Consider the following 55912-nt stretch of genomic DNA (forward strand, 5'->3'; position numbering starts at 1 on the left):
CTCCAGTGAGGGAACTTCCCCAGGCACGGTCCAGACGGAACGCATTCGATCGAGCAGGCCGCAAAAGGCCAGTTCCGCATCCGTTTCTCCGACGGGGCAAAAGGACTACGACTGGAAATCCTTGTCGGCGAGAATCCCCTGCGAACAGGTGGACCGAACCCGACAGCTCCCGGATGAAGGCTGGGTATTCCGATAGGCACGGTCGCCCATCGTCGCCTTGCGGATGTGGGAAACGACGGTCCGACTGCTCAGATCGTGATCCGCGACGATCCGGACCCAGTCGCTGAGGAAGCGCCAGAACAATGCGGCAGAGGCGGCAAATTCCGCAAGGTCATCAGGGCAATCCAGGCTCCGCATTTGTGGCTGTAGACTATGCGGCTCTCCCGATCGGTCGGCGGCTGCATCAGCTATTCGGATTCGCTTTCCAGCCCACGCCGCAAGCGCCTGATGATTGTCGAACGAGATCGTTCGTCGGCGGCGGCGTTGACCTCCTGTGTGATATCGATGAGGAGCTTGGAGAGGTCGTTGTGCCAGTCGAGTCGCGCAACTTTGTCGGGTTTAAGCCGACGAGGCTTGTTGACGTCGATCTGCTGGGCCGCCTCGGGGCCAAGCTCATAAGCATCGTCGATGAGCGGCAGGATGAGCCGGTTGTACCGCAGAGAAGATGAAAGCCGGTCGCGCAACCCATCGAGCCCGGCTTCTTCGCCGTGGGTGAGGAATATCGATCGGCGCACCGGGAAGCGCTTCTTCACCCAGGACACGAGTTCTGGCGCGTCGGCATGGCCGGAATAGAAGTCGAACTGTTCAATGCGCGCCTTGACGTCGATTTCTTCACCCTGGATGCGGACCCGCGAGGCGCCGTCGAGCAGGATGCGCCCGAGAGACCCCTGCGCCTGAAAGCCCGCCATCATGATCGTGGCGTTGTGCCGCCACAGGTTCGCCTTGAGATGATGGCGGATACGACCGGCATCGCACATGCCGCTGGCAGCGATCACGATGAAGAAGCCGGAGAGCCGGTTGATGGCCTTGCTTTGTTCGACGGTTTCGGTGAACCGAATGGAGTCGGAGCGCAGCGCCGCGAGCAGCTCCTTGCCGCCGTCTATCTCGGCGACGTGACGCTCGAAGACTGCGCTGGCCCGTGTTGCGAGGGGCGAATCGACGAAGATCGGCCCTGATGGGATCGAGCCCTCGCGCGCCAGCAGGTAGAGGTCCACTAGCAGCTCCTGCGTGCGCTCGACCGCGAAGGACGGGATCACGAGCGGCCCTTTCTGCTCGGCCGCGCGCCTCACTTCCTCGCCCAGCTTCGCCCGGCGGCTTTCGCGGGAAACCTCTGACCTGTCACGATCGCCATACGTGCTTTCACAGATGAGATAGTCCACGCCGCTCGGGCCGTCCGGCTCGGGTTGCAGCAGCTTCTGGCCGGGTCCGATGTCGCCGGAGAACAGGAGCCGCAGTGGCCCATCCTGCGTGCCGGTATCAATCTCGATCTCGACCGACGCTGACCCGAGCAGATGTCCGGCGTTCCAGTAGGATGCGCGGATACCGGCCGCGACAGTCGCCCATTCGCCATATTGCACGGGCCGGAATTGGCGCATGCAATTGGCGACGTCTGCGATGGAGTAGATCGGCGTGACCTGCGGACGCCCCCGCTGCGCGTTGCGGCGATTGAGGTGCTCGACTTCAATCTCCTGGATGTGCGCCGAGTCCGGAAGCATCACGGAGCAAAGATCGACCGTCGGCAAGGTCGCGTAGATCGGGCCTGCGAATCCGTGCTTGGTCAGCTTCGGAAGAAGGCCGCTGTGATCGATATGCGCGTGGGTGAGGATGACGGCGTCGATCGCGTTTGGCCTGAACGGAAAGTCGCCGTAGTTCAGCTCCTTCTCGGATTTCGATCCCTGGAACATGCCGCAGTCGACGAGAACGCGGCAGTGTCCGGTTTCAATCTCAAAACAGGATCCTGTGACTGCGTGGGCGGCGCCGTGAAAACGCAGGACCGGGTGCATGGGCCGCTTTCCAATGTCTCAAGCAGAAGAGCACGACGCTCTCCCGATGAATGGCTGTCAGATGAAAGTCTTCTGGTTGCGATCAGTCTCGAAGGCCTCCGAACTCCATGCTAGCCTAGCATGAAAGAGTTGTCCGGCAATCACGGCTATGGCGCAGGGGACTTGTCCGCATTGCTGAAGCTCAAGCGCATCGGGGTCGACACGCACAACGAGAGCATCGCCTATGTCGACAGGCACTGCCGGCTGTTCAGACCCGACCAGCACCGAGCGCTGAAGAAGGTCAGCATCACCGGGGAAGGTGGACGCGAAGTTCTCGCATCGCTCGCCATTGCCGACGACGAGGGTATCGTTGCGGATGACGAGCTCGGGCTCTCGGAGCAAGGGTTCTCGAGCCTCGGCCTGCCGGAAGGCGTTCCCGTCACGATCGCACCTGCGGTGCCCCCTCGCAGTCTCGAAAGTGTTCGCGCCAAGATCCGGGGCGCGACGCTTTCGTCGGACGACATCCGCAACATCGTCGTCGATATCGCCCACCGCAGATACAGCGAAATGGATCTCGCAGCCTTCCTGATCGGTTCGGCGAGCTTCATGACCACAGACGAGCTCCTGGCTCTCACGGAAGCGATGATCGCAGTCGGAAGGAAACTCGAATGGGCTCAGCCGATAATTGTCGACAAGCACTGCATCGGCGGGATTCCGGGCAATCGCACGTCGATGATCATCGTCCCGATCGTATCTGCGTACGGCCTTACAATTCCCAAGACGTCCTCCCGATCCATCACCTCTCCTGCGGGGACGGCTGATACTATGGAGGTGCTGGCGCGCGTGGACCTGTCGGTCGATGAAATACGCCATGTCGTGAACGAGTGCGGCGGCTGCATCGTCTGGGGCGGCAACGTGAACCTCTCGCCAGCCGATGACATCATGATCTCGGTCCAGCGCCCTCTTGGGATCGACACACGAGAACAGATGGTGGCTTCCATCCTGTCGAAGAAGGTGGCGGCAGGGTCCACGCATCTAGTGGTGGACATACCCGTCGGACCGTCCGCAAAGGTCCGTGGGACCGAAGACGCGGTGCGGTTGAGAAAGCTGTTCGAATTCGTCGGCGACCGGCTCGGACTGCACATCGATGTCGCGGTCACTCCGGCCGCCGAGCCGATCGGGCGTGGCATAGGACCTGTGCTGGAAGCACGTGACGTCATGTCCGTGTTGCGGTGCGAGGCTGACGCCCCTTCGGACCTTCGCGAAAAGTCGCTGCAACTAGCCGCGCGCATCATCGAACTCGATCCCGCGTGCCGCGGCGGAACCGGTTACACGCGTGCCAGGGAATTGCTCGACTCCGGCTCTGCATTGCGTTCGATGGAACGAATAATGAAGCTGCAGGGTCCCCCGCCCATGGCCTTCACGCTGGGCGATCTCACCCATGAGGTGCATGCGCAGGCCAGTGGCAGGGTTAGAGACATGGACTGCTACCGCTTGGCACGGATAGCCCGGCTGGCGGGCGCTCCGCTCGATCGCGGCGCCGGCATCGATCTCATCAGAAAGACGGGAGATGTCGTGGAGGCGGGCGAGATCGTGTATCGGATTCATGCAGCCCACGCCGGAGACCTGGCGTTGGCAACCGAGGCCGCCGACCGCAATGTCGGCTTTGGGGTAGGGCCCGCGAGTTTGCCCTGATGTCAGCGCCAGTCTGGTCCTCCGTACACGCCTTCGCCTACCATGAAGAACCCGCGCGGCGGCTCGCGACGGCACTCGGCGCGGATTTCAGAGGGATTGAACAGCGGCGGTTTCCGGACGGCGAAAGCCTGGTACGGACAGAGCCGGAGACGGGAGCGACGGTCATCTATTGCAGCCTCGATCATCCGAATGATCGGCTGTTTGACCTCCTCCTCGCAGCGTCGGCCTTGCGGGATTCGGGCGCCCGGTCCATCGTGCTGGTAGCACCCTATCTCTGCTACATGCGCCAGGACGTGGCCTTCCAACCGGGCGAGGCAGTCAGTCAGAGGGTTGTTGCCCGAATTCTGTCAGATGCATTCGACGGGCTGGTCACCGTCGACCCGCATCTGCATCGGGCGCACGACCTGAACAGTGTCTTCAGCATGTCTGTGACGCAGTTGAGCGCCGCGCCGCTTCTGGGTCGCTCGATCACCGCTGACAAGGACCGGAAGGATGTTGTTCTCGTCGGGCCGGACTGGGAATCCAGACGCTGGGTCGAGACTGCCGCGAAAGCATCGGCACTTGATGTCCTCGTCGGCAGGAAGGTGCGCCTCGGCGACCGCGATGTCGCCATCGAAATCGCCGGATTGGATCGCGTCAGGGGACGGACGGCCGTCCTCATCGATGACGTGGTATCATCGGGCTCAACCGTCTGCGTCGCCACCCGTCATCTTCTGGATGCGGGAGCAGATCGCGTTGAGCTGTTCGCTACGCACATGCTGAGCTCCGAAACAGACACTGCAGCGTTGTATACTGCTGGGGTCTCCCGGATCGTCTCGACCGACAGTGTGCGCCACGCCACGAATAAGATCCACCTTGCATCGCTCCTAGCTGAGGCGCTGCGCATGGGAGTCGAATGACCTTTATCCCTTTGGGTTTTACGCTATGGGCTTCGCAGGCGCCGAGCTGGAGGATGCCGATCCTGCGCAAGCGAGAAAATCTCAGGTAAGCTGGTCGAAAATGGCGACCATTCCACCGTGGCCGATATACAACGGAATTTGCAGCCTTGCTCCGCCTCGGAGGGAACGGCGCTCAACAAAGGGGCCTATTCAAGTCTATACGAGCCTCGAAGCCATCGATGCGGCCGGGGCGGGGTGAAGAGAGCTTAAGCCCGGTGCCAATCCGCTCAGCGATCGTCGCCACTATCGATAGTCCGATCCCGCTTCCCCGGCCTATGCTGCCGTTTCGCTCGAAACGCCTGGTGAGCAATTCCAGTCGTTCCGGGGATACGAGCGGCCCCCCGTTAGCGACCGAGAGTTCTCCACTCGCTGACAGGGAAACCTCGACCGGGGAATCCTTGCCGCCATGCTGAAGCGCATTGTCGATGAGGTTGCGGCACAGGATTCCGACCGTATCGGGGTCAATCGGCGACAGGACCGGCGTGTCCGGAACTGACAGAACGATGCGTTCCTGCTGCCCGGTGCGGTTCATGTCGTGCACGACCACCGACACTGCGTCGCGCAGGTCGCTGTCGGCGTCCAGCGTCAGCCGCCCACCTTCCGCCCGGGCCAACTGCATCAGCCGTTCGGATCGCGCGGTGAGCCGCTTGAGCGCAGCCTCGATGTCAAAGGCGCGCTGCGCAGTGTGGCCTTCGGCGGTTTCCTTGCGGATGCGCTGCGCCTGGGCGATGGCGCCGGCAAGGGGGGTGCGTAGCTCGTGCGCGGTGTTAGCCGCGAGGCTCCGTTCGGCATCGAACGCGGACCGTAGCCGTGCGAGCAGCGCATTCATGGTTTCGGCTAGTGGCGCGACCTCACTCGGCAGGCCTTCGGCGGAGACAGCGGCTAGGTCCTTCTCGCTGCGGGTCTCCAGCTGCTCGCGAAACCTGCGCAGCGGCCGAGTGCCCTGTCGCACCGCAAAGATGATCGCACCGAAGGCAGCCGGTATGACGAGCAACACCGGAAGTCCCAGGACCATCTGCATCTCGCGAATGACGGAAGCCTGGTTGGAAAGGGGTTGCGCAACAGTGATGATCACCGTGCCCTGCAACGCCTCCTCGCTGTAGAGCCGGTAGCGCCCGGTCGTTCGAAAGCCAGGGCCGTCATAGGGCGGGAAGGCCGAGAGATCGGCGGCATGGGATTGCAGCAGAACCGCGCCATTTTTATTCCGCACGACGTAGGTGAACAGCTCCTCGTGGCTGCGGATCGTCGCGAGCCGCTGGCTGGCCGCGTCGCCGTCCTCGCGACCGACAATGTCAAGCACGGCCAGCGGTAGCAGGCGCTGCGCCGTCTCCTGCAGCGAGGCATCGAAAACCTCCTCGATTTCGTGCCGAAGCAGCAGGGCGGTCGCCCATGCGGCGCCGACCCATATCGCAAGCATGACGGCGCCTAGCGTGAGCAGGAGTCTGCCCTGAAGGCTGCGCGGCAGCTTCATGCCCTGGCCAGCCGATAGCCGAGGCCGCGCTCGGTCTCGATGAGCTCCGGTCCAAGCTTCTTGCGTAGGCGGCTGACATGAACCTCGATCGTGTTGCTCTCGATCTCGGAATCGAAATCGTAGAGCTTCTCCTCCAGTTGCGACTTCGACAGCAGCTGACCGGGGCGGGCGAGGAATGCGTCCAGCAGGGCCCATTCTCGCGCCGTCAGCTGCACTGCCTTTCCGTCGTGCCGGACGCTGCGGCGCGCGATGTCGATCTCCAGCGGACCGATGCGGATGATCGGGTTTGGATTGCCGGAATAGCGCCGCGCGACCGAACCGATCCGCGCGGAAAGTTCGTCCAGATCGAACGGCTTGACGAGGTAGTCGTCGGCTCCAGCCTTCAGCCCTTCGATCCGGTCGGTTACCTGGTCGAGGGCGGTCAGGATGATCACGGGGGTGACGCTGCCCGCACTACGCAACGATTTCAGGAACACTATGCCGCGACCGTCCGGCAGCATGAGGTCGAGGAGGACGAGATCGTGGGCCGCGCCGGCCATGGCGTCGCGGGCGGCGTCGAGGCGCGTAACCCAATCGACGGAATGCCCGTCACCGGCGAGCTGGTCGCGCACCGCCGCCCCCAGCACAGCATCGTCCTCGACCAGCAGCGTGCGCATCTCATGCCTTCATTTTCGATCGAGCGGCATCATCACCGCTGATCCTGACAACTTGCTGAAGCAGCGTGATGCCCAACTTCAGGAAACCGTCAGCTTGCGCTTCCAATATGAGAAAAGTCACCACGGCCGGAGTCATGCGCCATGCGCCTCGCCCTGACAATTCTCGCGTCGCTCGCCGCCCTGTCGGTTGGCAGCGCGCGCGCCGATGACGACTGCTTCGTCCCGATGGCCGACTGGAAGCCGCGCGAGGCGGTGGCCGCGATGGCGGCCGAGCTTGGCTGGACAGTGCGCCGGATCAAGATCGACGACGGCTGCTACGAGATCATCGGAAGCGATGCGGAGGGCCGGCAGATAGAAGCGACGGTCAATCCCGCGACGCTCAAGGTGATGAAAATCGAAGCGGACGATGACGACCGTGACGACGGAGAGCACCGCGAACGGCGAGGCGACGACCGGTAGCGCGGCTTCACAAGGCCCGAACCGGATTGACCAGGCCCCGCCACCCCGGCGGGGCCTTCTGCTTTCCCGCCGTTCGCTGACGGGAAGCTGAAGCAGAAGGTCCGGACGCGTCAGCAAGCGATCAGATGGAGGTTCCACAAGAGGCCAGCAGAAAAGGAGACCTGCCATGAAAAAGACCTTTGCAATCCTCGTCGCTTCTACCGCCCTGGCCATCGGCGCCGGCGTTCCAGCCTGGAGCGGCATGCGTCGCTCCGAGCATGCGTCGGCAAGGACGAGCGATGACGGCATTCTGAAGCTCGCCAGCGACGACCGCCTTGATCGGGATCATGGCCGGAAAGCGCGCAGCGGCGACGATGACGACAGCTACGGGCACGACGACGACGACGATCATGATGACCACGACGACGACGATGACGACGGATATAGCCGGAACGAGTCCGCCAACCCGGCGCCGGCGGGCGCTGTCGCACCTCCAGCCAACGGTCTCTTCGGCAGCGGTCCTGCTCCGAAGGTCCGACTGAACTGACCGAGGGATCCTGACGCACACCGGAGCATCATCATGAAGAAGATTCTGGCCGCACTGGCCCTGACGACAGCGCTCACGCTGCCCGGCGTGGCGCTGGCTCGTCCCGTGACCCTGACGACGACGATGAAGAGCTATGGCGGCGACGGCGCCTACCTCGCCATCTACGTCACAGACGCCAAGGGTGCCTATGCCGGCACCTTGTGGATGGCGGGCGGCAAGGCGAAGTATTACGAGCACCTAGCGGACTGGTACAGCGCCACGGGCGGCAATGCTGCGGAGATCAACGGCATCACCGGGGCAAGCGTCGGCGCGGGCCGCACGCTGGAAATCACGCTCGACCTCGCCGACGCGCTCTTCGACGCGGGCTACACGCTGCATGTCGATGCAGCGGTGGAAGACATGCGCGACAGCCCCAACGACGTCTCGGTTCCGCTGACATCGGCGAATGCCGGGCAGGCCGTCCAGGGCCGCCGCTACGTCGCCAGCCTTGCCTACGCGATGTGAGGCTGCCATGACCCGGCTGTTCCACCGCTGGCCCGGCCTCATTGGCCTCGCCCTGCTGGCGCTGCTGGCGCTTAGCGGTGCGGCGCTTTCGATCTTCCCTGCGGCGGAGAGAATGTCTTCGCCGCAGGCCGATCCGGTTGCGAGCGTCGCGCAGATTGCGTCGAGGATTCAGTCGGCTATTCCTGGCGTTGAGCAGATCAGGCGTTCGCCGTCCGGCCGCATCACCGCCCTCTGGTTCGACAACGGCACCCCGGGTTCTGCGGTGATCGACCCGGCGACGGGGGAGGCGGTCGGTGCGGCCGATCCCAATCAGGTCGAACGCTGGCTGACGAACCTGCACCGCTCGCTTTTCCTGGACGACACGGGACGCCTCGCTTCGGCGGCCGGCGCGGCAGCAATGCTCCTGCTGTCTGTGTCGGGAATCCTGCTGGTTGCGCGCCGCACCGGCGGCCTTCGCCGCTGGTTCGCGCCGCTGCGCGGCCCGCTTGCCGGGCGCATCCATGTAGAACTCGCGCGCGCCGCGGTCCTGGGCCTGCTTCTGTCGTCGGCAACGGCGCTCTGGATGACGGCTTCCACCTTCAGCCTTCTTCCCGACGGGCCGGCGGCAATGGAGCAGTCTGCCGCGAGCGGCACGAAAGGCGCGGTGCTATCAGCAATGCCGCTGCTGGCGGCCACGCCGATCGACGAGTTGCGCGAACTGACGTTTCCTTATCCGGATGACGCAACTGACGTCTTCACGCTGAAGACCGACAGCGGGTCGGGTGCGATCGACCAGGGCACCGGGCAGACGCTCGGCTGGGTCGACCTGAGCGCATGGGAGCGCGCGACCGAGACCGTCTACATGCTGCACACGGGTCGCGGCGCGTCCCTGCTTGGGCTGCTGCTGGGTGCGATGGCGCTGGCAGTGCCGGTGATGGGCGGCACGGGGCTGGTCATCTGGGCTGCCGCGCGGCGCGGGCGACCGTCGATTAGGGGCAACGCATCGCCTTCCGTTGCGCATGTCGTCGTGCTCGTCGGCAGCGAGGGCGGCAGCACGTGGGGCTTTGCCGCCACGCTGCATGCGGCCCTGGCGAGGGTCGGCAAGCGCGTTCATGTCGCGCCGATGTCAGCCTTCGCGCCCGACCGAACCCGAGGTGCGCAACACTACATCGTGCTCGCCGCCACTTATGGGGACGGTGACGCGCCGGCCTCCGCCAAGGGCTTTCTCGACCGTCTCGGCGCACTTCGCGCGGCACCGACGGCAGCGGTCGCGGTCCTAGGGTTCGGTGACAGATCCTTCCCGCGATTCTGCGCTTACGCCGAGGAGGTCAATGCCGCCGCACGCGCGAAGGGATGGGATACGATCCTGCCCTTCGACACCATCGACCGCCAGTCGCCGCAGGAGTTCGCGCGGTGGGGCCGCGCTTTGGGGCAGGCTCTCGGCATCGAGCTGGAGCTGAATCACCAGCCCGTCGCGCCCAGGACGACTGCCCTGACGCTGCTTTCTCGCCGCAACTACGGCCAGGAGGTACAGGCTCCGATGGCGATCCTGCGTTTCGTACTGCCACGCCGCAGCTTGCTGGAGCGCCTGACGGGACGCGGCTTCGCCCGTTTCGAGGCAGGCGACCTCGTCGGCGTCCTGCCGCAGGGCTCAACCGTGCCGCGCTTCTATTCTCTCGCATCCGGCAGGCGTGACGGGTTCCTGGAGATCGTGGTCCGCAAGCATGTCGGCGGCGCTTGCTCCGACATGCTGACCGGACTGGAGCCGGGCCAGTCCGTCGAAGCCTTCCTGCGTCGCAACCCTACCTTCCATCCGCCGCGCGGTCTCAGGCCGCTGATCCTGATCGGCGCCGGCACCGGGATCGGACCGCTGGCGGGCTTCGTCCGCGCCAACGATCGGCTACGTCCCATTCACCTCTTCTTCGGCATGCGGCATCGCGACAGCGATTTCCTGTACGGAGAAGAGCTGGCCCGCTGGTCGTCCGAACGTCGGCTGGCGAGCCTCGTCACCGCCTGCTCGCGCGGCGCGCATCCGCGCTATGTTCAGCACGCCATTGCGCGCGAAAGCGCGTCGATAGCAGCGGCAATCGGGGCTGGAGCGCAGATCATGGTCTGCGGCGGTCGGGAGATGGCGGCCGGCGTGGCGGAGACTCTTGCTGCGATCCTGGAGCCGATGGGCCTCTCGCCGGCGCGGCTCAAGGCGGAGGGACGCTATGTCGAAGATGTCTACTGATCCGGTTCGTCATGCGCTGAGCGGCCCGACCATGGGAACGCGCTGGTCGGCTCTGTTCTGGGCCGAGCACGGATTCGATGTGGCCCGTATCCGCTCCGGTTTGCAGGCTGCTGTCGATGAAGTCGATGCGCAGATGTCGATCTGGAAGACCGACAGCGCTCTGATGCTGCTGAACCGAGCTCCGAACGGCGAGGCAGTGCCGATACCCGCGATGCTCGAACAGGTCCTGCGACTCGGTGAGGCCATCGGCAAGGCATCCGGCGGTGCGTTCGACATGGGCGTGGGCGACGCCGTATCGGCCTGGGGATTCGGGCCGGGCGGCGCTTCCCAGGATTCAATCCGCGCAGCGATGTCGGCGCACCGCATGTCGGCAGTCGAAGCCCTCGCGTTCGGCCAGGGAACCGTGACGAAGCGTGCCGCCATCACCCTCGATCTCAATGGAATCGCAAAGGGCTTCGGCGTCGATCGCCTTGCCGAAACGCTGTCGGCTCTCGGCTTCCGCGACGCTCTGGTCGGGATCGACGGCGAGATGCGTGCCATGGGCCATCGACCGGACGGGCAGCCTTGGACGGTCGCGGTGGAACAGCCCGATACGGATCGGCGCGCGCCCCACTCGGTGCTCGAATTGACCGACTGCGCGGTGGCCACTTCCGGCGACTATCGCCACTTCGTGAGCGTGAACGGACGGCTGCTTTCGCACACCATGGACCCGAAGCGCGGCGCGCCGCTGCTCCAACCTCCTGCCTCGGTCACGGTCATCGCCCCATCATGCGCCGCCGCCGACGCCTGGGCAACGGCGCTCATGGTGCTCGGACCCGACGAAGGAAGTACCTTGGCGCGGAAGACCGGAATCGAAGCCTTGTTCCTGCTTCGCGACGAACGCGATACGGTTCGTGGACGGGGCGTGGGCAACTCATTCGAGCATGCCGCCTAGGAGCGACTTTGGCATGGAATCTTCCGCAGGCGACAGGGTGAAGACGGCGCTTCTGGCGGTGGCAGTGGCGGGCCTTCTGGGAGGCCTCCTGCTGGCCTACGTGGTGGACAGGCCAGACCTTGCTTCCAGCACGTGGATGATCGGCGTCATCCCCGTCCTCGCCGCGCTGCTGGTCGAGATCCTGCGCAGCCTTGCGCGAGGCGAAGCCGGACTGGACATCGTCGCGGCGCTGTCTATGACGGCGGCTCTTGTGTTCGGCGAGGCGCTGGCCGCCGCAGTCGTCGCCGTGATGTATTCCGGCGGTACATTCCTGGAAAGCTTTGCCGAGGGTCGCGCCCGGCGAGAGATGCGCGATCTTCTTTCGCGCGTCCCGCGCACCGCAACACGGCACCGCGATGGCCGCCTTGAGGACGTGCCGCTCGATCAGATCGCGCCCGGAGACCGCCTCCTGATCCGGCAGGGCGACATCGTTCCCGTGGATGGCGCGGTCGCATCCCTGTCGGCGTTCCTTGACACCTCCGCACTCACGGGCGAATCCCTGCCGATCAAGCTCGCCGCTGGCGCAGAGGCGATGAGCGGCTCGACCAATGCGGGCGATGCCTTCGATCTTGTTGCTACCAGGGAGGCGCGTGACAGCACCTATGCAGGCATCGTGCGCCTAGTCGAACAGGCCCAGTCCTCCAAGGCTCCCATGTCTCGCCTCGCCGACCGCTGGTCGCTCGGCTTCCTGCTCGTGACCGTGGCGATCGCCTTCGCCGCCTGGTGGTTCACGAACGATCCGATCCGGGCAGTTGCGGTGCTGGTGGTGGCAACGCCATGTCCGCTGATACTGGCGGTGCCCGTAGCGCTGGTGGCTGGCCTCTCGCGCGCCGCCCACTACGGAGTGCTCATCAAGGGTGCCGGGCCGCTGGAAGCCATGGCGCGTGCGACAACGCTCATTCTCGACAAGACCGGCACGCTGACCGACGGGCGATCGCGGATCGTTTCGATCGATACGCATGGCGGTATCGAAGCGGATGAGTTGCTGCGGCTCGGGGCGGCTCTCGACCAGGCCACGAAACATCCGGTAGCCCAGGCGATTGTTGCCGGTGCGCACGAGCGCGGATTGACGCTTCCGGTCCCACAAGAGGTCAGGGAAGCGCCTGGCGAAGGACTGACCGGGATTGTTGAAGGTCGCCGGGTGATCGTCGGCGGTCATGGCTTCGTCGCAGGACAGGTCGATGCCGGGGCCATCGCCCATCCGGCGCTGTCGGCGGGCTCGGTGCTGGTGGCGGTCGGGATCGACGGCAAGCTCGCGGGCCACATCGTCATGGCCGATCCGCTGCGCGATGGCACGCATGACATGCTGTCGGGACTGCGCCGGCAGGGGGTCAACCGCATTCTCCTCGCCACCGGCGACAGACAGGAGGTTGCGGAGCGGGTGACGTCAGGCCTCGGACTCGACGGCATACGCGCCGCACTCTCGCCCGATCAGAAGGTTCTGCTCGTTCTCTCGGAGCGCAAGCACGGTCCTGTGATGATGGTCGGCGACGGGGTGAACGACGCTCCCGCCCTCGCCGCCGCCGACATCGGCGTGGCCATGGGCGCGCGCGGGGCAGCGGCTTCCGCGGAAGCCGCCGATGTCGTCCTACTCGTCGACAGGGTGGACAGGCTCGGCACGGGCGTCGACATCGCCCAGGGCGCGCGGCGGATCGCGCTCGAAAGCGTCGTCGCGGGTATCGGACTGTCCGTCATGGGCATGGTCGCGGCCGCCTTCGGCTACCTGACGCCCGTCCAGGGCGCATTGATCCAGGAAGCCATCGACATCGCCGTCATCCTCAACGCACTTCGCGCGCTTCGAATCCGACCCGCCGAACCTCGGCCGATTTATCCGGGTGACGGTGCGCTTCTATCTCAGGAAGGTATCGTAACATGAGCCGCCTATCCCATTCCGAAGTCCACATGGTCCATCGCATCGGCTGGCTGCGCGCCGCCGTGCTGGGAGCTAATGATGGTCTTGTCTCCACGTCCAGCCTCGTAGTGGGCGTGGCGGCGGCGGGGTCAGGGTCGACAGAAATTCTGGTCGCAGGGTTCGCCGGCCTCGTTGCAGGCGCAATGTCCATGGCAGCCGGCGAATACGTGTCGGTAAGCTCACAGACCGACGCGGAGAACGCCGACCTCGCTCGTGAGCGGCGGGAACTGGCGGAGACGCCGGAGGCCGAACTGGAAGAACTGACCCAGATCTACATCAAGCGCGGCCTCGACCGCGGCCTCGCGATGCAGGTTGCAGCCCAGCTCACGGCAGGCGATGCGCTCGCTGCACATGCCCGCGACGAACTTGGCATTTCGGAGACAGTGGCCGCGCGGCCGGTTCAGGCAGCGTTGGTGTCCGCATTGACCTTCGCGGCGGGTGCTGTCGTTCCCGTCTTGGTTGCAATGGCCATTCCTGCCGACAAGACGAGCATAGTCGTCGCGGGATCGACGATCCTTGCTCTGGCGGTTCTTGGCGGCCTTGGAGCCGGAGCCGGCGGAGCCGGAGTGTTGCGCGGCTCGCTTCGCGTCACCTTCTGGGGCGCGCTCGCCATGGGCGTCACCGCGGCAGTCGGCGCGCTCTTCGGCGTGAGCGTGGCATGACGCCAAAGCCGTTGTGCACTGCCTTCCAAGGTTTCCGCAAAGTCTCCGGACGTTGTGGCATTCTCGTGCACCTAAACCAGACGGGCCAGTGCACCGCGGCGTCTTCGCCGCCCAGTCTCTACAACAGACGCGTCCCACTTCCGACTCCGCGATCGCACGAATTCGGCAACAGGCTTTGACGAGTTACGGCTGACCCTATGGACCATACGATTGCAAGACTTGGGCTGGCTCTGGCAATCGGCCTTCTCGTCGGTCTGGAGCGTGGCTGGCGTGAACGCGAAGCTGCTGACAACAGCCGTACGGCCGGGATTCGCACCTTCGGCCTGTCGGGGCTGCTGGGCGGCATCTTTGCCGCGCTCGCGGCCACCCTGGATTCAAGCACAGTCCTGATTGCCGGATTCATCGGTTTTGCGGCGATCTTCGCCTGGTTCTCAGCGCATGAAGCCGAGCATGACCAGAACTTCAGCGTGACGGGTGTCGTGGCAGCCTTGTGCGTCTTCGCCCTCGGCGCACTCGCCATTGTCGGCGATCAACTCGTGGCTGCGGCAGGTGGTGCCGCGCTCGCAGCTGTCCTGGCCAGCCGGGAGATGCTCCACGGTATGCTGCGTCGCCTGACCTGGATCGAACTGCGCTCCGCCATCGTCCTTGCGGCAATGACCGCGATCGTCCTGCCGTTGCTTCCGGACAGAACCATCGATCCCTGGGGCGGGCTCAACCCGTTCGAGATATGGTACTTCACCGTGATCGTCGCCGCGATCTCCTTTGGCGGTTATGTCGCGGTGCGTCTGCTGGGAAAGACCCGCGGACTGCTGGTCGGATCGATCGCCGGCGCCATTGTTTCGTCGACCGGGGTCACCGTCGCACTGGCGCGTATGGCCAGATCGGAGGCCAACGCGATGCCGCTGGTGGGTGGCGCGGCGCTTGCGGCGCTCGTGTCGGTCCTGCGGGTCTGCGCTATCGTTGCGCTGCTCGCACCGCAGGTCATCGCGTACATCATCGGACCCGCGATCGCGGGCGGACTTGTGCTTGCTGTCGCCGGGACCCTCCTGCTGCTGAAAAGCGCTGCGTACCAGGCCGGCGACCAACCGGCGCGCAACCCGTTCGAACTCGGAACGCTGCTGGTCTTCGCTGGTGCGTTCGCGCTTGTTTCCACCGTTAGCGCGGCGCTTTCGAGCCGCTTCGGTGAGAGCGGACTCTTGGCAACGACTGCTGTTTCAGGCGCCTTCGACGTCGACGTGGCCGTTCTCAGCTCGCTTCGGCTTGTCGAGGGTGGAACCGCCGTCGCACTCGTGGGGCAAGCCGTACTTGTCGCGCTTGGCACGAATGCCGTCGGGCGCTTGTTCCTCGCAATGCTCACGGGTCCAACCCGTTTTTCGCTGCCGCTCGCTGCAATCACGGCATGCGCGGTCGCGCTGGCGGTCGCTGCCTTCGTTTGGCTCCCATTTGCCTAGGTGTCGGCGCTCTGCCGAGCGGACGATGAATGTGACGGCATTCTTCAGGCAAGTAGGACCGCCCTCCCGAACGCCTCAGAACGACAATTTCCTCCTGATTTCGGCTAAACCGGACCGTCAGTTGATGGCACTGTTCAGGCCGAGATGCAGATGCCTCCTCAATGGCGGGTTTCGGGCTGCCTGCGATGCGGCCTTCCCACAGCATCAGAAGAACGGCCGACAGATCTAGGCCTCTTTGTCATCATCCTGTCATGGTGTAGGAGAATAATTCGAAATATCGAGAAGGGCAGATTCATGGACAAGAAGGCGTCGCTCGCTGCGCTGGCAGCGCTGGGTCAGGAGACCCGCCTGGACATCTTCCGTCTGCTTGTACGAGCCGGGTCAGAGGGCGTTCCTTCGGGTGAGATTGCGACGCGAGTGGGAGCGGTTCAGAACACCACATCCTCGCATCTCAAGATTCTGACGCATGCGGGGCTCATCCGACCCGAACGGGATGGCCGGACCGTGCGCTACGTCGCCGACATGACCGGATTCCGTGACCTGCTCGCCTACCTGATGGAAGACTGCTGCAACGGCGCGCCCGAACTCTGCCGTCCAGTCATCAATGCCGTGACCTGCGATTGTTAGGAGCGATTTTCTATGTCCGACAGACTCTACAACGCACTCTTCCTCTGCACAGGAAACTCCGCCCGCTCGATCCTTGCAGAAGCTATCCTGCGGAATCTCGGCACTGGGCACTTCCAGGCCTTCTCGGCCGGATCGCAGCCGAAGGGAGAGGTCCATCCGTTTGCCATCGAACTCCTTCGGAACCTCAAGCTGGATACGTCATTCGCGCGCTCGAAATCTTGGGACGAGTTCGCGGCGCCCGGTGCTCCGAAGATGGATTTCGTCTTTACGGTCTGCGACAACGCGGCAAACGAATCCTGCCCGGTCTGGCCCGGACAGCCGATGACAGCGCATTGGGGCATTCCGGATCCCGCGGCCGCTGAAGGCACGGATGCCGAGAAGCACCTGGCTTTCGCAGATGCCTATCGGCAGCTATCGAACCGCATTTCCGCCTTCCTGGCGCTGCCGCTAGCTTCGATCGACCGGATGTCGCTCCAGTCCAGGTTGCGCGAGATCGGAAAGCTCGAAGTCTCGGCGGCCGCAACAGCATGAGACCCGGCATGGACGTGATCATCTATCACAACCCCGAATGCGGGACCTCGCGCAACACGCTTGCGATGATCCGCAATGCGGGACTCGAACCGCATGTTATCGAGTACCTGAAGACACCGCCGACGCGAGAGCTGCTGCGTCAGCTGGTGGAGCGGATGGGCACGTCGCTCCGTAGTATCCTGCGCGAGAAGAACACACCTTACGGAGAGCTCGGCCTTGGCGATCCCGCCCTGACAGACGAGCAGCTGTTCGATGCGATCGAAAAGCATCCGATTCTGATCAACCGTCCGATCGTCGTCTCGCCGAAAGGCGTGAAGCTTTGCCGTCCGTCCGAGACGGTCCTTGACCTTCTACCCGGCCAAAAGGGCGCCTTCGCCAAGGAAGACGGCGAGCAGGTGACTGATGCGGCAGGCAACAGGCTCGCCTGACAACCACGGGAAATTCCAATGTCGAACGCAACACCTCCGGCCCGTCGGCTGTCCTTCCTCGACCGCTACCTGACCGTCTGGATCTTCGCGGCCATGGCGCTTGGCGTCTTCCTCGGGACAGCCTTCGAAAACCTTCCGGCCTCGCTCGACGCTATGTCCGTAGGCACCACGAACATTCCGATCGCCATCGGCTTGATCCTGATGATGTACCCGCCACTTGCCAAGGTCCGGTACGAGGAGCTGCACCGTGTCTTCGACGACAAGCGTGTGCTGGTGCTCTCGCTGGTCCAGAACTGGATCATCGGGCCGACGCTGATGTTCGTGCTCGCGGTGATCTTCCTGCGAGACTACCCGGAATACATGACGGGCGTGATCCTGATCGGGTTGGCGCGCTGCATCGCGATGGTGCTGGTCTGGAACCAGTTGGCGAAGGGCGACAACCAGTATGTCGCGGGCCTCGTCGCATTCAATTCGATCTTCCAGATCCTGTTCTTCTCGACCTATGCCTGGTTCTTCCTGTCCGTCCTGCCGCCGCTGTTCGGCCTGGAGGGCAGCGTGGTCGACGTCGGCTTCTGGACGATCACAGAGGCGGTCCTTATCTACCTCGGCATCCCCTTCGCCGCCGGATACGTCACGCGCCGCGTCCTTATCTCCAGGAAGGGGAGCGATTGGTATGAGGGCGTGTTCCTGCCCAGGATCAGCCCGATCACGCTCGTCGCGCTGCTCTTCACCATCGTAGCCATGTTCAGCCTCAAGGGCGGCGATGTCGTGCGGCTACCCTTCGACGCGCTTCTGATCGCGGTGCCGCTGGTTATCTACTTCGTCGTTCAGTTCGTCATCAGCTTCCTGATGGGCAAGCTGATCGCGGCCGACTATCATCGCACGACCGCCATCGCCTTCACGGCCGCGGGCAACAACTTCGAGCTGGCGATCGCTGTCGCCATCGCCGCCTTTGGGCTCGCATCGCCGGCAGCGTTCGCGGCAGTCATCGGGCCGTTGGTCGAAGTTCCCGTGCTCGTCCTCCTGGTGCACGTGGCGCTGAGGCTGGGCAGGCGCTGGTTCGCGGATACGGTGCCTGATGCAGTGCCGGCCGCAGCGACACCCAGACTGTAGGAGCCGCACCATGCGTTTGCGCGAACTCAACGATCCCGACCATCTGCCGGCGCTCGATCTCAGGTATGCCGAGGTGCGGCCCGGCCTCGGACTTGGGCCGGGGGAACACGCCCCACGAATCCTGCTGCTCTACGGTTCTCTGCGCCCACGCTCCTTCTCGCGGCTTGCCACCGAGGAGGCGGCGCGCCTGCTCCGCTTCTTCGGTGCCGAGGTGCGGATCTTCGATCCGTCCGACATGCCGTTTCCCGACCAGGTGGCGGGGGACGATCATCCGGCCATCCGGGAACTGCGCGAGCATGCCATCTGGTCGGAGGGAATGGTCTGGTGCAGTCCCGAACGGCACGGTCAGATCACCGGGCTGATGAAGGCGCAGATCGACAATCTGCCGCTGAATATGGGCGGCATCCGCCCGACGCAGGGGCGGACGCTGGCGGTGATGCAGGTCTCGGGCGGGTCGCAGAGCTTCAACGCCGTGAACACGCTGCGGCTGCTCGGCCGCTGGATGCGGATGATCACGATCCCCAACCAGTCGAGCGTCGCCAAGGCCTATCAGGAGTTCGACGACGACGGACGTATGAAGCCGTCGGCCTATTACGAACGTATCGTCGACGTGATGGAGGAACTGGTCCGCTTCACCATTCTCACCCGGCCGCATGCGGCTCGGCTCGTCGACCGCTACTCGGAAAGGAAAGCTGCAGGCAAGACGATCGATCCGACGACGGATCTTTCCACGATCGCGATCATGCCACAGAAGCGCTCCGCATGAATGAAGGGGATCATGATGTCGTCGTGATCGGAGGAGGTCAGGCGGGCCTCGCCGTCGCCTATTATCTTCGTCGCGCCGGAATCGATTTCCTCATGCTCGATGCCGAGGACCGTCCGGGCGGCGCGTGGCTTCATGCCTGGGACTCGCTACGTCTTTTCTCGCCGGCGACCTACAGCTCGCTTCCCGGCTGGCCGATGCCGCCGAGCCGCTCTGATGGCTTCCCGACCAAAGACCAGATGATCGATTACCTGACGCGCTACGAGCAACGCTATGCGTTTCCGATCGAGCGATCATGTCACGTTGAAACCGTGGAACGGGACGGCGAACGGCTCTGTCTCCTGTTGGGGGACGGACGGACCTTCACCGCGAGGGCCGTCGTCAGCGCAACGGGAACGTGGAGCGCACCCTACATTCCCGATCATCCGGGCCGCGAATTGTTCAGCGGCGTTCAGCTCCATTCAGCGGAATATCGCAGTCCTGTCCCCTTCGCTGGCAAGCGGGTGGTGGTTGTCGGCGGCGGCAACTCCGGGGCGCAGATCCTCGGAGAGGTCAGCGGGGTCGCACAGACGGTCTGGGTCACGCTCAAGGACCCTGTCTTCCTGCCCGACGACGTCGACGGGCGCGTCCTGTTCGAGCGCGCCAGCGCGCGTGTGCGCGGTGACTTTGACCAGGCGTCGACCACGACCTTGGGCGACATCGTCATGGTTCCACCGGTGAAAGAAGCGCGAGACCGCGGCGTGCTGAAATCGGTCCGCCCCTTCGTCCGCTTCACGACGGACGGTGTCGTTTGGGCGGACGGAACAGAGATGCCTGTGGACGCCGTCCTGTGGTGCACGGGATTTCGTCCGGCGACAGGACATCTCCAGTCGCTTGGCGTGGTCGGCGCTGATGGACGCATCGAAGTGGTCGATCAACGCGCGGTCGAGGAACCGCGGCTTTGGCTGCAGGGATATGGAAACTGGACGGGTGCCGCGTCCGCAACGTTGATCGGTGCGGGCCGCACGGCCCGGGAACTGGCACCTCGCATCAAGGCTGCTCTTGAGACGTAAGTCGCCATTTTCGGAACAGAGGGACCTTCGCAGACGTGTCTTGCGTCCAGGATACGACCAGCGTTCGGCGATCTAACGGATCGTTCGCATTGAGGCGAACCAGAATCCGCCGCAGAGGGTGAGCGAGCCGGCGAAGATCGCGGCGAGCACGGCTCCATAGCCGCCGCTCGCCTGCCAGATGACCGCAGCCGCAAGCGGTGCTGCGGCCTGCATGACGTTCATGGGCGCGACGAGTGATCCGTTCACCGCTCCGTAGGCCTCGCGCGAAATCATCTCCGGAACCGCGAGCCCGCGCACGATGGTGATCATGCCGTTGGCCGCCCCGTAGAATGCTGCGATCGCTGCGATCACGGCGACCTGCGGCGGCGCGTATGCGAAGCCGATCACGGCCAGAGGAAAGACGATGACGATTGCCGAGCCCAGCTTCCGGACGGGTGCTTCGGACGCAAAGGCCCGGATCAACACGCGGCCGGCGACCTGCGCCGGACCGATCACCGCCAGCACCATCACGACCCCGGACGCATCCAGCCCGCGTTCCAGCAGCAGCGGATAGAAGTGGTAGGTCAGCGACGAGAACGCCGCCGCATAGGAGATCCAAGCAAGCATGAGACCCCAGTAGGCGGGCTTGCGCATCGCTGCCGCTACCGCCGCGCGTCCTTTGAGAGGGGCTGCCTCGTCGGGATGATGGACGCGGACCGGAGCATCCTTGCTTGGGTCGATGGCGAGGAAATAGAGGCCGCCACAGACGACGATGTTGACGGCGGCCATGCCGAGGAGCGCGCCGCGCCAGCCATAAGTTTCGATCAGGAACTGTATGACGGGGATGAAGACCGTGCTGGCGAAACCGCCCCACAACGTCAGCGCGGTGATGCCTTTTCGCGCGCCCAAGGGGCCGACACGGCGGGCGATGACGGCGAAGGCGGGCTCGTAGAGGGTGGCGGCCTGCATGCAGCCGAGCACGGCAAGCACGGCGTAGAAGGCGACGATGCTCGTGACCTGTGACCAGGCGGCGAGCAGCAGGCCCGCTACGACCGACGCTCCGCCCATTAGGAAGCGGCCATGACCGCGGTCGATTGCCGACCCGACCGGATAAGCTGCGAGACCAGCCAGCAGCATGCCGCAGGTCGCGGCCCCGTAGAGTTCGGGCTTCGACCAGCCGAGGTCGGTCCGCATCGCCTCGGCGATCAGGGGGAAGCCGTAAAACAGCGTCCCCCACGAGCATATCTGTGCGGCCCCAAGCGCGCTGATGAACCAGCGGGTGTCCCCGGCATCCGGAACGGCCGTCAAGCGGCGCTCTGGCAACACTTGGCGACGGCAACGGGAGCCGCCGCTGGCTTCCCGGAGCAGCCGCATCCGGCGTCGCCTTTCTCCTTGGCGACTGCGTCGTCGACGCAGCATGCGTCGATGCCTAACGGGGCGGGGCCACCGCAACAGGACGATGCCGAGGCGGCGGCAGGCGCGCTGCAAACCCCCGTCTCCGGCAGGACCAGGCGGACCTCCCGGGCAGCCGCACGGTCGCCCGCGATCTCCGCGGCGACCGATCTCGCCTGCTCGTAGCCCGTCGCCATCAGGAAGGTCGGCGCGCGGCCATAGGACTTCGAACCGACGATCACGAAGCCGGGTTCAGGATGGCTGAGCTCGTCGATGCCGTGCGGCGGGACGGTTCCGCAGGAATGGAAGTTGGGATCGATCAGCGGCGCGAGCGCCGGCGGCGCCTCGACGGCCGGGTCCAGGGCCAGCCGGACCTCCCGGAGGAAGGAGAAATCGGGACGGAAGCCGGTGGTCACTACGATGCGGTCGACTTCCTCCGTGAAAGGCATGCCACCCATCGTCGCCTCCACGATCAAGCGTTCGCCTCTCCGAGTGATCCTCTCGGCCGCGAAGGGAGCGAGCATGCGCAGCTGTCCGGCCTCGATCGCCTGCTTTGCCGCGAGGCCGAGAGCCCCGCGCTCAGGGAGCTGGTCGTTCAACCCGCCGCCGAGCAGCTTGTCGATGCGGTTGCGCCTCAGCGCCCAGAGGATCTCGGTCCCGGGAGCCTTCCCCTGAAGTTCGAGGAGCGCGAGCGCGACGTTGATCGCGGAGTGCCCACTGCCGACGACGAGGACCCGCTTGCCAGCGTAGGATTCGCGTTCCACGCCCGTCACGTCCGGGATGCCGTAGGCGATCCGGTCCGAGGCCTCTGCCTCGCCCGACAAGGGCAAGCCATCCACGCCCATCGGGTTCGGCTTCCACCACGTTCCGGACGCGTCGATGACCGCCCGCGCAAGCAGGCGGTGTTCGCCCGCGGCATCGCGGTACCGGACAACGAAAGGAGCATCCGCGCGACCATCATTGGACATCAGGTCATGGCCAAGCCGGGTAATCCCGGTCACCTCGGCGCCGAGCCGTAGCCCGTCGGCGATGGTTGGCACCCGGGACAGTGGCTCAAGGTAATCCCTGACGATTTCCTCGCCTGTCGGCAGATACTTTCCGGAAGGAGCCGTAGCCCCTTGGCCCGCAAGCAGCGCGCGGGCTGCCTCGTCGACATTGTAATCCCAGGGCGAGAAGACACGGACGTGGCCCCATTCGAGGATGGCCGCGCCGACCCGCGCTCCCTTCTCGAACACGGCGGGGCGTAGGCCGCGCTCGACGAGCCGGGCAGCAGCAGCCAGCCCGACGGGTCCGGCCCCGATGACGGCGACGGGAAGGTCGGGTGCAGGGATCGCGTTCATGAGTGTTTCCTTGTCTCGCGGACAGGCTCGCAGGCGATGCCGCGGCGTGGTTCGGGTGGGCACGACCCATCCGCGCAGCACTCGTCTGCCAGGAAGCCGATCAGGGAGTGCATGGCGGGATAATGCGCGCGGCAGATCAGCGTCGTGGCCTGCCGCTCCTGGGTGACGAGCGCTGTGTCGACGAGCCTCTTCAGGTGGTGCGAGAGCGTCGAGGCCGCGATTCCCATCTTCTCCTGGACCGCGCCGACAGGCAGGCCTTCGTCGCCGGCCCGGACCAGGATGCGGTAGAGTTGCAGGCGCGTCGGGTTGCCGATCGCCTCGAGCTGGGATGCTGCTATTTCGAGTTTCATGGAAATAGACTGACAGCCCTGCGGCTCGCAGTCAAGCGAATTTCGATAATTGTCGAAATAGAACTCATGGAGCCCTTCCATGCGCATGTCTACGCGCCCTTCCCCGGCTGTTCTGCTGGTCCTTGCCTGTGCCCTCTGGGGCGGCGCTACGGTTCTCAGCAAGGCCCTTCTCGCCTCGATCCCGCCCGTTACTCTCCTGCTGCGTCAGCTCGCCCCCAGCGCCGCCGCGCTCTGGCTTGCGCTCTCGCTCTCCAGGGGACGGGGACGGTCGCCGCGGCTGATGCTGCCACTCATCCTGCTCGGCCTTCTGAACCCGGGCATCTCCTACACGCTGAGCCTGATGGGCCTCGCCCGCATCTCAGCGAGCGTGTCGACGCTGCTTTGGGCGGCCGAGCTAATGATTCTCGGGCTGGCGGCATTGTTCCTGCGCGAGCCGGTGACGCCGCGGCTGCTAGCCGTGATGCTGGCGGGCATGTTCGGGGTCTCGCTGGTCTCCGACGCCTGGAGCGGCTTCCAGGGAAACGACAACGACTCCGCCGGAATCCTCCTCCTGCTCGGGGCCGTGCTGTGCTGCGCCTTCTACACCGTCCTCTCGTGACGACTGAGCGAGAGCCTCGATCCCCTATTCATCGTCGCAGTCCAGCAAACTGCAGGACTGGCCTGGGCGGTCGCTCTCCTCCTGTTGGGAACATCCCACGGCAGTCCGACCGATTTCGGACGGCTCTCCCCCGGACTAGCCGGGGCCGCGGCCCTCTCCGGGCTTCTCTACTACGCGGCCGCGTACTGGCTCTACGTCGCGGCATTGCGATCGGTCCCCGCCGCCGTGGCTGGGAGCTACTTCAACGTGATCCCGGTGTTCGGCGTGACGTTCGCCTTCGTCTTTCTCGGCGAGCGGCTGTCAGCGGTGCAATGGGCAGGGTCCGCGGTCATTCTCGCCGCGGTGTTCGAACTGGTCCGGTTAAAACGGGACAGCGCGCAGCCTCACAGCCTCACAGCCTCACAGCCTCATAGCGTCCTAGGCCCGCAGCCTCGCATTCTCGCATGTTATGAGACCCGCATCCTAGTAACCTCATAAGTACACATTCTATGGACAGAGGTCTTTGTGTCTCTGGCTCATTGTCTTGAGCACCTCAACTCGGCAAGCAGTCCACGGGATTTCGCATATTTCCATATCGAGGGCGTCACTGTGATTGCTTATAAGCCGTTGTATTGCTCCGCGGAATTCATCTATTCTCTCCCACATAAGTCGATATCTTTTCTTATTGATTCCGTGGCCGAGTGTAGTCTGAGACTCTGTTCTTGCATGGAGAACTCGTCGAAAACGAGCGCGGCATGACCAGGAATATGCCGTCCGCCATGCGATCAAGAGTGGAAAGTCAGCAGGGGCGGGCAAGCGAAAGCAATCGCCCCGCCCATCCCGAGCCTCTCTTGCATCCACTAACGGCTCTGCTAGCGGACGAGAGGGCGAAACGACGGAGGTTAGGGGGATATGGTGCCGTCGCGTGCGTGGAGGGGCACCCCCCGTATTATTTTGGGTCTCTGGAACAGTGGTATAGCGACGTCACTATTCGAAAGCTAATTAGTGGAATAGAGGAATGTTACCATGGCCTGAACGAGCTAACAGCACGAAAATACTTCGACTCGTGGCTCCGCTTCATGTTCGTGGGTGGATTCTATGCATCGCAGGGTCACTCCGAAGCCCAATTCTTCATCAAATTAAACCTTGGGACCGCAGATTCCTTGTCACTCGATAAGGCACTTATGTTTGTGTTCCGTCGCATTGATGACACAGACGACTTTACAATAGTAAACTCATCTAACGATAGAACGAGAGCGACATTTTGGGATGGGGTCCGTGCCACATGTAAACTACTCGTCGCGGTAGAGGTTTTTCCCTCATTCAAATTCGCCGGAACGGTGAAAACATCCTCGCGAACTAGAACGCCGGTGCTCGCCGACCTAAGTCGACGAGCAGGGCGGCTTCCATCTTGTGCGTCGGCGCAGGAGTACGAGATAGCCATCCATAAGAACAACACAGAGCTACTCGCATTACTTAGATCCAGACTAGAGGACGTCCTAATCGCGGGATTATCAGAATTTCGTGATACTGTTTCGCTAATAAGCGACCGCACACTACCGGATGTAGAGCAAATCGATGAATACATCGAGTCGACTAGCCTATTTTTCGCGCGGAAACTAGGCGGCAAGGGAAGTCGGTTTCGCCGCGGCTGCGCGTTGAAGCTATTATGGGCGATTTGCTACCACGGGTACGAAGCTAAGTGTGACACAGGTCGACTCGAGCAGTTCTTCATTCAATCTGGAAAACGAGTACGCCTGCACAGAATGCTTGGCGCCAATCCGGACACCCTCAATGCCGCCTACCATATCGTTGCGATCGATACAGGATGGTCATGTCAGCCGATAGACGATCTTGGAGAGAGACCATTTGTCGGGAAGACCGTCCAGGGGCGCAAGCAACTAAGGTCGATAGGGAGCATAAAGGTTCGTGCAGGTGAGAAGGAGATTGAGGCGCCGCTTGCGGATACCGCGGAGCAAGCATGGATTCCAGTTAGGAGGTCTGATGTCCGCATAAGCGGTGTCCAAGTAATCGAAGCGTGGTTGGAGATAACAGGCCCGTTGCGCGAACGCGCCGCGCAGCTGGGATTCGATGAGGCGGCTTCCCGGCTCTGGATTTGGCGCGAAGCCCGGACCAACCGGTTCAGCACGAACCTCCGTTCGCTGAAGGTTGGATGGTGGATCGACTTCCTGCGTTCACTCGAGGATGAGCCGCGACTGAGCGGCCTACCAATTACTCGACGGATAATCCGGAAGACAGTGGCAAATATTGCGGCGATGAATGGCAGCTTTAGCCATCAACTGCCCATGGCACTTCTCGACCATTCGAAGCATGTGCAGTCAAAGATGTATTTGACGGAGGATACCATCAGGGCTCTCTATGAGAACAAGATGCGAGAATACCTCAATTTGTGGGAGGCCGTAGCGGTAACCAATCTTGATGATGCTGCGATAAAGCTAGGAATCCCTGAGGCGGAACTCAAGAGAAGGAAAATGCTTGGGTTATCATCTGGCCTGGATTTCGCGCTTTTGAGCCCGACGGAAGAGGGCGACGCGGAACAGACATCGGTCTCTCCCGAAACTCTCGTTCCGGAGGCTACCTTGTTCACCCCTCACGTGGAGGCGCTGGAGAACCTCCATATCGCGAGACGCGCATTAATTCGAATGCAGGGTGAAATTTGCGCAGCCAATCCGCTCAGATGGATACGCACATGGCTGCCCTGGCAAGCAGTTGTGGAGGCGATTGCTACCCAATTGGAGCAGTCACGACATCGAGCAGCATTTAGGGCGGCCGCAGCGTCAGCAGAACGGAAGCTCGACGCCGGTAGCAAAACCTTCCCTGCAATCTGGTGACAGCAATGATGCTTAATGCTGGGAACTCTCTTCATCAGCGGATAATCGGGGCGCTACCGACCCGCGAATGGCAGGTCGATAGCCATCCGCTGGACAACGTTTGGTACATCAGCACCCAACGGGAAGGGGAGCGGTCAGAGCCGGAGACGGTTCGTTTTGACGTACCGATCGGCGCATGGCCGAACACCAGCAGCTTAGATGACGTCAGGCACATCAATGATCTGATCACCGCCAAGATTCTCGTCTGGTACTCGTTGGAGCCGGCGCCCATCGGTTGGCTTCGGACCGCATCGAGCGTTCCTGGCTTTCATCGAACGAACCTTAACTTTCTCCGATGGAAGACACACATCGGAGTGCAGTCGAACATGGAGCTAACCGCTGCCCATCATCGGGATTTCGCCGACCGATTTCGCGCCAAGGGGCTGGAAAGTTTGTTGGACGTTGAGGAACGGGCAAGACGCTTGGTCGAAGCGGCCAGAGCCGGGTTGATCCAACTGCCTCGGAAGAAGGGGGTGTTTTTCCACGCTGGCATCGAGAGGCTTCTGGGCCTAACCATCAACCAAACGCCTCCGGAAGCTATCGCGGTACTTTTGGACTACGCCCGGGAGCAAAATGTGCTCTTTCAACGGGGCAGTCGTAAACGTGTCGGCCCCCAACCCCGGAATACCACCAAAACTGCGGCGTTTGCGCAGCTATCCGTATGGCAGACCCTCTGGAGTTTTAACGAGTACCTCGTTCATGATCCTCTGCAGTATGACGCTTATACGGATCGAGGAGAGTTACAGCATATCTATGGCGGCTGGGCCGAAGACGGAAGGAAAACGCCGGATGCCCCTCCTTATCAGGTATCCTGGCTGATTGATGCGTCGCTCCGCTTCATCTTCGATACCGTCGTCGACGACATCTTCGCGTTTTGTCAGGACAGGGCTGCAGGAACGGAGGACAATGAGAGTCCGTATCTGCCCCGAGTTCGAGATCGCATAGATGCGCTCGGTTTCAACCCGATCGCGGGCATATACCGCCGCTCACGTTGGCAGGGGGTATCACGTGAGCTCCCTACAATGCGGGAGGTCACGTTCCGGTTGTTGGCCACCGCTGCCGTCATTGTCGTTGCAGCATTCGGGGCAAGGCGAGACTGCGAACTTCGCGCTCTCAGGCCAGGGTGTATCCAGGAAGATGAGTTCGGTGACCTGTGGCTCCATTGTTGGATAGCTAAGAATCGGCGCGAACTTACGAAGATTCCAGCAAATCGGGTTGTCGGCCATGCGGTCTCGATACTTGAACGGATCGGACATTTTTCCGCAAAGTACGGCGATCCAGCCTGGCTGCTCGAATACTTTGATCCATATGGTCCGGTCGATTTCAAGTTCAATGAGGGTCTGCAACAGTTCAGCTCATGGGTCAACGTACCAGTCCTGCCCGACGGTAACGTCTGGGAATTCGCCTCGCATCAATTCCGAAAATTCTTTGCTGTATCGTTCCAGTGGCGATATTTCTTCCCTGACTTCGGTGCCCTTAACCACCATCTGCGTCAGTCTATCGATGTTACCGCAGGCTACGCGAAGATGCGCGGCGCCGCGACTCTTCGGCAATACGACATCACGCAGGCGCGCAAGAAGGCTCAGGACGCCAGATGGATTGAAATGGATCGCGCCGACGCTCTCCGCGAGGTGGAGGAGGCGTTCATCGTTGAATTGCTCCGAGGAGTAGTTCAGCAAGGCGAAACGCTCGGGGGGGCGAAGGGCAGAGCCATCAGCGCCCAGCTGCAGGAGAAATTTTCAAACCAGATCGTCATCGGCTCGACCGCGGAAGCTGAGGGTTTCCTCAACCGCGAACTAGCCAAGTTGGCGGATCAGTTGCACATGAGACCCCACCCGGAAGGGCATGGACTTTGTGGCTGCGGACCGGAAGCCAAGGACAAAGAGACTGCTGGCTGCCTGATCGCTCGGGAAAAACAAACCGGCGAGAAGCCGAGCACACAGACTGAACCAGACCTCACGTATGCCGCTGACGACATCTGCTGCGCATGTGTTCACAACATCCGTATCAGGCAGCTTCTACCCTACTGGGAGCGTGCGTTCGAAAACGCGAAAATGGCAGCCCGTTCTTCGGTTACGGAGGTTTCGCGTATCGGAGAACAGCGAGTGGCATTTATCGAAGCAAACGTTTTTGCCGAGTTTAGGGATGATAATGTCGGGCCCAGGTAAATCTCCCAGGAGCCGGGGCGAGCAAGTCCGCGAGTCGTTCGAGAAAAAACTCGCAATCCTGGAGCGCCTAGCAGACATGAAGAAAGCGCGTCTTCCACTCAAGACGTGGTATCCAACGTCGCTCAGGGAATTCCGTGAATGGCAAAGCACGGGTGACTTTATTAGCTGGTCCAGCCAAAGCATCGACGCTCCTAACGGCAAATACCCCCAACTGTCTGCTCGCTTGGCCCAGGCACTCGACGTTCTTCGAACCGATCCCATCGAGAGGGAGAATGAAACCCTGAGAGCGATCAATACAGCCCTAATGAAACAGAACGTCCTACTAGAGGCGCAGGTGCGTAAGCTCGATGACCAAATACGACTGTTAAATGGCAGCGCTGGTCGCGCCAACGTTATTGCTCTCTACAGGGGTGATCGGAAAGAGTGACTGTCCGTTCAACCGTCCATTTTGAGCAGTTGCGTGTGGGGGAACGCACGGTTGCCCGCTACCCGATCGTGTCGAATTCCAGAGACGGCGTCGTTCTGCCGATCGCCGCATACCTTCAATACCGATCGGAACAGGATACCAGCGAGAAGGCCCTGGAAGCCGACGCGTACTGCTTGGCCGAATTCTGGGACTATCTTTCGTCTATGAAGATTTCATACGATCTCATAACGCCGCACATTCTTCGGCAATACTTTGACCGCGGTGCTAAGAGGGCGAGCAATGTCGTATTCCTTCGCGCAACTGACGCGACAGTAATATATAAAGAGACAATCCGTCGTAAGCGAGGACGTATTTACGACTTCTATCATGTTCTGCAGAACCGTCTTGAGTTGGTCAGTGGGATTCTTGCCCCCCGAGCCGCGAGTACATCCGCAACTTACAGGTTACCAGCGATCCCGGTAGGGATCGGTCTCGGGGTTCCACTTGCGTCCAACAATGATCATCACACAAGGCATGAGGCCCGGAAAGCAAAGGAAAGAAAGCGCAGACCGAAGTCGACGCCGTCCATCCTGGATGCGGAGAGTATACTAGACCGCCTCCTCGAACGGTCGGATGGCAATCGAGGAAGTACATACTACCTAGCCGCAAGCCTCGAGATGTATGGCGGAGCCCGCGGATGCGGCGTCGAGGACCTAACACTAACCGCACTTGCCGAGGCCGTCCTGGATGAACCCGAGATGGCGAGAGTAATTCGACCGATAGCACGGACGTTTAATGGAGCGAACCTAGCGGATGCCAACAATGGCTCACTTGGGATAACAATATTACGCGCACTTAAGACGTTGCAGACTGCGGGACGCCGCTACATATTTGCGATGGTTATTGAGAAGGGCAAAGCACGACCACTCCCGATCACCGTGTCGTTAGCGTTAGAGATTCTTGATTACATCTGGTCCGACCGCCGGGCGTTTGTCGAGCGTCGTCGGGCGCGAATTCCTCACTACAATCCGCCGGACAACGTCTTTCTGTCATACAAGACGGGCGAGGCGCTATGAACCGCCCCGGGTTTGCCGGAGGCCGTTTCGTTTGGGTCACGCTGCCATGGCTGGTTCTTCCAGCATGGCGTAGTAGCGCTCCTCGGCTTCAGCCGGCGGGACGTTGCCGATGGGCTCCAGCAGCCGGCGATTGTTGAACCAGTCGACCCACGTCAGCGTGGCAAACTCGACGGCCTCGAAGCTTCGCCACGGTCCGCGTCGATGGATGACCTCGGCCTTGTATAGCCCGTTGATCGTCTCTGCGAGAGCGTTGTCGTAGGAATCTCCAACGCTGCCCACGGAGGGCTCGATGCCGGCTTCGGCCAGGCGCTCGGTGTAGCGGATGCTGACATATTGAGAGCCCCTATCGGAATGGTGCACCAGACCGCCGCGATGGATGGGCCGCCGTTCGTGCAGAGCCTGTTCGAGAGCATCGAGGACGAAGCCCGCATGGGCGGTCCTGCTCACCCGCCAGCCGACGATCCGGCGGGCATAGGCATCGATGACGAAGGCCACGTAGACGAAACCCGACCAGGTGCTGACATAGGTGAAGTCCGACAGCCAGAGGCGGTTCGGCGCCGGAGCATGGAAGACCCGGTTCACATGGTCGCGCGGACATGGCGCCGCCTTGTCCTGCACCGTAGTCCGGATGGCCTTGCCGCGGATGACGCCGTGAAGGCCCAGGCCGGCCATCAGACGTTCGACGGTGCAGCGCGCGACGGTAAAACCTTCGCGCAGCATCTGCCGCCAGACCTTGCGCGCGCCATAGACCTCAAAGTTCTCGGCGAAGACGCGCTCGATCTCCGGCCTTAAGGCCATGTCCCGCTTCGCCCGCGCCGAGAGCTTCTCGGGATCGACCCGCTTGGCGACATGGTTGCGGTAGGTCGACGGGGCGATCGGCAGCACCTTGCAGATCGGCTCGACCCCGTGAACCTCGCGGTGATCGTCAATGAACGCAATCATCGTTTGAAAGGGCGGTCGAGCTCCGCCTGGGCAAAATAAGCGCTCGCCTTGCGCAGGATCTCGTTGGCCTGTCGAAGCTCACGGTTCTCCCGCTCCAGAGCCTTCAGCTTCGCTGCCATGTCCGTCGGCACACCGGCCCGCTTGCCGGCATCAACCTCGAACTTCTTCACCCACTCATTCAGAGTTTGCGCCGTGCAGCCGATCTTGGCCGCCACCGATGATACCGCCGCCCAGCGCGACGGATGCTCGGGCTCGTGATCAAGAACCAGCCGCACGGCTCGCTGGCGCACTTCGGGGGAAAACTTGTTCGTCGTCTTGCTCATGATGGCTCCACCTTCTCAGGAGTTGGAGCCTCCGGCAAACCCGGGGCGGTTCACTACGAGCCGGCTCTATGTCGCGTGTAATAGGCGGAAAGCTGCGCGAGGTCGGCCTGTCTGCGACAGCGCATAGACTACGCGCCACGTTTGCCGAGCAGATCGTCTACGACCTATACCACAAGGACAGGGCGGCAAACGGCGGTCGCGCAGATTTCATATCGATCATCGAGTTGGCCAGAGAAATGCTTGGCCACACCAGTGATAAAGCGATTCGGAAATACCTAAACAATATAACCAAGAACGACCGACTTCTTCGGGGCCACGTCGTAATCGTCGAGGATGCATCAGACTTCGCTTTATTGGATGAGATCGCAAAAAGGCTAGACGCGAGCAAAGACGAGACAATCAGGCGCGCCCTGGCGGAAATTATTGCGGCAGCGTAGGGTTCGACACCCCCGACTTCCAGGTTGGTACTTATTCATGGTCAGCGCCGGGCCGAATAGACCCGGGCTGCTGCGCAATTCCTCATTGTCAGCTTACGAGCAGTGTATTCGAGGCAATGACCGCTCAACGCGTTGATTTCCAAATTCAATTTGATCAGTACACATCGCCGATTCGACATCCGGTCTCCTTCCTTCGGCAGGTCGGCTGGCGCGAGATTGATGGTGACTTTCCTGCTCGGCATGGACAGGCCGGAAGCATGCAGCGCGGCCTGCACGCGCTCGCGGCTTTCCGCCACCGCCTTGTCCGGCAGGCCGACGATGTGGATACCCATCTTGCCCGGCGCGATCATCACCTGCACGTCGACGGGAACCGCCTCGATGCCCTGGAATGCAACCGTACTGACGCGCGAAACCATGCCCACTCCCCTTGCAGGCCAATCAGAAACCGGAAGAAACGCAAGACGCCGCCCACTCGGAACAAAGCATATCGACAGATGCGGCGCAAGAACGTTTATAGAACAAATGAACGTTTTGATTGCGATCCGGTTGTAGTGGGTTGTGTTCCGTGAACGAAAGGGGATCGGTCTTCTGCCGCAAGCAGGCTGGCGGAATATCAGACCGCTATGGCGTATGCCTCGGGATGCGGCGAGAACGGGCGGATGTCGACGCCGCCGCGCGTCACTGTGACGAAGCTCGATGGCGGGATGGCGTGCCAGTTGGCCCCTTCCCTGTCGAAGGGCTCGGAGACGAGGCAGCGTCCCTTGTCCCGGACCTCCGACGTGTAGAGCGTCGGCGCATGGGCGTCCGTCGCATAGCGGATCGCGTAAAGCGTCTCGCCGTCCGAGAAGGCTGCGGTCAGCCGGATCGTGGTGTCGATGCCGCGCCGCCGCGCGACGCCGAGCACGCGCGCCGTGGCGCGTTCGGCCGCGCCCTGCGGATTTTTCGCCAGCCCTTCGTCCAGCATCATCAGGAAGAGCAGTTCGGAATCCGTCGTGCCTTCCATGCGATCGTAGAGATCGTCGCAGATGGCGGCCTCCAGATGCCTACGCAGCCTTTCGAAACCGCCGATCTGGCCGTTGTGCATGAACGACCAGCGGCTGCAGACGAAGGGATGGCAGTTGGCCCGGCTGGTGGTGCCGCCGGTCGACGCGCGCACATGGGCGAGGAACAGGCCGGACCGGATCTGCCGGCAGATGCTTTTCAGGTTAGGGTCCGACCAGGCGGGCAGGATGTCACGATAGAGACCGGGTTCCGGCCGCTCTCCATACCATGCCACGCCGAAGCCGTCGCCATTGGTGGGGGTTTTCGCCTCCAGCGCATGATGGCTTTGCGCGATCAGGGAGTGACATGGTTCGGTGACGATGTCCTCGAGAAAGACGTCGTCACCGAGATAGGCGGCCCAGCGGCACATGGCGGTCGATCCAAATCAGGCTGGAATCGTGTGAGCGCATGGTGAATTTTGCGTTAAGCAGGTTGGATGCGCCTGACTCGAGGCGCTGCGATGCAAGGGACGAGCATGCCGAAGCTGCCGAACGGCATCAGACATCTTCCATCCTTCCTCGACCGGCCGGCGCAGGAAGAACTGCTCGAGGAGGTTCGCGCGGCGGTGCGTGTGGCGCCGCTGTTCACGCCGGCGATGCCGCGCACGGGAAAGCCGATGAGCGTGCGCATGACCAATTGCGGCGTTCTCGGCTGGGTAACGGACAAGGAACGCGGCTATCGCTACCAGCCGACACATCCGGTCACCGGCGCGCCGTGGCCGCCGATCCCGCCGCAACTGCTGGCCCTTTGGCAGGAGGTGGCCGACTGCGGCCTGCCACCCGAAGCCTGCCTCGTGAACTTCTACACGGCGGAAGCGAGGATGGGCCTGCATCAGGATCGCGACGAAGCGGAGTTCTCGGCTCCCGTCGTGTCGGTATCGCTCGGCGATACCTGTCTTTTCAGGATCGGCGGCACGTCGCGCACCGATCCGACGTCGTCGTTCAGGCTGCACAGCGGCGACGTCGTGGTGCTCGGCGGAGAGGGCCGCCTCGCCTTCCATGGCGTCGACCGCATCTATCCGGGGACATCGACATTGCTCGCCAATGGCGGCCGCATCAACCTGACATTGAGACGGGTGACGAAAGGCGGATGAAGCACCACCCATCGGCGACCCCGTCTTCCATCGTTCCGGTATCCACCGATTGTCGCGGCGACATGTTTTTGCTGGCGGACGGGGCCGAACCATGCACGATCCGGATAGACCCGCAGGATCGCAGCCATGACAGCCCGTCCAATTCCGTTGCCTACATTCGACGACGTTCGCGCGGCGGCGCAGCGCCTCAAGGGTCTGGCGGTCGAGACGCCGCTTCTGGAATCGCATGCCCTCAACGAGCGTTTTGGCGGGCGCGTCCTGTTCAAGCCGGAAGTGCTCCAGCGCACGGGCTCGTTCAAGTTCCGCGGCGCCTACAACAAGATCGCATCGCTGGCGCCGGAGGAACGGGCGCGGGGCGTCGTCGCCTATTCTTCCGGCAACCATGCGCAGGGCGTGGCGGCCGCGGCAATGATGTTCGGCATCGACGCGGTGATCGCCATGCCGCACGACGCGCCGGAGATCAAGCGGCGCAATGTCGAGGCGCTGGGCGGCACGGTCATCACCTTCGACCGTTTCAAGGACGACCGCGACGCTGTGGTGAAGGCCTATGTGGACGAAGGGCGGGTGCTGGTGAAGCCGTTCGACGATCCGCTGATCATCGCCGGTCAGGGCACGGTCGGGCTGGAGATCATGGCGCAAGCCGAACGTCTCGGCATGACGCCGGATGTCGTCGTATCGCCCTGCGGCGGCGGCGGGCTGATCAGCGGCATCGCGCTGGCGGTCAAGGCGCTGTCACCGGCGATTGAGGTCTGGGCGGCGGAGCCGGAGCATTTCGACGATACGAGACGCTCGCTGGCCGAAGGAAGGCGTATCGCCAACGAGCCGGGCCATAACTCGATCTGCGACGCGATCCTCGCGCCGATGCCCGGCGAGATCACCTTCGCCATCAACCGCACGGCGCTTGCCGGTTCGGTGGCGGTGACCGACGCGGCGGCAGCGGCGGCCATGCGCGACGCGGCATCATATCTGAAGCTGGTAGTCGAACCTGGGGGCGCGGTCGCGCTCGCGGCCCTGTCGACCGGCGAAATCGATCTCGCCGGTCGCTGCGTGGTCGTGGTGCTGTCGGGAGGCAATGTAGATCCCGGCCCCTATGCCGGAATCCTCGCCGGTCGCTGAGGCTGACCGGTCAGCCCCAGATCGGACAGCTGCGGTCGCGACGGCCAAAGCTGACGATGACGCGATCGCCCCGGCGGTCGCGGCCGGCAACCTCGATGGTACGGCGTCCGACGTCAACCACGCGGGCGCGGCGGATACCCATGCGTTCGGCCTTGCGCAGCGCGCGGTCCGCGGTGCACTCGCTGCGGCGGCCTTCGCGATACTCGTCGCGGCGCATCCGCTCGCGGCACTCGCGGTAGCGCGGATCGCAATCGTCGTCGCGGAGGCGTAGCTGCGGGCCGTCGCGGTCGATGCGGAACTCCACCTGCGCAGACGCCAGGCCGGCGCCGAGCGGCACGCTGGTCAGGGCCACACCGATGGCCAATGCGGAATTGATGAGGAAGTTGCGCATCCTTGTTTTCTCCGTTCTGCGCGACAACGCGGGTCGCGCGATTCGGTTTCATCGCACGCATGAACAACGGGGAAGCAGGAGCTTTATTCCTGTCAGTCGAGCGTGCGGCGGAAGCGAAGCAATGCCATTGCGGCGAAAAACAGGATGAAGCCGCAAAGCCACAACACTTCCGTCGAAATCGCGGCGAAATCCGCTCCCTTCAGCATCACGGCGCGGACGATGCGGTTGAAATGGGTGAGCGGAAAGATCTCGCCGAAATATTGCGCCCAGTCCGGCATGCCGCGATAGGGGAACATGAAGCCGGACAGCAGGATCGACGGCAGGAAAAAGAAGAAGGTGAGCTGCATCGCCTGCATCTGCGTCCGCGCGGCGGTGGAGATGGTGTAGCCGAGCAGCACGAGCGCCATGACGAAGGCCAGGATCACCGAAAGCAGCAGGGGCAGCGAACCGACGAAAGGAATGTCGAACAGGAGCTTTGCGGCGACGAGAACGACCGTCACCTGGACCGCGCCGACGACGAGATAAGGCAGCACCTTGCCGAGCATGATCTCGGTCGGACTTGCCGGCATGGCGAGGAGGTTTTCCATGGTCCCGCGCTCGGTTTCGCGGGTCAGCGCCATCGAGGTCATCATGACCATGGTCATCTGCAGGATCACGCCGAGCAGGCCCGGCACGATGTTGAACTGCGAGATGCCTTCCGGATTGTAGCGGCGGTGGACCACCACATCGAGCGCGCCGCGTGCGTTCTCGGCCGCCGCCTGCTGCATGCCCTGTTCCCTCAGCAGCGCCTGCGCCGCGACGGTGGACAGCGTGGAGATCGCGCCGCTGGAGGCGGAGGGATCGGTGGCGTCCGCCTCGATGAGGATCTGCGGCCTGTCGCCGCGCGAGACGCGGCGCGCAAAATCCGCCGGGATGGTGACGACGAAGGAGACGTCGCCTCGCGTGATGAGCAGTTCGGCCTGCCTCGCGCTCTCCACGACATGGTCGAAGCGGTAGTAGCCGGTGACCTGCAAGGCCGAGACAATGGCGCGGGTGTAGTTGTCGTTGCTGGTGACCATCAGTGCGGCGGGAAGCTGCTTCGGATCATTGTTGATGGCGTAGCCGAAGAGCACGAGCTGCATCAGCGGCACGCCGAGCATCATGGCGAAGGTGATGCGGTCGCGCCGCATCTGGATGAATTCCTTCATCAGCAGTGCGCCGAGCCGGGCGAAGGAGAAGAACCGGTTCATGCCATGTTATCCTTCGAGCCGGCCATGAACTGGATGAAGACGTCTTCGAGGCTCGTCTCGCCGGGCTTGACCGTGATGCCGTCGCGCCGGCCGATCTCCTCCAGCGATTCTCCCAGCGCCGCCTTATCGGAGCCGACGACATGCAGCGTCGCGCCGAACGGCGCCACCTGCTCGACGCCGGGTTTGCCCTGAAGATCGACGGCGACGCGGTCAAGGTCCGGCCCGCTGACGACGAAGGTGGTCAGGCCCGCATTGCGGATGACCTCCTCCACCGTGCCGGACGCCAGCATCCTGCCATAGGAGATATAGCTGATGCGGTGGCAGCGCTCGGCCTCGTCCATGTAGTGGGTGGAGACCAGAACGGTGAGGCCGCCGCGCGCGAGATGATGGATCTCGTCCCAGAACTCGCGCCGCGCCTTCGGGTCCACGCCGGCCGTCGGCTCATCGAGTAAAAGCAGTTTCGGCTTGTGCATGATGCAGGCGGCGAGCGCCAGCCGCTGCTTCCAGCCGCCGGACAACGTGCCGGCGAGCTGGTCGCGACGCGACGTCAGGCCAAGCTCCTCAAGCGTGCGATCGACATGCTCCTTCGCCGGCCTCAGCTGGTAGAGCCGGGCGACGAACATTAGATTCTCGGCGATGGTCAGATCCTCGTAGAACGAGAACTTCTGTGTCATGTAGCCGACTTCGCGCTTGATCTTCAGGCTGTCGGTCCTGAGATCGTGGCCGAGCACCTGGCCCTCGCCCTCGTCGGGCGTCAGCAGGCCGCACATGATGCGGATCGTCGTCGTCTTGCCCGAGCCGTTCGGGCCGAGGAAGCCGACGATCTCGCCTTCGGCCACATCCATAGAGACATGATCGACCACCGTCTTGGTGCCGAAACGCTTGACGAGGCCGCGCACGGCGATGGCGAGCGAGCGTCCGTGAGTGGCGATCGGCGAGGCGTGAACGGCAGCGTCAGTCATTCCGCTCACCGTTGCCGGCGAGACTGACATCGACGATCTGGCCGGGCTGCAGGGCGGTCGCATCGGCTTCCGGCCGCGCTTCGACGAGATAGACAAGCTTCTGGCGCGATTCGAGCGAGTAGATGACGGGCGGCGTGAACTCCGGATCGGGAGAGACGTAACTGACTTTCGCCTTCAATCCCGGCTTGCAGCCGTCACACCGCACGTCGAGCACCGAGCCCACGGCGAGGGCTGAGAAATGCGTTTCCGGCACATAGACCTTCAGCTTCACCGCGCCGTCCGGCAGCATGGAGACGACGGGCGCAGATGGGCCGGCCAGGTCGCCCGGATTGCGGATCACGTCGTCGATGCGGCCCGCCGCAGGCGCTGCGATATCGCGCTTGGACAGTTTCCAGTTGGCCTGATCAAGCGTGGAACGCGCCTGCTTGACCTGATTCTCCGCGGCCTTGATCTCCTCCGGACGCGCCGGCAGATGCGCGACGGCGAGGTTCGCCTCCGCCTGACTGATGGCGGCGTTGGAGACCTCCACCTGCGTGGTCGCCTCGTCCAGTTGCGCGCGGGTCGCGGTGCCTTTCTGGTAGAGATCCTGGATGCGCGCCAGCACCCGTGCGTTTTCAGCAGCCTGCGCCTCGGCCGAGCGCACTGCCGCCTCCAGCACGGCGATCTCCTCGGGCCGCCGCCCGATCCTGAGATCGGCAAGCTGGGCCTCGGCCTGTGCGAGCGCCGCCGTCGCCTGCGCGACCGCGATCTCGGCGTCGCCCTTGTCGAGCGCGGCGATCCGCTTGCCCGGCTCCACCCGGTCGCCGCGCCTGACGGCGACCTCGGTAACCTGCGCCACGTCGATCGGCGCGAGCAGCACGAACTCGCCTTCGACGTAGCCGACAGCCAGCGGCGCGGCCGGCGCGCAGGACGCGAACAGCGAGGCGGCAAGCGGAAGCGAACAGAGAAGGCTCATGTCAGTTCCCCTTCGAGGGATCAGGGTTGCGGGCGGCGAGCATGGCGTCGAGATTGGCGGTGGCCGCGGCGATCACAGCGGCCATCTGCTCCGGGCCGATGCCCGTCCATCCCATGCGGCGGAGCACCGCCTCGCGCCCGATGCGGAAATAGACGATCTGTCCGATCAGGGTGAAAACGGTCAGCCTCGTCGCCTCGGACTCCGCGTCCTCGCCCGTGGCGGCCTGCCAGATGCGGCAGAGACGGCGATGCATCGGCTCGAACATGCGGTTGTAGACCGTATCGAGCGCCGCCGTGGGATGCGCGAGTTCCCGCAGGATGAACTGGACGAAATCCCCTGATTCCGGCCGGCCGAGAAGAAACGTCGCCATGGTCGTGACCACGGTCCGCAGCAGCGCCCGCGCCGTTTCGGCCGTGAGATCGTCAGGCTCGGGCGCGGTCGCCAGCACCTGCGCGGAGAGCGTGCCCATCGTCGCGGCGATATGCTCGGCGCAGGCGATGCGAAGACCTTCCTTGCCGCCGAAATGATAGGCGATTGAACCGATATTGGCGTTCGCCGCGGCGGCGATCTCGCGCGTCGACGTGCCATCAAAACCTTTTTGACCAAAGAGCCGCAGCGCCGCTCCCACCAGGGCGAGGCGGGTCTGATCGGCGGAGGTCTGGGCCGTCGTATTTGTATCTGGAGCGGCGTTCATGCTTCATATATTTAATCAATCGATTGATTAAAGTCAACATATAAGGAATAGCAGCAGAACCGGCCCAACTATCCGCGTCGGCGGCCGGACGAAAAATCAAGAAGAACGAGCGGTCAAAGTGCCTTCAGGATTGCAGCGCTGCGCTGCGCGCCGTCGAGGACAAGTGCGGAACGCGAAGGAGGTGGGGCGGCCAGCGCCGCGCCGATCGCAGCGGCAAGCGCTTCGCCGCTGATACCGTGTTCCGGCAGCACGACGGCGAGGCCGAGGCGCGCGAGGCGTTCGGCGCGCATGGTCTGTTCCGTCTCCCCGCTGGCTGCGAAAGGCACCAGCACCGATCGGCAACCGGCGCGCAACACATCGCAGACCGTGTTGTAACCGGCCTGCGAGACGGAAAGCCGTGCGGAGGCCAGCAGACCGGCAAAATTTGTGCGGAAGCGCTCCACCGCCATGTTTGCGGGTGCGCCGCTCGCGGCGACCGCGAACGCGTCGCCGGCGAGGTTGGGGCCTGTGATGAGCAGCCAGCGCAGGTTCTGATCCAGCCGTTTCGCGGCATCGACAGCCGCGGCGACGAGGTCTCGCCCCGCCGCGCCGCCGCCGGCGGAGACGATAATGTCGAAACGTTCTTGCGAGGGTAAGGGCGGCTCCGGCGCCACCAGTCCAGTATAGGCGACGGGCGGCCGGATCGCGCCGGTAAGTGGAAACGTCTCTTCGAGCCGCACGAAAGCCGGGTCGCCATGGACGAGAACGAGGTCGAAATAGCGGTTGAGCGTATCGACCGTCTCCTCGTTGCGCCCGGGCTTGGTGCGCTCCTGCAATATGTCGCGGATGGAGGTGACGATGCGCGGCCTCGGCTCCGCCTTCACGGCTGCGTCGAGCAGCGGCAGCAGTTCGAACCGCATCTGCCGGCGGCCGAACGGAAAGGCCTCGATGACGAGGATGTCGGGCGCGAGCGCATGGAAGACTTCCAGAAGCCGGTCGCGGCGCATGGCCTCGAATGCCTTGCCGGCCGGCTCGCCGGTCGCTGTCACGAGGCCGGAAAAGCCTTCGTCGCGTGAGGTCAGCGCGGGCAGAGCGACGTGCGCGACGCCCGGCGCGGGAAAACCCGCGACCGGCGTGCCGCCGGTGACGACGGTGACATCGAACCCGTCCGCGGCGAGTGCGCTCGCGACGCGGCTGGCGCGGGCGAGATGGCCGATGCCCAGCAGATGCTGGACGTAGAAGAGGACGCGCCGGCCTGTCATGACCCTTCCCGCCACGACGCCTCGAACAGGCCCGTCAACTGCCTGATGCTCGACCGGTGGTCGAAGGATTCGCGCACACGCTTTTCCGCCGCGTCGCCGAGCCGGCGTCTCAGCGACGGGTCACGGATGGCACGTGCCAATATCGCTGCAAGGGCGGCCGGGTCCTCGGGCGGGATCAGCAAGCCGTTCTCGCCGTCCGTCAGTAGTTCCGGCACGCCGGCGACATTCGTGGACACGCAGACCAGCCGCTGGCTCGACGCCTCGACCAGCACGTTGGGCAAGCCGTCGCGGTCGCCGTCTACGGCGACACGGCAGGGCAGCGCAAAAATGTCGGCGCTTCGGTAGAGCACCAACACCTCCTCCTGCGCGAGCGCGCCGCGCCAGACGATCCTGTCGGTCAGGCCGAGTTCAGTCGCCTGCGCCTTCAACGCGTCGAGACGATCCCCGCCGCCGACATGCTCGAAGTGCCATGCGAGGCCGGAGGGCAGCAACGCCAGCGCCCGCAACAGAATGTCGTAGCCTTTCTTCTCCACAGCGCGGCCGACGCTCAGGATTCGGACAGGCGCGGCCGGATCGCTGCCGTCCCGCTCCGAGTCGGCTTTTGCCGGCGAGCCGAAACGTGTCAGGTCGAGGCCGTGATAGCTGAGATGCACGGTTCCGCCGCCAGCAAGCCGTTTCAGCCGGCCAAACCCATCCTTCGTGCAGGTGACGGCCCAGCGGGCGGAGGCAAGCTTGCCGGCGAGGTCCCAGTCGGGCGAGGTCCAGATGTCCTTGGCATGGGCCGAGCAGGTCCATGGCACGCCGAGCAGAAGGCTGGCGTAGCGCGTCACCGATGCCGGCGTGTGGATGAAGTGCGAATGCAGCCAGCCGGCGTCGCGCGGCCATTCGGCGGCCAGCACCAGCGCCTGCCCGAAGCGACGCACGCGGTTGCGGCTGGTGTCGCGGCCAAGGTCCTTGAGGAAGGCCGGCAGGGCGCTCCGGAAGCCGCGCGTCGGCAGCACCCGGAAGAGCGAGCGCAGGACGCGGCCCGGCTCGTCATGCAGATATTCGGGCAGATAGGAGACCGGCGCCCGGATATCGTCATGGACCGGATGGCGTTTTCTGTCAGTGGGCCGGCGCAGCGCCACCAGCCGGAGTTCGAGTCCGGCCTGCTCCAGCCCGAGCAGTTCCTGAGCGATAAAAGTTTCCGACAGGCGCGGATAGCCTTTCAGCACCACGACGATCTTGCGGCGCATGGTCAAGGATCAGGTCGAGCCTTCGACGACCGAGAGCCGAGGGCGCGAACGCGAATCCAGCCATTCGCCGACGATCTCGGAAATATGGGCAAGGCCGTCCAGCCTCAGATCGGGGTTGCTTTGCGAAGGGCGCGGCCGGTTCGGCAGGTTCTTCAACGCCGAGGCAAAGCGCGGCGCGTCTTCCGCTTCCTCCGGCAGGAGCATGTCGACGAGGCCGAGTTCGGCGGCGCGGCGCGCGCGGATCAACTGCTCCTCGCGCGGACGCACGCGTGGCACGATCAGCGCCGGCTTGTCGAAGGACAGAATCTCACAATAGGTGTTGTAGCCCCCCATGGCGACGACTGCCCTGGCACCGGCGACCAGCTCCTCCATGCGGTTGTCGAACTCGATCATCCTGAGATGCGGGATGGCGCCGCCTTTCTTCAGGAGCTTCTGCCGCTTCCTGGCGGGCATATAGGGTCCGAGCACGACGAGCGCCTTGTGGGTCAGTTCGGGGTCCTGCTGGTATGCGTGGATGACGTCGTGGATCAGGTCCGAGCCGTCGCCGCCGCCGCCGGTGGTGACGAGCAGATAGTCGCCCTCGGGACGATGTTCGGGCAATTGCTGCTGCGACAGGCTGCGCTGCAGGAAACCGACATATTTCATCTTCGCGCGCACATTGGCGGGAACGTCGAGGCCGGTCAGCGGATCGTAGAAATCAGGCGGGCCGTAGGTCCAGATCATATCGTAGAACCGGCCGATCTTGCGCATCACGTCGCGCTGCTTCCACTCGGCCTCGAGCAGATGCGGCGCGTCCATCACCTCGCGCAGGCCGAGCACCAGCGTCGTGCCGCGCGTCTTGAGATAGGCGAGCGTGTCCTCCACCTCGCCGCGCAGGCCGAGCGGCTCCTTGTCGACGATAAAGATATCCGGCTGGAACGTCTCCGCCGTATGCCGGATGATCGACTGCCGCATCTTCAGCGTCTCGTCCAGCGCGTGATGGCGCTCCAGCGATGTGTACTCGCCGTTCCTGAGCTTGATGACGCTGGGAATCTTCACGAAATCGACGCGGGCGCGGTAGTCGAACGCGCCGGCGATCGTGGCCCCCGAAATGATCAGCACGTCGAGGCCGCGATAGTTCTCGACCAGCGCATGGGCGATCGTCCTGCATCGCCTGAGATGCCCGAGCCCGAACGTGTCGTGGCTGTACATCAGGATACGCGCATGTTCGAAACGCCGCATTACAGCCAAACCACTCGATCCTGACGCCGGACAATTCTCATGACACGCAGCCCGCACCAATCGATTTAATGCCGAAAGCCATACCGCCTTGGGACAAGCGCCGGAATATTCCTATTAATGACACCTGACGCCCGCTGCGGAATATCCTGGACGATAGGCGGAAGACGCGACGAGAAGCAACGTAACTTCGCGTAGCTTACCCCACGCCGCGTGAGCCTGCCAACACGGAATCTGGCGGCGGGGCTTGCCCTTCGCGCTCAGCACTCCTCTCCGAAACGGGCGCCGACAAGGGCCTCCAGCGCGCCGACGGCCGCTTCCGCGTCGGGGCCGCTCGCGGTGATGCGTATCGAGCAGCCAGGGCTCGCCGCCAGCATCATCAGGCCCATGATGGATGTTCCGCCTACCCTGATGCCATCCTTCTCGACGTTGATGTCGGCCTGAAAGCCACTGGCGAGCTGAACGAACTTCGCGGATGCGCGGGCATGCAGGCCGCGCTGGTTGACGATGATGACATCGCGGCTGACCGGATCTGCTGACACGCTCGCCACGCTCATTTGCTGGTCAGGAGTTGACTGGCGACATTGATGTATTTGCGGCCGGCATTCTGCGCCTCGTTGAGCGCGCTGGCCATATCGCCCGTCTTGCGCACGCTGGACAGCTTGATCAGCATCGGCAGGTTGACGCCGGCGATGATCTCGATCCGGCCCGGTTCCATCACGGAAATGGCGAGGTTGGACGGCGTGCCGCCGAACATGTCGGTGAGGATGATGACGCCCGAACCGGTATCGGCCGTCGCGACCGCCTGCACGATGTCCCGGCGGCGCTGCTCCATATCGTCGTCCGCGCCGATCGAAACCGTCTCGAAACTCTGCTGAGGTCCGACAACATGCTCGACGGCATTTCGAAATTCCTCGGCGAGTCGACCGTGCGTGACCAGCACGAGACCGATCATTCTGCTTTGGCTCCCGTCATAGCGCGTTCATCGACGCCTGCTACTCTCATCGCGCTTCCGGCGGGCCGGCAGCGAGTGCGCTATCTTGTCGACCGGCGGTCGCTTGACAAGCCCAAATTTGCCGAGCACTGGGCCATTTTGACGCATTGGACGACTATCGGCGCTCCGCCTGCCCGTCATGTTCATCCGGAAAGGCAGGCGCGGATCGCGGCGATGGCCGATCGTGTCGCCCGCTCGCGCAGCGTCAGCGACGGTACCGGAACCCCCGCGATCGTCTCTTCTCCCGGTTCCTGGTAACGCGGCGCCATCGCGCTTTCGGCGAGACGCACGACGAGATCGATGACGGCGCGGCTCTCCGCCGGGCACGGCACAGGGCCGAGGCCATGGACCTCGACCAGGCCCTCGATGGTAGGGGGCGCCTCGAGGATCAATCTGCCGCCGGCAATGCGCGCCAGGCATTGGTCGTCGGCGATAAGGCGTGCGAAGCAGCCGCGCCCGCGCCAGTGTTCGATCAGGCCGAGTGCGAGCGCCGTCTTGCCGGCGCCGGAGCGCCCGGTGATGAGGACGCCCTTTTCGCCCAGGATCACCGCCGTTCCGTGCAGATTGCTCGCCGGGCTCATCCCTCGGCCGGCAACGTCACCACGAAACGGGCGCCCTTCACCTCGCCGGGCTTGGTGCCGGGAATGTTTTCCGCGGTCAGCGTGCCGTTATGCGCCTCGATGATCTGGCGGCTGATCGACAGGCCGAGGCCGGAATTCTGGCCGAAAGCCTCGCTCGCGGGCCGGTCGGTGTAGAAGCGCTCGAAGATGCGGTCGATGTTCTCGGCGCGGATGCCCGGTCCGTTGTCGTCCACGGTGATGATGTTGAACTTGCCCGATCGCGACAGATTGATCGAGATGTGACCACGGTCGTCAGGCACGAAGGAGCGCGCATTCTCGATCAGGTTGGTGATGACCTGACCGATGCGCAGGTCGTGGCCAAGGCAGTAAAAGCCCTTGGCGCCCTGCGGGAGCTTGCCAGCCTTGAAGGCGATCTCCACCGTCTTCTTGTGCCGCCCGCCATCGGCGGACACCGATACGAGGTCGCCGATCAATTTCCTGAGATCGACCTTGCCGGCATCCTCGCGCGCCAGTTCCGCGTCGAGGCGGGACGCGTCCGAAATGTCGGTAATCAGCCGGTCGAGCCGCCTGACATCGTGCTGGATGATCTCCATCAGGCGATTGCGAGATGCCTCGTTCCTGGCGAGCGGCAGCGTCTCAACGGCGCTGCGCAGCGAGGTCAGCGGATTCTTCAGTTCGTGGCTGACATCAGCGGCGAAACTCTCGATGGCGTCGATTCGCGCATAGAGCGCATTGGTCATGTCGCGCACCGCGACGGACAGGTTGCCGATTTCGTCCTGCCGGTCGGAAAAATCCGGGATCTCCTCGCGGCTCTTGACGCCGCGCCGCACCCGCACGGCCGCGGCGGCCAGACGCCGCAGCGGCTGGGCGATCGTCGAGGCGAGCAGCATGGAGAGGATGGCGTTGGCAAGGGCCGCCACGCCGAAGACGCGCAGGATCGCCTTGCGCTCCTCGGCGACGATCTTGTCGATGTCGCCGCCCTGCGTGGAGAGCATCAGCACGCCGAGCACGGCGCGAAAGCGCTGCACCGGCACGGCGACGGAGACGATCTGCTCACCCTGCTCGCTGATGCGCACTTCCGTGGCCGGAGTGCCGGTCAGCGCCCTTATGACCTCGGGAAAGGCGGCGCCGCTGCCGCCCGGCTGCTCGCGATAGATGGGAAGATCCGTCGGGCTGAAGAAGTTCGCCACACGCTTGTAGATGCGGTCGAGCAGATCCGGCTGGTCGTCGGCCACCGGCGGCAGGTCGAAACGCAGGATCTGGCCGCGCGAATAGAGGTGCCGGGAGTCCAGCAGCAGGTTGGCGTCGCGGTCGTATATGCGCGCGCGAGTGCGCGTTGGCGAGATCAGCCGCCGGAGCACGGGCGCCACGCGTTCCGGGTTGATGGGGAAGTCGAGGCTGTCGAGCTGGTCGCTGCCCGGTGCGAGGCTCTCGCCGGCCTGCAGCTCCAGCAGCTTTTCGGGGTCGATGCGGATGGAATCCGTCTCGACGGTCGCCGAGGAGGCGATGGCTCCGGCGATGATCTCGCCCTGCGTCATCAGGCTTTCGACGCGGGCCTCGATAAGGCCGTCGCGGAAGGTGTTGAGATAGAGTACGCCCACGACGAGCACGGCGAGCGCCGCGAGGTTGAGGAACAGGATGCGGCGCGTCAGGCTGGAAAATATGTAGTGGCCGAGCACACGGCGCATGGGCACCGTGATCCTGCTCATGAGGCGTGGCAGTGTGCGGCCACGCCCCGGGCCGGCTACAGCCGGCTTCCTGATCTCGATGTCAACCGCCATTTGCGGCGCAGGCTCCCGGCTTACGCTTCGCGGAAGCGGTAACCCACACCGTAAAGCGTCTCGATCATCTCGAAGTCGTCGTCGACCGCCTTGAACTTCTTGCGAAGCCGCTTGATGTGGCTGTCGATGGTCCGGTCGTCGACATAGACCTGCTCATCATAAGCCGAATCCATCAGCGCGTCGCGGCTTTTTACGACACCCGGCCGCTGCGCCAGCGAATGCAGGATCAGGAACTCCGTGACGGTCAGCGTCACCGGCTCGCCCTTCCAGGTGCAGGTGTGGCGCTCTTGGTCCATGACGAGCTGGCCGCGTTCCAGCGATTTCGATTGCTGGTTCGGCGTCTTGGCTGCCGCTTCGCGGGCGCTGGCCCGGCGCAGCACGGCCTTGACGCGCTCGACCAGCAGGCGCTGGGAAAACGGTTTTCGGATGAAGTCGTCGGCGCCCATCTTGAGGCCGAAAAGCTCGTCGATCTCGTCGTCCTTGGACGTCAGGAAGATGACGGGCAGGTCGGTCTTCTGGCGCAGGCGGCGCAGAAGCTCCATGCCGTCCATGCGCGGCATCTTGATGTCGAGGATCGCGAGATTCGGCGGCCGAGCCGCCAGTCCTTCCAGCGCCGAAGCGCCGTCGGTATAGGTTTCGACGCGATAGCCTTCGGACTCCAGCGCGATCGAGACCGAGGTGAGGATGTTCCGGTCGTCGTCGACAAGCGCGATAGTCGCCATTTCGTTTGGCTCCCTCATGAGCGGGCGTCCCTTCCTGCTTCAGGACGCGCTATTGGAGGACAAATTGGGTACAAATTGTGGCAGAGATTCCCGGCGGAGTCACCCTGGCCTCGTTCCGGGACGGAGTCTGCACCCGCAGCGCGCTACGCTTATAAACGATTTAAAAGAAATTCAAAAATCTTAAATCGATTAATAATTTGAAATTGCTTCGCTTTTCTGCTTCCCGCTTTTTGTGAGGCTGCGCAGATGGTCTCGCGCCCGGCATGGGCGGCGTGCGGCGTATTTCATATCGAGGGGAATGCATGATCGAAATCGGGAAGCGCAACCCGGCGTGCGGAATCGCCGCCATGGGTCTGCGGACGGCTGGCACGGTGCGGTACAATTTCGCGCCTCATGCGCTTTACGAGGAGGCGCTGCGCCGCGGCGAGGTGGGACTGACCGCGTTCGGCGCGCTGGTAGCCGACACCGGGCCCTATACCGGCCGCTCGCCGAAGGACAAGTTCGTGGTCCGCGACGAGAACACCGAGGCGAGCGTCTGGTGGGACAATAACGCGCCGATGTCGCGCGCCCAGTTCGATCTGCTGCATGCCGATTTCCTCGCCCATGCGGCGTCGATGGACCTTTATGTGCAGGATCTCGTCGGCGGCGCCGACCCGACACATGCCCTGCCGACACGCGTCGTCACCGAACTCGCCTGGCACTCCCTGTTCATCCGCAACCTGCTGATCCGGCCGGACCGCGCGGCGCTCGACAGCTTCGTGCCGGAAATGACGATCATCGACCTGCCGTCCTTCAAGGCCGATCCGGCCCGCCACGGCACCCGCACCGACACGGTGATCGCTCTCGATCTTGCCCGCAGGGTCGTGCTGATCGGCGGCACCGCCTATGCCGGCGAGATGAAGAAATCCGTCTTCACGGCGCTCAACTATTCGCTGCCGGGCAAGGGCGTGATGCCCATGCACTGTTCGGCCAATGTCGGCCCCGCCGGCGATTCGGCCGTGTTCTTCGGCCTTTCCGGCACCGGCAAGACGACGCTTTCCACCGATCCGAACCGGACGCTGATCGGCGACGACGAGCATGGCTGGGGCGAGGACGGCGTCTTCAATTTCGAGGGCGGCTGCTATGCCAAGACCATCCGCCTGTCTGCCGAGGCCGAGCCAGAAATCTTCGCCGCCGCCAATCGTTTCGGAACGGTGCTGGAGAACGTCGTGCTCGACGAGGAGGGCGTGCCGGACTTCGACGACGAATCGCGCACGGAAAACACGCGCTGCGCCTATCCGCTCGATTTCATCCCGAACGCCAGCGAGAGCGGTCGCGCCGGATATCCGAAGAACATCATCATGCTGACGGCCGACGCCTTCGGCGTCATGCCGCCCATCGCGAAACTCACGCCGGCGCAGGCGATGTACCATTTCCTCTCCGGCTACACCGCCAAGGTCGCCGGCACAGAGCGTGGGGTGACAGAACCGCAGCCGGAATTCTCGACCTGCTTCGGCTCGCCCTTCCTGCCGCGCCATCCCTCCGAATATGGCGACCTGCTGCGCCGGCTGATCGCCGAGCATCAGGTCGACTGCTGGCTGGTCAACACCGGCTGGACCGGGGGCGCCTACGGCGTCGGCAAGCGTATGCCGATCAGGGCGACACGCGCGCTTCTCTCCGCCGCGCTCGACGGTTCGCTCGGCAATGCCGAGTTCCGCACCGATGCCAATTTCGGCTTCGCCGTGCCGGTGGCGGTGCCGGGTGTCGACGCCGCCATTCTCGACCCGCGCTCGACCTGGGCCGATCCCGCCGCATACGACCGGCAGGCCGCCAGACTGGTGTCGATGTTCGCCGCCAATTTCGAAAAGTTCGAGAAGCATGTAGACGCCCATGTGATGGAAGCGGCGCCGCAGCTGCGGCAGGCGGCGGAGTGACGTTTGGTTGTGAACAGTGAACGGTGAGCAGTGAACAGAGGTTGCCGACAGCAGAGACCGGCGTTCCTTTGCTCACTGCTCACTGCTCACTGCTCACTGCTCACTGCTCACTGCTCACTGCTCACTGCTCACTGCTCACTGCTCACCCTCTTTTCATTTTCTTCCCGTCGGGCCATGTGTTCCGCATGACCAGCGACGACATCATCGAGGTAGTGGCGGGCGTCGCAATCCATCCGGGCGACCTTGAGGAGACGTTCATCCGGGCGTCCGGTCCCGGCGGGCAGAACGTCAACAAGGTGGCGACGGCGGTGCAGCTGCGCTTTGATGCCCGCAACGCTGCCGGCCTGCCGGAGCGGGTGCGCGAGCGCGCCCTGAAGCTCGCCGGCCAGCGCGCGACCAAGGATGGCGTGATCGTCTTCGAGGCGGGCCGCTTCCGTACGCAGGAGCAGAACAGGGCCGACGCGCGGGCGCGGCTGGTGGCGCTGATCACCAGGGCTGCCGAGCCGCCACCGCCGCCGCGCAAGAAGACGAAGCCTTCCAGGGGTGCCGTCGAAAGGCGGCTGAAGCAAAAAGCCGGGCGCTCGACGGTGAAGAAGATGCGCGGACGGGTGGAGCAGGACTGAGGCTTGTGCAAAGGCCTTTCCATCGCTACGGACGAATGCCAATCTGCGGATCGGGCGGCGCTTTCAGGGAGAATGCCAAATGGGAATGTTCGATTTCGTCAAGAGTGTCGGCAAGAAGCTCGGCTTCGGTGACGAGGAGGAGGCCGCGCCGAAAGCCGAGGAGCTGAAGAAGGAACTCGATTCCCACAAGCTGGGTACGGAGAACGTTCAGGTGGTCGTCAAGGGCGACACCGCCGTGCTGAAGGGCGTCGTGAAGGACCAGTCGATCTTCGAGAAGGCGGTGATCGCCGTCGGCAACACGCTCGGCGTCTCCAAGGTCGAGGCCGAGGAACTCAAGATCGTCGCGCCGGAATCCGGGCTGAAGCTCGACGGCAATGTCGACATGAATGCCGTGGTGGCGGCCGCGACGCCCGCCAGGGAGCCGGTGTTCTACACGGTGAAGAAGGGCGACAATCTCTGGAAGATCGCCGAGGCGCATTACGGCAAGGGCAAGGGTGCGAAGAACAACATCATCTTCGAGGCCAACAAGCCGATGCTGAAAAGCCCGGACAAGATCTATCTGGGACAGGTGCTCCGTATCCCCGACATCGAGCAGGCCTGATCGCGCGGCGACAGGGTCGAACGACCGGCGGCTGGCGCGAAGGCCACTTTGATCCCATATTCGTAGCACCGGATATCGGAACGGCTAGGCGTATCGGGCATCAACGACGTTTGTCCGCGTCGCCCGCGCCGAATCCGGATAACTGACGGCCGACCTTGACGAGGAGTTGGCGCATGGCGTGCGGATCTGGATCGTTTCTTCGCGGTTTCGATGTGAAGCGCCTGAAGCTGCTTGCGGGCGCGCTGACCGGATTGCTGATGCTGACGCAGTCGCCGGTTCTCGCGGCTGATTGCAAGGCCAGCCCGGCACCTTCGGTCGACTGGCAGGATTGCAACAAGAGCCGGTTGATGATCCCCGGCAGTGCGCTTGCCGGGGCGAACCTGACCAGCACCGATCTCTCCTACACCGATCTGCGCAATTCGAACCTTGCCAGCGCGAAGCTGGAGAAGGCGACGCTGTTCCGCGCGTCGCTCAACGGCTCCAATGCCGACAAGGCGAATCTTTCCCGGATCGAGGGCTATCGCACGACCTTCGTCGGCGTTTCGGCGCAGGGCGCATCCTTCGCCAGCGCCGAGCTGCAACGGGCGGATTTCAGCGGCGCGAACCTGACCGGCGCGGATTTCCAGAAAGCCGAGCTCGGCCGGGCCGTCTTCGCCGACGCGGTGATCACCGGCGCGAAATTCGCCATGGCCAATCTGGCCCGCGCCAATCTTGCCGGCGCCCGCTTCGAAGGACCGCTCGATTTCTCGGGCGGCTTTCTCTTCCTCACCCGTCTGGATGGCCTCGACCTGAGTCAGGCGACGGGGCTGGAGCAGTGGCAGATCGATCAGGCCTGCGGCGACGCCAGCACCAGGCTGCCCGCGTCGCTTTCGGCTCCTGCCGACTGGGCCTGCCCGGCCGGCGAATAAGCCTCGCTTTCCGTTCGACACCTGCGCCGCGTGAGGCTATAGAGCCGCTTCCAACGGATTCCCCGACATGACCGAGACCATCGAACGGGCGGTGGCCCGCCGCCGCACTTTTGCGATCATCGCGCACCCGGATGCCGGCAAGACGACGCTGACGGAGAAGCTGCTGCTGTTCGGCGGCGCGATCCAGCTCGCCGGCGAGGTGAAGGCCAAGAAGGACCGCATCCAGACCCGATCGGACTGGATGAAGATCGAGCGCGAGCGCGGCATCTCGGTCGTCACCTCGGTGATGACCTTCGAATATGGCGACAACGTCTTCAACCTGCTCGACACGCCCGGCCACGAGGACTTTGCCGACGACACCTACCGCACGCTCTCGGCGGTCGATTCGGCCGTGATGGTGATCGATGCGGCCAAGGGCATCGAGCCGCGCACGCTGAAACTGTTCGAGGTCTGCCGCATGCGCGACATTCCGATCGTAACCTTCGTCAACAAGATGGACCGCGAGGCCCGCAATACCTTCGAGATCCTCGACGAGATCGAGCAGAAGCTGGCGCTCGACACCGCGCCGATGACGTGGCCGATCGGCCAGGGCAGGACCTTCGCCGGCACTTATCATCTCGCCCAGAACGCGGTGCGGCGCAGCGACGAGGAGGTGGAGCGCGTCAAGGTCAACGGCCCGGACTCCAACCGCGTCGCGGGGTTGCTGCCGGAAAACGACCGGCAGGAATTCATCGAGGAGCTGGAACTCGCGCGCGAGGCCTGCCGCCCCTTCGATCTCAAGGCCTTTCGCGAAGGCCATCTGACGCCGGTCTATTTCGGCTCGGCGCTGCGCAATTTCGGCGTGCGCGATCTGATCGAGGCGCTGGGCGATTTCGGCCCGTCGCCGCGCGACCAGGAAGCGGACACGCGGGTGGTCCATGCGACGGAGGACAAGATGACGTCCTTCGTCTTCAAGATCCAGGCAAACATGGACCCCAATCACCGCGACCGCATCGCCTTCGTCCGCGTTTGCTCGGGCAAGCTGGAGCGCGGCATGAAGGCGAAGCTGGTGCGCACCGGCAAGCCGATGAGCCTGACCGCGCCGCAATTCTTCTTCGCCCGCTCGCGCATCACCGCCGACGAGGCTTTTGCGGGCGACGTCGTCGGCATTCCTAACCACGGCACGCTCAGGATCGGCGACACGCTGACGGAAGGCGAGGAAATCCTGTTCCGCGGCGTGCCGAACTTCGCGCCGGAAATCCTGCGCCGCGTGCGCCTCGGCGACGCCATGAAGGCGAAGAAACTGAAGGAGGCGCTGCAGCAGATGGCGGAAGAGGGCGTCGTGCAGCTCTTCTCGCCCGAGGACGGCTCGCCGGCCATCGTCGGCGTCGTCGGCGCGCTGCAGCTCGACGTGCTCAAGGAGCGGCTCAACGTCGAATACGGCCTGCCGGTCGATTTCGAGATGGCGCGCTTCTCGGTCTGCCGGTGGATATCGGCTGACAGTTCGCTCGAACTGTCCCGCTTCATCGAAAGCCATCGCGGCGACATCGCCCGCGATCTCGACAACGATCCGGTGTTCCTCGCGCCGCACGAATTCGGCCTCAACTACGAGGCAGAACGCTGGAAGGACATCCGCTTCGCGGCGGTGAAGGATTATCAGGTCCGCGAGGCGGCCTGATCCTGCTTCAGCCGCTCGAAAAGGATGATCGGCTTGTCATGGTAGACGGTGCGCGCCAGCTCGACGAAGCCGAGCTTTCCGGCGACGCGCAGCGAGGGTGCATTTTCAGGATCGATGATGCAGGTCCGCCGCAGGTTCGGAAAATGCTCGTCGGCCCAGCGAAGCGCCGCGCCGACGGCTTCCGTGGCGATGCCGCGACCCTGCGCCTCGCGCGCAAGCAGCCAGCCGACCTCCATCGTGTCTTCGGTCGAGGGCGACATGTCGCGGCGGGAGGCAAGGAAACCCGCCTCACCGAGAAAAAGCCCGGTTCGCCTGTCTTCGATCGCCCACATGCCGTAGCCGAACAGAGCCCATGTGCCGGCATAGCGAAGCATTCTCGCCCAGGCGTCCTCACGCGGAATCGGCTTGCCGGAAATGAACCGCATCACTTCCGCGTCCCGGAGCATGGCGAGATAGGCGTCGAAGATTTCGGGACGATGACCACGCAGCACGAGACGTTCCGTCTCGATGACGACTGCCGCGCTCAAACCGTGATCGTCCTCAGCCTTTCGGCGATCATCGCGGCGAGGCGTTCGGCCACCGCTTCCTTGGTCATGTCCGCCCATTGATCTATGCCGTCGCGCGAGACGATGGTGACGCTGTTGCGGTCGCCGCCCATCACGCCGCCCGAACCGTCATGGCTGACGTCGTTTGCGACGATGAAGTCCGCGCCCTTCTTCTTCAGCTTGGCCTCGGCGTTCTTCAGCACGTCCTGCGTTTCCGCCGCGAAGCCGACAACGAGATAGGGCCGTTTCGGGTGATGGCCGATGCCGGCCAGAATGTCGGGGTTCTCGATCATCTTAAGCGACGGCGGGCCTTCGCCGGCGACCTTCTTGATCTTTTCGCCGGCCTCGTTCGCCGTGCGCCAGTCGGCCACGGCCGCGACGAAGATGCCGGCGTCGGCCGGCAACAGTTGCTCCACCGCGTCCTTCATCTCGCGCGCGCTTTCGACATGAACGGTCTTCACCCCAGCGGGATCGTGGATGGACACTGGACCGGACACCAGCCGCACATCCGCGCCGAACCGCGCCAGCGCAGCGGCGATGGCATGACCCTGCTTGCCCGACGAGCGGTTGGCGATGTAGCGCACCGGATCGATCGGTTCATGCGTCGGACCCGACGTGACGATGACCTTTTTCCCCGCCAGCGGCTTCGGGCGGTCGTCGAGCAGCGCTTCGACGGCGGCGACGATCTCCAGCGGTTCGGCCATGCGGCCTTCACCCGCCTCGCCGCTCTCGGCCATCTCGCCCCTGTTGGGGCCGACAAAGAGAACGTCGTCCTGAATGAGCGTCGCATGATTGCGCCGGGTCGCGGGATGGCTCCACATGCGCGGATTCATGGCCGGCGCCATCAGCACGCGCTTGTCGGTGGCGAGCAGCACGTTCGAGGCAAGGTCGTTCGCCAGCCCGTTGGCGAGCTTGGCCATCAGGTCGGCCGTGGCCGGCGCGACGACGATCAGGTCGGCTTCGCGGGACAGGCGGATATGGCCGACATCATGCTCGTCCTGCCGGTCGAACAGGTCGGTGAAGACGTTGCCGGCCGAAAGCGCGCCAACCGAAAGCGGCGTCACGAATTCCTGCGCGGCGGCGGTCATCACGCACCGCACCGACACGCCGCGCTCGCGCAGACGGCGGATCAGGTCGAGCGATTTGTAGGCCGCGATACCGCCGCTGATGATGAGCAGGATGCGCTTGCCGGAGAGGATCATTGCGGCTCCCAAGGATTTATGAGGGCAATACCACAGTTCTCGAAATCCAGGACATTGCGCGTTGCAAGGGCATATCCATGGGTGAGTGCAATTGCGGCGATCTCGCAATCCATTTCAGAGATCGGCCGCCCGGCTTGCCGGCGCTGCGAGAATATTCGCGCGTACTGAACGGCGGCTGCCTCCTCGAAACCGAGAACCGGCGTGGTAAGTCTTTCTTCGAAGAAGAGTTCGATCGAATCGGCGAGCGCTCGTTTGCGCTTGCCATCCTGCATAAGGGCAAGTCCGGTCAGGAGTTCGGCCTTGTTCACCGATGTCACGAACACTTGATCCGGAGGTTGTTCCCGCAGCCATCCGCCGACGCCTTCGTCCGGCGCCGGCCGGAATATCTCCGAGATGACGTTGGTATCAAGGATGACCATCGCCCTCGTCCTCCCAATCCTCGAAGGGAACAGGACGAGGCGCTCGTTGACGCGGCGGGATCGGAATGTCGAAGCCGCCATGCGGTTCCACGAGCTCACGGACGGCGTCGTAGAGATTCCTTGGCGGCCGAGAAACTTTCTCGCGCGCCGAAGCCGCTTCACGCAGGACGACGCGCAGCTCTGCTTCCAGGGAATTGCCGTGCCGCGCGGCGCGTAGACGCAATCGCTGCTTTGTTTCTTCCTCGACGTCCCTGACGGTAACGCTGGCCATGTCAGCCTCCTCTCATCGAACAGAATGCTTGCAAAGTAGTCAATGATTGCAATGCAATCAAGCCAGGCGCCACGCAATCCAGACCAGCGCCGCCGCTATCACCCATAGCGCGATGCGGCCCGAGCGCGAATAGCGGGCCTCGGCCTTGCCGATGGCGCGGGCCGTCTGCTCGTCGAAGCGCAGGCCGTGCTCGGCCATGGCGTCGATCTCGCGCGACAGGCGCTCTGTGCGGGCAGCCAGGTCCGGCGCCTGCCGGGCCAGCGACACCAGCGCGCTGATGCCGTCCCGCGCATCGACCAGCATGCCGCGCGGGCCGAGATTGCCGGCGATCCAGTCGGCCACCACGGGCTCCGACGTCTTCCACATGTTGAAGGACGGGTTGAGCGTGCGCGCCACGCCTTCCACCACCACCATGGTTTTCTGCAGCAGCACCAGTTCGGGCCGCGTCGCCATGTCGAACAGTTCGGTGACTTCGAAGAGCAGCGTCAGCAGCTTGGCCATGGAGATGGTCTCGGCGGACTGGCCGTGGATCGGCTCGCCGATGGCCCGGATCGCCTGCGCGAAGGAGGCGACGTTCTGGGCGCGCGGCACGTAGCCGGCTTCGAAATGCACCTCCGCCACGCGCATATAGTCGCGCGTGATGAAGCCGTAGAGGATTTCGGCAAGGAAACGGCGCTCCTTCTT

At 63.7% G+C, this 55912-nt stretch carries 55 protein-coding genes, 2 pseudogenes and 1 other annotated feature (2 of these 58 running past the window's edge); of the genes and pseudogenes, 29 read left to right on the forward strand and 28 right to left on the reverse strand.

Annotated features, from left to right (window positions below):
• Together M9955_08110 and M9955_08115 are read right to left on the reverse strand one after the other, a co-directional pair.
• Positions 1–357, reverse strand: a pseudogene (locus M9955_08110) (class II glutamine amidotransferase) (it extends 219 nt beyond the left edge of the window).
• A 50-nt stretch (positions 358–407) separates the two neighbouring features.
• Positions 408–2003: an MBL fold metallo-hydrolase gene (locus tag M9955_08115; GenBank protein MCO5081608.1), complete on the reverse strand. Its 1596-nt coding sequence runs from the start codon at positions 2001–2003 to the stop codon at positions 408–410.
• Between the two features lie 120 nt (positions 2004–2123).
• Between M9955_08115 and M9955_08120 the strand changes: the two genes are divergently transcribed.
• Positions 2124–3677, forward strand: a complete 1554-nt coding sequence (locus M9955_08120) for a thymidine phosphorylase family protein (protein MCO5081609.1) — start codon at positions 2124–2126, stop codon at positions 3675–3677.
• Positions 3677–4576, forward strand: coding sequence for a ribose-phosphate diphosphokinase (locus M9955_08125; GenBank protein ID MCO5081610.1), 900 nt, complete (start codon positions 3677–3679; stop codon positions 4574–4576). The genes M9955_08120 and M9955_08125 overlap by 1 nt, the downstream gene beginning before the upstream one ends.
• A gap of 172 nt (positions 4577–4748) precedes the next feature.
• Here the strand turns inward: M9955_08125 and M9955_08130 are convergent, their stop codons facing one another.
• Together M9955_08130 and M9955_08135 are read right to left on the reverse strand one after the other, a co-directional pair.
• The gene (locus tag M9955_08130) at positions 4749–6086 is read right to left on the reverse strand and encodes an ATP-binding protein (GenBank protein MCO5081611.1); all 1338 of its coding nucleotides are present in this window, start codon (positions 6084–6086) and stop codon (positions 4749–4751) included.
• Positions 6083–6742, reverse strand: a complete 660-nt coding sequence (locus M9955_08135; protein MCO5081612.1) for a response regulator transcription factor — start codon at positions 6740–6742, stop codon at positions 6083–6085. The genes M9955_08130 and M9955_08135 overlap by 4 nt, the downstream gene beginning before the upstream one ends.
• Positions 6743–6883: 141 nt before the next feature.
• Between M9955_08135 and M9955_08140 the strand changes: the two genes are divergently transcribed.
• The 14 genes from M9955_08140 (at position 6884) to M9955_08205 (ending at position 19955) form a co-directional block, all read left to right on the forward strand.
• The gene (locus tag M9955_08140) at positions 6884–7201 is read left to right on the forward strand and encodes a PepSY domain-containing protein (protein MCO5081613.1); all 318 of its coding nucleotides are present in this window, start codon (positions 6884–6886) and stop codon (positions 7199–7201) included.
• Positions 7202–7367: 166 nt separating this feature from the next.
• Complete coding sequence (locus M9955_08145) at positions 7368–7727, forward strand: hypothetical protein (GenBank protein ID MCO5081614.1); 360 nt, start codon at positions 7368–7370, stop codon at positions 7725–7727.
• A 33-nt stretch (positions 7728–7760) separates the two neighbouring features.
• Positions 7761–8231 carry a DUF2271 domain-containing protein gene (locus M9955_08150; GenBank protein ID MCO5081615.1) on the forward strand — a complete coding sequence of 157 codons (471 nt, stop codon included), beginning with the start codon at positions 7761–7763 and terminating at the stop codon, positions 8229–8231.
• 7 nt (positions 8232–8238) lie between these two features.
• Positions 8239–10443 (forward strand): PepSY domain-containing protein, encoded by a 2205-nt coding sequence (locus M9955_08155; GenBank protein MCO5081616.1) that lies wholly within the window; start codon positions 8239–8241, stop codon positions 10441–10443.
• Positions 10424–11377, forward strand: a complete 954-nt coding sequence (locus M9955_08160; GenBank protein MCO5081617.1) for an FAD:protein FMN transferase — start codon at positions 10424–10426, stop codon at positions 11375–11377. The genes M9955_08155 and M9955_08160 overlap by 20 nt, the downstream gene beginning before the upstream one ends.
• Before the next feature lie 13 nt (positions 11378–11390).
• Positions 11391–13292 carry a heavy metal translocating P-type ATPase gene (locus M9955_08165; protein ID MCO5081618.1) on the forward strand — a complete coding sequence of 634 codons (1902 nt, stop codon included), beginning with the start codon at positions 11391–11393 and terminating at the stop codon, positions 13290–13292.
• Entirely contained in the window at positions 13289–13990 is a 702-nt protein-coding gene (locus M9955_08170) for a VIT family protein (protein MCO5081619.1), read from the forward strand. The genes M9955_08165 and M9955_08170 overlap by 4 nt, the downstream gene beginning before the upstream one ends.
• Positions 13991–14187: 197 nt before the next feature.
• Complete coding sequence (locus M9955_08175) at positions 14188–15441, forward strand: MgtC/SapB family protein (GenBank protein ID MCO5081620.1); 1254 nt, start codon at positions 14188–14190, stop codon at positions 15439–15441.
• Between the two features lie 294 nt (positions 15442–15735).
• A complete protein-coding gene (locus tag M9955_08180; GenBank protein ID MCO5081621.1) occupies positions 15736–16068 on the forward strand; it encodes a metalloregulator ArsR/SmtB family transcription factor in 333 nt (110 codons plus the stop codon).
• Positions 16069–16080: 12 nt separating this feature from the next.
• On the forward strand, positions 16081–16599 hold the full coding sequence (locus M9955_08185) for an arsenate reductase ArsC (GenBank protein ID MCO5081622.1): 519 nt from the start codon (positions 16081–16083) through the stop codon (positions 16597–16599).
• Positions 16600–16607: 8 nt separating this feature from the next.
• Positions 16608–17027 (forward strand): arsenate reductase (glutaredoxin), encoded by a 420-nt coding sequence (arsC, locus tag M9955_08190; protein MCO5081623.1) that lies wholly within the window; start codon positions 16608–16610, stop codon positions 17025–17027.
• Between the two features lie 18 nt (positions 17028–17045).
• On the forward strand, positions 17046–18140 hold the full coding sequence (arsB, locus tag M9955_08195) for an ACR3 family arsenite efflux transporter (protein MCO5081624.1): 1095 nt from the start codon (positions 17046–17048) through the stop codon (positions 18138–18140).
• Positions 18141–18150: 10 nt separating this feature from the next.
• On the forward strand, positions 18151–18906 hold the full coding sequence (gene arsH, locus M9955_08200) for an arsenical resistance protein ArsH (GenBank protein MCO5081625.1): 756 nt from the start codon (positions 18151–18153) through the stop codon (positions 18904–18906).
• A complete protein-coding gene (locus tag M9955_08205) occupies positions 18903–19955 on the forward strand; it encodes an ArsO family NAD(P)H-dependent flavin-containing monooxygenase (GenBank protein MCO5081626.1) in 1053 nt (350 codons plus the stop codon). Before arsH ends, M9955_08205 begins: the two co-directional genes overlap by 4 nt.
• A 72-nt stretch (positions 19956–20027) precedes the next feature.
• Here M9955_08205 and M9955_08210 read toward each other — a convergent pair whose 3' ends face one another.
• From M9955_08210 to M9955_08220, 3 genes are read right to left on the reverse strand one after another with little or no spacing between them, the layout of a single operon-like run.
• A complete protein-coding gene (locus M9955_08210) occupies positions 20028–21242 on the reverse strand; it encodes an MFS transporter (GenBank protein ID MCO5081627.1) in 1215 nt (404 codons plus the stop codon).
• A complete protein-coding gene (locus M9955_08215) occupies positions 21239–22666 on the reverse strand; it encodes an NAD(P)-binding domain-containing protein (GenBank protein ID MCO5081628.1) in 1428 nt (475 codons plus the stop codon). Before M9955_08215 ends, M9955_08210 begins: the two co-directional genes overlap by 4 nt.
• Complete coding sequence (locus M9955_08220) at positions 22663–23016, reverse strand: metalloregulator ArsR/SmtB family transcription factor (GenBank protein MCO5081629.1); 354 nt, start codon at positions 23014–23016, stop codon at positions 22663–22665. The genes M9955_08215 and M9955_08220 overlap by 4 nt, the downstream gene beginning before the upstream one ends.
• Positions 23017–23095: 79 nt before the next feature.
• Between M9955_08220 and M9955_08225 the strand changes: the two genes are divergently transcribed.
• The 5 genes from M9955_08225 to M9955_08245 all read left to right on the forward strand — a co-directional run bounded on the left by M9955_08225 (position 23096) and on the right by M9955_08245 (position 30134).
• Positions 23096–23614 carry a DMT family transporter gene (locus M9955_08225; protein MCO5081630.1) on the forward strand — a complete coding sequence of 173 codons (519 nt, stop codon included), beginning with the start codon at positions 23096–23098 and terminating at the stop codon, positions 23612–23614.
• A gap of 1745 nt (positions 23615–25359) precedes the next feature.
• Positions 25360–26445 (forward strand): hypothetical protein, encoded by a 1086-nt coding sequence (locus M9955_08230; protein MCO5081631.1) that lies wholly within the window; start codon positions 25360–25362, stop codon positions 26443–26445.
• Between the two features lie 5 nt (positions 26446–26450).
• On the forward strand, positions 26451–28652 hold the full coding sequence (locus M9955_08235; protein ID MCO5081632.1) for a hypothetical protein: 2202 nt from the start codon (positions 26451–26453) through the stop codon (positions 28650–28652).
• 76 nt (positions 28653–28728) lie between these two features.
• Positions 28729–29079, forward strand: a complete 351-nt coding sequence (locus tag M9955_08240) for a hypothetical protein (GenBank protein ID MCO5081633.1) — start codon at positions 28729–28731, stop codon at positions 29077–29079.
• Positions 29080–29114: 35 nt separating this feature from the next.
• A complete protein-coding gene (locus M9955_08245) occupies positions 29115–30134 on the forward strand; it encodes a hypothetical protein (GenBank protein ID MCO5081634.1) in 1020 nt (339 codons plus the stop codon).
• 36 nt (positions 30135–30170) lie between these two features.
• Here M9955_08245 and M9955_08250 read toward each other — a convergent pair.
• A protein-coding gene (locus M9955_08250; GenBank protein ID MCO5081635.1) for an IS3 family transposase occupies positions 30171–31399 on the reverse strand; the annotation gives its coding sequence in 2 pieces (ribosomal slippage) (positions 30171–31111 and positions 31111–31399; 1230 coding nt in all).
• Positions 31002–31118 (reverse strand) — a sequence feature (AL1L pseudoknot). (Overlaps the previous gene by 117 nt.)
• A gap of 68 nt (positions 31400–31467) precedes the next feature.
• Between M9955_08250 and M9955_08255 the strand changes: the two genes are divergently transcribed.
• The gene (locus tag M9955_08255; GenBank protein MCO5081636.1) at positions 31468–31836 is read left to right on the forward strand and encodes a hypothetical protein; all 369 of its coding nucleotides are present in this window, start codon (positions 31468–31470) and stop codon (positions 31834–31836) included.
• 185 nt (positions 31837–32021) lie between these two features.
• Here the strand turns inward: M9955_08255 and M9955_08260 are convergent.
• Together M9955_08260 and M9955_08265 are read right to left on the reverse strand one after the other, a co-directional pair.
• Positions 32022–32252 (reverse strand): annotated as a pseudogene (locus M9955_08260) (ATP-binding protein).
• 197 nt (positions 32253–32449) lie between these two features.
• Positions 32450–33247 (reverse strand): class II glutamine amidotransferase, encoded by a 798-nt coding sequence (locus M9955_08265; GenBank protein MCO5081637.1) that lies wholly within the window; start codon positions 33245–33247, stop codon positions 32450–32452.
• A 105-nt stretch (positions 33248–33352) separates the two neighbouring features.
• Between M9955_08265 and M9955_08270 the strand changes: the two genes are divergently transcribed.
• Both M9955_08270 and M9955_08275 read left to right on the forward strand, forming a co-directional pair.
• Entirely contained in the window at positions 33353–33970 is a 618-nt protein-coding gene (locus M9955_08270) for an alpha-ketoglutarate-dependent dioxygenase AlkB (GenBank protein ID MCO5081638.1), read from the forward strand.
• A 126-nt stretch (positions 33971–34096) separates the two neighbouring features.
• Positions 34097–35086, forward strand: a complete 990-nt coding sequence (locus tag M9955_08275; protein MCO5081639.1) for a threonine/serine dehydratase — start codon at positions 34097–34099, stop codon at positions 35084–35086.
• Positions 35087–35096: 10 nt separating this feature from the next.
• Here M9955_08275 and M9955_08280 read toward each other — a convergent pair whose 3' ends face one another.
• From M9955_08280 to M9955_08340, 13 genes are all read right to left on the reverse strand, one after another.
• On the reverse strand, positions 35097–35477 hold the full coding sequence (locus tag M9955_08280; protein MCO5081640.1) for a hypothetical protein: 381 nt from the start codon (positions 35475–35477) through the stop codon (positions 35097–35099).
• 92 nt (positions 35478–35569) lie between these two features.
• Positions 35570–36706, reverse strand: coding sequence for an ABC transporter permease (locus M9955_08285; protein ID MCO5081641.1), 1137 nt, complete (start codon positions 36704–36706; stop codon positions 35570–35572).
• The gene (locus M9955_08290; protein MCO5081642.1) at positions 36703–37668 is read right to left on the reverse strand and encodes an ABC transporter ATP-binding protein; all 966 of its coding nucleotides are present in this window, start codon (positions 37666–37668) and stop codon (positions 36703–36705) included. Before M9955_08290 ends, M9955_08285 begins: the two co-directional genes overlap by 4 nt.
• Positions 37661–38623: an HlyD family efflux transporter periplasmic adaptor subunit gene (locus M9955_08295; GenBank protein ID MCO5081643.1), complete on the reverse strand. Its 963-nt coding sequence runs from the start codon at positions 38621–38623 to the stop codon at positions 37661–37663. The genes M9955_08290 and M9955_08295 overlap by 8 nt, the downstream gene beginning before the upstream one ends.
• Position 38624: 1 nt before the next feature.
• Positions 38625–39317 carry a CerR family C-terminal domain-containing protein gene (locus M9955_08300; GenBank protein MCO5081644.1) on the reverse strand — a complete coding sequence of 231 codons (693 nt, stop codon included), beginning with the start codon at positions 39315–39317 and terminating at the stop codon, positions 38625–38627.
• A gap of 113 nt (positions 39318–39430) precedes the next feature.
• Complete coding sequence (locus M9955_08305; GenBank protein MCO5081645.1) at positions 39431–40558, reverse strand: glycosyl transferase; 1128 nt, start codon at positions 40556–40558, stop codon at positions 39431–39433.
• Positions 40555–41799, reverse strand: coding sequence for a glycosyltransferase family 4 protein (locus M9955_08310; GenBank protein MCO5081646.1), 1245 nt, complete (start codon positions 41797–41799; stop codon positions 40555–40557). The genes M9955_08305 and M9955_08310 overlap by 4 nt, the downstream gene beginning before the upstream one ends.
• Positions 41800–41802: 3 nt before the next feature.
• Positions 41803–43014, reverse strand: coding sequence for a glycosyltransferase family protein (locus tag M9955_08315; GenBank protein MCO5081647.1), 1212 nt, complete (start codon positions 43012–43014; stop codon positions 41803–41805).
• A gap of 257 nt (positions 43015–43271) precedes the next feature.
• Positions 43272–43568, reverse strand: coding sequence for an HPr family phosphocarrier protein (locus tag M9955_08320; GenBank protein MCO5081648.1), 297 nt, complete (start codon positions 43566–43568; stop codon positions 43272–43274).
• Complete coding sequence (locus M9955_08325) at positions 43565–43966, reverse strand: PTS sugar transporter subunit IIA (GenBank protein ID MCO5081649.1); 402 nt, start codon at positions 43964–43966, stop codon at positions 43565–43567. Before M9955_08325 ends, M9955_08320 begins: the two co-directional genes overlap by 4 nt.
• 182 nt (positions 43967–44148) lie before the next feature.
• A complete protein-coding gene (locus M9955_08330; protein ID MCO5081650.1) occupies positions 44149–44553 on the reverse strand; it encodes an HPr kinase/phosphorylase in 405 nt (134 codons plus the stop codon).
• Between the two features lie 29 nt (positions 44554–44582).
• Positions 44583–46295 carry a sensor histidine kinase gene (locus M9955_08335; GenBank protein ID MCO5081651.1) on the reverse strand — a complete coding sequence of 571 codons (1713 nt, stop codon included), beginning with the start codon at positions 46293–46295 and terminating at the stop codon, positions 44583–44585.
• Between the two features lie 92 nt (positions 46296–46387).
• On the reverse strand, positions 46388–47107 hold the full coding sequence (locus M9955_08340; protein MCO5081652.1) for a response regulator transcription factor: 720 nt from the start codon (positions 47105–47107) through the stop codon (positions 46388–46390).
• Between the two features lie 284 nt (positions 47108–47391).
• On the opposite strand from M9955_08340, the gene M9955_08345 reads away from it, so the two are divergent.
• The 5 genes from M9955_08345 to M9955_08365 all read left to right on the forward strand — a co-directional run bounded on the left by M9955_08345 (position 47392) and on the right by M9955_08365 (position 52791).
• Complete coding sequence (locus M9955_08345; GenBank protein MCO5081653.1) at positions 47392–49002, forward strand: phosphoenolpyruvate carboxykinase; 1611 nt, start codon at positions 47392–47394, stop codon at positions 49000–49002.
• A 185-nt stretch (positions 49003–49187) separates the two neighbouring features.
• Positions 49188–49625, forward strand: coding sequence for an aminoacyl-tRNA hydrolase (gene arfB, locus M9955_08350; GenBank protein ID MCO5081654.1), 438 nt, complete (start codon positions 49188–49190; stop codon positions 49623–49625).
• Positions 49626–49704: 79 nt separating this feature from the next.
• Positions 49705–50226: a peptidoglycan-binding protein LysM gene (gene lysM / locus M9955_08355; GenBank protein MCO5081655.1), complete on the forward strand. Its 522-nt coding sequence runs from the start codon at positions 49705–49707 to the stop codon at positions 50224–50226.
• 257 nt (positions 50227–50483) lie between these two features.
• Positions 50484–51134 (forward strand): pentapeptide repeat-containing protein, encoded by a 651-nt coding sequence (locus M9955_08360; GenBank protein MCO5081656.1) that lies wholly within the window; start codon positions 50484–50486, stop codon positions 51132–51134.
• Between the two features lie 67 nt (positions 51135–51201).
• Positions 51202–52791, forward strand: a complete 1590-nt coding sequence (locus M9955_08365; protein MCO5081657.1) for a peptide chain release factor 3 — start codon at positions 51202–51204, stop codon at positions 52789–52791.
• Here the strand turns inward: M9955_08365 and M9955_08370 are convergent.
• The 5 genes in view from M9955_08370 to ubiB are tightly spaced (at most 57 nt apart) and all read right to left on the reverse strand, a layout consistent with a single transcriptional unit that may run on beyond the window.
• The gene (locus tag M9955_08370; protein ID MCO5081658.1) at positions 52770–53318 is read right to left on the reverse strand and encodes a GNAT family N-acetyltransferase; all 549 of its coding nucleotides are present in this window, start codon (positions 53316–53318) and stop codon (positions 52770–52772) included. The genes M9955_08365 and M9955_08370 overlap by 22 nt on opposite strands.
• Entirely contained in the window at positions 53315–54538 is a 1224-nt protein-coding gene (gene coaBC / locus M9955_08375) for a bifunctional phosphopantothenoylcysteine decarboxylase/phosphopantothenate--cysteine ligase CoaBC (protein MCO5081659.1), read from the reverse strand. Before coaBC ends, M9955_08370 begins: the two co-directional genes overlap by 4 nt.
• The gene (locus tag M9955_08380) at positions 54535–54957 is read right to left on the reverse strand and encodes a type II toxin-antitoxin system VapC family toxin (GenBank protein MCO5081660.1); all 423 of its coding nucleotides are present in this window, start codon (positions 54955–54957) and stop codon (positions 54535–54537) included. The genes coaBC and M9955_08380 overlap by 4 nt, the downstream gene beginning before the upstream one ends.
• Entirely contained in the window at positions 54944–55228 is a 285-nt protein-coding gene (locus M9955_08385; protein ID MCO5081661.1) for a plasmid stabilization protein, read from the reverse strand. The genes M9955_08380 and M9955_08385 overlap by 14 nt, the downstream gene beginning before the upstream one ends.
• A 57-nt stretch (positions 55229–55285) precedes the next feature.
• Positions 55286–55912 carry the 3' portion of a 2-polyprenylphenol 6-hydroxylase gene (gene ubiB / locus M9955_08390; protein ID MCO5081662.1) on the reverse strand. It continues 948 nt past the right edge of the window, so the window shows 627 of its 1575 coding nt (coding positions 949–1575); the start codon falls outside the window, past its right edge; its stop codon occupies positions 55286–55288.

It is taken from the genome of Rhizobiaceae bacterium (assembly GCA_023953845.1).
Lineage (GTDB): Bacteria > Pseudomonadota > Alphaproteobacteria > Rhizobiales > Rhizobiaceae > Arvimicrobium.

Bases quoted from the DNA above. Each gene is read 5' to 3' on its own strand.
- M9955_08115 (MCO5081608.1), bottom strand. From the start codon at position 2,003: ATGCACCCGGTCCTGCGTTTTCACGGCGCCGCCCACGCAGTCACAGGA.
- M9955_08120 (MCO5081609.1), top strand. From the start codon at position 2,124: ATGAAAGAGTTGTCCGGCAATCACGGCTATGGCGCAGGGGACTTGTCC.
- M9955_08125 (MCO5081610.1), top strand. From the start codon at position 3,677: ATGTCAGCGCCAGTCTGGTCCTCCGTACACGCCTTCGCCTACCATGAA.
- M9955_08130 (MCO5081611.1), bottom strand. From the start codon at position 6,086: ATGAAGCTGCCGCGCAGCCTTCAGGGCAGACTCCTGCTCACGCTAGGC.
- M9955_08135 (MCO5081612.1), bottom strand. From the start codon at position 6,742: ATGCGCACGCTGCTGGTCGAGGACGATGCTGTGCTGGGGGCGGCGGTG.
- M9955_08140 (MCO5081613.1), top strand. From the start codon at position 6,884: ATGCGCCTCGCCCTGACAATTCTCGCGTCGCTCGCCGCCCTGTCGGTT.
- M9955_08145 (MCO5081614.1), top strand. From the start codon at position 7,368: ATGAAAAAGACCTTTGCAATCCTCGTCGCTTCTACCGCCCTGGCCATC.
- M9955_08150 (MCO5081615.1), top strand. From the start codon at position 7,761: ATGAAGAAGATTCTGGCCGCACTGGCCCTGACGACAGCGCTCACGCTG.
- M9955_08155 (MCO5081616.1), top strand. From the start codon at position 8,239: ATGACCCGGCTGTTCCACCGCTGGCCCGGCCTCATTGGCCTCGCCCTG.
- M9955_08160 (MCO5081617.1), top strand. From the start codon at position 10,424: ATGTCGAAGATGTCTACTGATCCGGTTCGTCATGCGCTGAGCGGCCCG.
- M9955_08165 (MCO5081618.1), top strand. From the start codon at position 11,391: ATGGAATCTTCCGCAGGCGACAGGGTGAAGACGGCGCTTCTGGCGGTG.
- M9955_08170 (MCO5081619.1), top strand. From the start codon at position 13,289: ATGAGCCGCCTATCCCATTCCGAAGTCCACATGGTCCATCGCATCGGC.
- M9955_08175 (MCO5081620.1), top strand. From the start codon at position 14,188: ATGGACCATACGATTGCAAGACTTGGGCTGGCTCTGGCAATCGGCCTT.
- M9955_08180 (MCO5081621.1), top strand. From the start codon at position 15,736: ATGGACAAGAAGGCGTCGCTCGCTGCGCTGGCAGCGCTGGGTCAGGAG.
- M9955_08185 (MCO5081622.1), top strand. From the start codon at position 16,081: ATGTCCGACAGACTCTACAACGCACTCTTCCTCTGCACAGGAAACTCC.
- arsC (MCO5081623.1), top strand. From the start codon at position 16,608: ATGGACGTGATCATCTATCACAACCCCGAATGCGGGACCTCGCGCAAC.
- arsB (MCO5081624.1), top strand. From the start codon at position 17,046: ATGTCGAACGCAACACCTCCGGCCCGTCGGCTGTCCTTCCTCGACCGC.
- arsH (MCO5081625.1), top strand. From the start codon at position 18,151: ATGCGTTTGCGCGAACTCAACGATCCCGACCATCTGCCGGCGCTCGAT.
- M9955_08205 (MCO5081626.1), top strand. From the start codon at position 18,903: ATGAATGAAGGGGATCATGATGTCGTCGTGATCGGAGGAGGTCAGGCG.
- M9955_08215 (MCO5081628.1), bottom strand. From the start codon at position 22,666: ATGAACGCGATCCCTGCACCCGACCTTCCCGTCGCCGTCATCGGGGCC.
- M9955_08220 (MCO5081629.1), bottom strand. From the start codon at position 23,016: ATGAAACTCGAAATAGCAGCATCCCAGCTCGAGGCGATCGGCAACCCG.
- M9955_08225 (MCO5081630.1), top strand. From the start codon at position 23,096: ATGCGCATGTCTACGCGCCCTTCCCCGGCTGTTCTGCTGGTCCTTGCC.
- M9955_08230 (MCO5081631.1), top strand. From the start codon at position 25,360: ATGCTTGGCGCCAATCCGGACACCCTCAATGCCGCCTACCATATCGTT.
- M9955_08235 (MCO5081632.1), top strand. From the start codon at position 26,451: ATGATGCTTAATGCTGGGAACTCTCTTCATCAGCGGATAATCGGGGCG.
- M9955_08240 (MCO5081633.1), top strand. From the start codon at position 28,729: ATGAAGAAAGCGCGTCTTCCACTCAAGACGTGGTATCCAACGTCGCTC.
- M9955_08255 (MCO5081636.1), top strand. From the start codon at position 31,468: ATGTCGCGTGTAATAGGCGGAAAGCTGCGCGAGGTCGGCCTGTCTGCG.
- M9955_08265 (MCO5081637.1), bottom strand. From the start codon at position 33,247: ATGTGCCGCTGGGCCGCCTATCTCGGTGACGACGTCTTTCTCGAGGAC.
- M9955_08270 (MCO5081638.1), top strand. From the start codon at position 33,353: ATGCCGAAGCTGCCGAACGGCATCAGACATCTTCCATCCTTCCTCGAC.
- M9955_08275 (MCO5081639.1), top strand. From the start codon at position 34,097: ATGACAGCCCGTCCAATTCCGTTGCCTACATTCGACGACGTTCGCGCG.
- M9955_08280 (MCO5081640.1), bottom strand. From the start codon at position 35,477: ATGCGCAACTTCCTCATCAATTCCGCATTGGCCATCGGTGTGGCCCTG.
- M9955_08285 (MCO5081641.1), bottom strand. From the start codon at position 36,706: ATGAACCGGTTCTTCTCCTTCGCCCGGCTCGGCGCACTGCTGATGAAG.
- M9955_08290 (MCO5081642.1), bottom strand. From the start codon at position 37,668: ATGACTGACGCTGCCGTTCACGCCTCGCCGATCGCCACTCACGGACGC.
- M9955_08295 (MCO5081643.1), bottom strand. From the start codon at position 38,623: ATGAGCCTTCTCTGTTCGCTTCCGCTTGCCGCCTCGCTGTTCGCGTCC.
- M9955_08300 (MCO5081644.1), bottom strand. From the start codon at position 39,317: ATGAACGCCGCTCCAGATACAAATACGACGGCCCAGACCTCCGCCGAT.
- M9955_08305 (MCO5081645.1), bottom strand. From the start codon at position 40,558: ATGACAGGCCGGCGCGTCCTCTTCTACGTCCAGCATCTGCTGGGCATC.
- M9955_08315 (MCO5081647.1), bottom strand. From the start codon at position 43,014: ATGCGGCGTTTCGAACATGCGCGTATCCTGATGTACAGCCACGACACG.
- M9955_08320 (MCO5081648.1), bottom strand. From the start codon at position 43,568: ATGAGCGTGGCGAGCGTGTCAGCAGATCCGGTCAGCCGCGATGTCATC.
- M9955_08325 (MCO5081649.1), bottom strand. From the start codon at position 43,966: ATGATCGGTCTCGTGCTGGTCACGCACGGTCGACTCGCCGAGGAATTT.
- M9955_08335 (MCO5081651.1), bottom strand. From the start codon at position 46,295: ATGAGCAGGATCACGGTGCCCATGCGCCGTGTGCTCGGCCACTACATA.
- M9955_08340 (MCO5081652.1), bottom strand. From the start codon at position 47,107: ATGAGGGAGCCAAACGAAATGGCGACTATCGCGCTTGTCGACGACGAC.
- M9955_08345 (MCO5081653.1), top strand. From the start codon at position 47,392: ATGATCGAAATCGGGAAGCGCAACCCGGCGTGCGGAATCGCCGCCATG.
- arfB (MCO5081654.1), top strand. From the start codon at position 49,188: ATGACCAGCGACGACATCATCGAGGTAGTGGCGGGCGTCGCAATCCAT.
- lysM (MCO5081655.1), top strand. From the start codon at position 49,705: ATGGGAATGTTCGATTTCGTCAAGAGTGTCGGCAAGAAGCTCGGCTTC.
- M9955_08360 (MCO5081656.1), top strand. From the start codon at position 50,484: ATGCTGACGCAGTCGCCGGTTCTCGCGGCTGATTGCAAGGCCAGCCCG.
- M9955_08365 (MCO5081657.1), top strand. From the start codon at position 51,202: ATGACCGAGACCATCGAACGGGCGGTGGCCCGCCGCCGCACTTTTGCG.
- coaBC (MCO5081659.1), bottom strand. From the start codon at position 54,538: ATGATCCTCTCCGGCAAGCGCATCCTGCTCATCATCAGCGGCGGTATC.
- M9955_08380 (MCO5081660.1), bottom strand. From the start codon at position 54,957: ATGGTCATCCTTGATACCAACGTCATCTCGGAGATATTCCGGCCGGCG.
- M9955_08385 (MCO5081661.1), bottom strand. From the start codon at position 55,228: ATGGCCAGCGTTACCGTCAGGGACGTCGAGGAAGAAACAAAGCAGCGA.